60 protein-coding genes, 1 pseudogene and 1 riboswitch (1 of these 62 running past the window's edge) are annotated in these 57,671 nt (G+C 30.8%); of the genes and pseudogenes, 23 read left to right on the plus strand and 38 right to left on the minus strand.

Annotated elements, in window-relative coordinates; genetic code table 11:
- The 8 genes from CLMAG_RS12905 to CLMAG_RS32435 form a co-directional block, all read left to right on the plus strand.
- Positions 1 to 665, plus strand: the end of a protein-coding gene (locus CLMAG_RS12905; protein WP_066622670.1) for a type I restriction-modification system subunit M. Its footprint begins 1,912 nt before the window's first position; only the last 665 of its 2,577 coding nucleotides appear in the window; its start codon lies off the left edge, out of view; it ends in the stop codon at positions 663 to 665.
- The gene (locus tag CLMAG_RS12910; protein ID WP_073393294.1) at positions 665 to 1,933 is read left to right on the plus strand and encodes a restriction endonuclease subunit S; all 1,269 of its coding nucleotides are present in this window, start codon (positions 665 to 667) and stop codon (positions 1,931 to 1,933) included. The genes CLMAG_RS12905 and CLMAG_RS12910 overlap by 1 nt, the downstream gene beginning before the upstream one ends.
- Positions 1,934 to 1,948: 15 nt before the next feature.
- Positions 1,949 to 5,044 carry a type I restriction endonuclease subunit R gene (locus tag CLMAG_RS12915; RefSeq protein ID WP_066622672.1) on the plus strand — a complete coding sequence of 1,032 codons (3,096 nt, stop codon included), beginning with the start codon at positions 1,949 to 1,951 and terminating at the stop codon, positions 5,042 to 5,044.
- 214 nt (positions 5,045 to 5,258) lie between these two features.
- A complete protein-coding gene (locus tag CLMAG_RS12920; RefSeq protein WP_066622674.1) occupies positions 5,259 to 5,441 on the plus strand; it encodes a hypothetical protein in 183 nt (60 codons plus the stop codon).
- A 221-nt stretch (positions 5,442 to 5,662) separates the two neighbouring features.
- Positions 5,663 to 5,854, plus strand: a complete 192-nt coding sequence (locus tag CLMAG_RS12925; protein WP_066622675.1) for a hypothetical protein — start codon at positions 5,663 to 5,665, stop codon at positions 5,852 to 5,854.
- A gap of 161 nt (positions 5,855 to 6,015) precedes the next feature.
- Entirely contained in the window at positions 6,016 to 6,183 is a 168-nt protein-coding gene (locus CLMAG_RS32430; RefSeq protein ID WP_161486964.1) for a hypothetical protein, read from the plus strand.
- A gap of 22 nt (positions 6,184 to 6,205) precedes the next feature.
- Positions 6,206 to 6,415 carry a hypothetical protein gene (locus CLMAG_RS12930; RefSeq protein ID WP_066622677.1) on the plus strand — a complete coding sequence of 70 codons (210 nt, stop codon included), beginning with the start codon at positions 6,206 to 6,208 and terminating at the stop codon, positions 6,413 to 6,415.
- A 248-nt stretch (positions 6,416 to 6,663) separates the two neighbouring features.
- Positions 6,664 to 6,834 carry a hypothetical protein gene (locus CLMAG_RS32435; protein WP_161486965.1) on the plus strand — a complete coding sequence of 57 codons (171 nt, stop codon included), beginning with the start codon at positions 6,664 to 6,666 and terminating at the stop codon, positions 6,832 to 6,834.
- Between the two features lie 166 nt (positions 6,835 to 7,000).
- On the opposite strand, the gene CLMAG_RS31730 is transcribed toward CLMAG_RS32435, so the two are convergent.
- The 6 genes from CLMAG_RS31730 to CLMAG_RS12955 form a co-directional block, all read right to left on the minus strand.
- Positions 7,001 to 7,231 carry a hypothetical protein gene (locus tag CLMAG_RS31730; protein ID WP_139264246.1) on the minus strand — a complete coding sequence of 77 codons (231 nt, stop codon included), beginning with the start codon at positions 7,229 to 7,231 and terminating at the stop codon, positions 7,001 to 7,003.
- A 245-nt stretch (positions 7,232 to 7,476) separates the two neighbouring features.
- The gene (locus tag CLMAG_RS12935; protein ID WP_066622679.1) at positions 7,477 to 7,824 is read right to left on the minus strand and encodes a TIGR04076 family protein; all 348 of its coding nucleotides are present in this window, start codon (positions 7,822 to 7,824) and stop codon (positions 7,477 to 7,479) included.
- 319 nt (positions 7,825 to 8,143) lie between these two features.
- The gene (locus CLMAG_RS12940) at positions 8,144 to 9,169 is read right to left on the minus strand and encodes an AbiH family protein (protein WP_066622680.1); all 1,026 of its coding nucleotides are present in this window, start codon (positions 9,167 to 9,169) and stop codon (positions 8,144 to 8,146) included.
- 455 nt (positions 9,170 to 9,624) lie between these two features.
- Positions 9,625 to 9,825 carry a hypothetical protein gene (locus CLMAG_RS12945; RefSeq protein WP_066622682.1) on the minus strand — a complete coding sequence of 67 codons (201 nt, stop codon included), beginning with the start codon at positions 9,823 to 9,825 and terminating at the stop codon, positions 9,625 to 9,627.
- A gap of 47 nt (positions 9,826 to 9,872) precedes the next feature.
- Positions 9,873 to 10,982 carry a GGDEF domain-containing protein gene (locus tag CLMAG_RS12950; protein ID WP_066622684.1) on the minus strand — a complete coding sequence of 370 codons (1,110 nt, stop codon included), beginning with the start codon at positions 10,980 to 10,982 and terminating at the stop codon, positions 9,873 to 9,875.
- Between the two features lie 106 nt (positions 10,983 to 11,088).
- Entirely contained in the window at positions 11,089 to 11,379 is a 291-nt protein-coding gene (locus CLMAG_RS12955; RefSeq protein ID WP_066622685.1) for a hypothetical protein, read from the minus strand.
- Between the two features lie 732 nt (positions 11,380 to 12,111).
- On the opposite strand from CLMAG_RS12955, the gene CLMAG_RS12960 reads away from it, so the two are divergent.
- The gene (locus CLMAG_RS12960) at positions 12,112 to 12,969 is read left to right on the plus strand and encodes a tyrosine-type recombinase/integrase (protein ID WP_066622687.1); all 858 of its coding nucleotides are present in this window, start codon (positions 12,112 to 12,114) and stop codon (positions 12,967 to 12,969) included.
- A 134-nt stretch (positions 12,970 to 13,103) separates the two neighbouring features.
- Here CLMAG_RS12960 and CLMAG_RS12965 read toward each other — a convergent pair whose 3' ends face one another.
- Positions 13,104 to 13,394 carry a hypothetical protein gene (locus tag CLMAG_RS12965; RefSeq protein ID WP_066622689.1) on the minus strand — a complete coding sequence of 97 codons (291 nt, stop codon included), beginning with the start codon at positions 13,392 to 13,394 and terminating at the stop codon, positions 13,104 to 13,106.
- Positions 13,395 to 13,737: 343 nt separating this feature from the next.
- Here CLMAG_RS12965 and CLMAG_RS12970 point away from each other — a divergent pair, with 343 nt between their 5' ends.
- Complete coding sequence (locus CLMAG_RS12970) at positions 13,738 to 15,015, plus strand: RNA-guided endonuclease InsQ/TnpB family protein (RefSeq protein ID WP_341420322.1); 1,278 nt, start codon at positions 13,738 to 13,740, stop codon at positions 15,013 to 15,015.
- Between the two features lie 269 nt (positions 15,016 to 15,284).
- On the opposite strand, the gene CLMAG_RS12975 is transcribed toward CLMAG_RS12970, so the two are convergent.
- The 3 genes from CLMAG_RS12975 to CLMAG_RS12985 form a co-directional block, all read right to left on the minus strand.
- Complete coding sequence (locus CLMAG_RS12975) at positions 15,285 to 15,500, minus strand: heavy-metal-associated domain-containing protein (RefSeq protein ID WP_066622691.1); 216 nt, start codon at positions 15,498 to 15,500, stop codon at positions 15,285 to 15,287.
- Positions 15,501 to 15,574: 74 nt separating this feature from the next.
- The gene (locus CLMAG_RS12980; RefSeq protein ID WP_066622693.1) at positions 15,575 to 18,235 is read right to left on the minus strand and encodes a heavy metal translocating P-type ATPase; all 2,661 of its coding nucleotides are present in this window, start codon (positions 18,233 to 18,235) and stop codon (positions 15,575 to 15,577) included.
- A 109-nt stretch (positions 18,236 to 18,344) separates the two neighbouring features.
- Positions 18,345 to 18,611 (minus strand): metal-sensing transcriptional repressor, encoded by a 267-nt coding sequence (locus CLMAG_RS12985; RefSeq protein WP_066622695.1) that lies wholly within the window; start codon positions 18,609 to 18,611, stop codon positions 18,345 to 18,347.
- 607 nt (positions 18,612 to 19,218) lie between these two features.
- Here CLMAG_RS12985 and CLMAG_RS32440 point away from each other — a divergent pair.
- Positions 19,219 to 19,389 (plus strand): hypothetical protein, encoded by a 171-nt coding sequence (locus tag CLMAG_RS32440; RefSeq protein WP_161486967.1) that lies wholly within the window; start codon positions 19,219 to 19,221, stop codon positions 19,387 to 19,389.
- 174 nt (positions 19,390 to 19,563) lie between these two features.
- Here CLMAG_RS32440 and CLMAG_RS30770 read toward each other — a convergent pair whose 3' ends face one another.
- Complete coding sequence (locus tag CLMAG_RS30770) at positions 19,564 to 19,683, minus strand: FeoB-associated Cys-rich membrane protein (RefSeq protein WP_073393291.1); 120 nt, start codon at positions 19,681 to 19,683, stop codon at positions 19,564 to 19,566.
- A 260-nt stretch (positions 19,684 to 19,943) separates the two neighbouring features.
- Between CLMAG_RS30770 and CLMAG_RS12990 the strand changes: the two genes are divergently transcribed.
- The gene (locus tag CLMAG_RS12990; protein WP_066622696.1) at positions 19,944 to 20,648 is read left to right on the plus strand and encodes a cytochrome c biogenesis CcdA family protein; all 705 of its coding nucleotides are present in this window, start codon (positions 19,944 to 19,946) and stop codon (positions 20,646 to 20,648) included.
- Positions 20,649 to 20,665: 17 nt separating this feature from the next.
- Positions 20,666 to 21,265 (plus strand): TlpA family protein disulfide reductase, encoded by a 600-nt coding sequence (locus CLMAG_RS12995; protein WP_066622698.1) that lies wholly within the window; start codon positions 20,666 to 20,668, stop codon positions 21,263 to 21,265.
- Between the two features lie 78 nt (positions 21,266 to 21,343).
- Here the strand turns inward: CLMAG_RS12995 and CLMAG_RS32445 are convergent, their stop codons facing one another.
- Complete coding sequence (locus tag CLMAG_RS32445; RefSeq protein WP_161486968.1) at positions 21,344 to 21,517, minus strand: hypothetical protein; 174 nt, start codon at positions 21,515 to 21,517, stop codon at positions 21,344 to 21,346.
- Positions 21,518 to 21,736: 219 nt separating this feature from the next.
- On the opposite strand from CLMAG_RS32445, the gene ftsE reads away from it, so the two are divergent.
- Positions 21,737 to 22,429, plus strand: coding sequence for a cell division ATP-binding protein FtsE (ftsE, locus tag CLMAG_RS13000; protein ID WP_066622700.1), 693 nt, complete (start codon positions 21,737 to 21,739; stop codon positions 22,427 to 22,429).
- A gap of 88 nt (positions 22,430 to 22,517) precedes the next feature.
- Here the strand turns inward: ftsE and CLMAG_RS13005 are convergent, their stop codons facing one another.
- The gene (locus CLMAG_RS13005; RefSeq protein WP_066616512.1) at positions 22,518 to 23,792 is read right to left on the minus strand and encodes an IS110 family RNA-guided transposase; all 1,275 of its coding nucleotides are present in this window, start codon (positions 23,790 to 23,792) and stop codon (positions 22,518 to 22,520) included.
- 453 nt (positions 23,793 to 24,245) lie between these two features.
- On the opposite strand from CLMAG_RS13005, the gene ftsX reads away from it, so the two are divergent.
- Positions 24,246 to 25,136, plus strand: a complete 891-nt coding sequence (gene ftsX, locus CLMAG_RS13010) for a permease-like cell division protein FtsX (protein ID WP_066622703.1) — start codon at positions 24,246 to 24,248, stop codon at positions 25,134 to 25,136.
- A 113-nt stretch (positions 25,137 to 25,249) separates the two neighbouring features.
- On the opposite strand, the gene CLMAG_RS13015 is transcribed toward ftsX, so the two are convergent.
- The gene (locus CLMAG_RS13015; RefSeq protein WP_066622705.1) at positions 25,250 to 25,477 is read right to left on the minus strand and encodes a heavy-metal-associated domain-containing protein; all 228 of its coding nucleotides are present in this window, start codon (positions 25,475 to 25,477) and stop codon (positions 25,250 to 25,252) included.
- 331 nt (positions 25,478 to 25,808) lie between these two features.
- On the opposite strand from CLMAG_RS13015, the gene CLMAG_RS13020 reads away from it, so the two are divergent.
- Positions 25,809 to 26,879 (plus strand): YncE family protein, encoded by a 1,071-nt coding sequence (locus tag CLMAG_RS13020; RefSeq protein WP_066622709.1) that lies wholly within the window; start codon positions 25,809 to 25,811, stop codon positions 26,877 to 26,879.
- A 219-nt stretch (positions 26,880 to 27,098) separates the two neighbouring features.
- Positions 27,099 to 28,349: an HD-GYP domain-containing protein gene (locus tag CLMAG_RS13025; protein ID WP_066622711.1), complete on the plus strand. Its 1,251-nt coding sequence runs from the start codon at positions 27,099 to 27,101 to the stop codon at positions 28,347 to 28,349.
- A 48-nt stretch (positions 28,350 to 28,397) separates the two neighbouring features.
- On the opposite strand, the gene CLMAG_RS13030 is transcribed toward CLMAG_RS13025, so the two are convergent.
- From CLMAG_RS13030 to CLMAG_RS13085, 14 genes and pseudogenes are all read right to left on the minus strand, one after another.
- On the minus strand, positions 28,398 to 29,903 hold the full coding sequence (locus CLMAG_RS13030; RefSeq protein ID WP_242873016.1) for a YncE family protein: 1,506 nt from the start codon (positions 29,901 to 29,903) through the stop codon (positions 28,398 to 28,400).
- Between the two features lie 149 nt (positions 29,904 to 30,052).
- Complete coding sequence (locus tag CLMAG_RS13035) at positions 30,053 to 31,324, minus strand: S8 family peptidase (RefSeq protein WP_066622713.1); 1,272 nt, start codon at positions 31,322 to 31,324, stop codon at positions 30,053 to 30,055.
- Positions 31,325 to 31,738: 414 nt separating this feature from the next.
- Complete coding sequence (locus CLMAG_RS13040; RefSeq protein ID WP_066622714.1) at positions 31,739 to 31,954, minus strand: heavy-metal-associated domain-containing protein; 216 nt, start codon at positions 31,952 to 31,954, stop codon at positions 31,739 to 31,741.
- Positions 31,955 to 31,989: 35 nt separating this feature from the next.
- Positions 31,990 to 32,209, minus strand: a pseudogene (locus CLMAG_RS34725) (hypothetical protein); the annotation flags it as partial.
- A gap of 213 nt (positions 32,210 to 32,422) precedes the next feature.
- The gene (locus tag CLMAG_RS13045; protein WP_066622718.1) at positions 32,423 to 32,728 is read right to left on the minus strand and encodes a phage integrase N-terminal SAM-like domain-containing protein; all 306 of its coding nucleotides are present in this window, start codon (positions 32,726 to 32,728) and stop codon (positions 32,423 to 32,425) included.
- Between the two features lie 262 nt (positions 32,729 to 32,990).
- Complete coding sequence (locus tag CLMAG_RS13050; protein ID WP_066622720.1) at positions 32,991 to 33,458, minus strand: DUF6803 family protein; 468 nt, start codon at positions 33,456 to 33,458, stop codon at positions 32,991 to 32,993.
- 90 nt (positions 33,459 to 33,548) lie between these two features.
- Positions 33,549 to 34,112, minus strand: a complete 564-nt coding sequence (locus tag CLMAG_RS13055; protein ID WP_066622721.1) for a DUF6803 family protein — start codon at positions 34,110 to 34,112, stop codon at positions 33,549 to 33,551.
- Positions 34,113 to 34,534: 422 nt separating this feature from the next.
- Entirely contained in the window at positions 34,535 to 35,932 is a 1,398-nt protein-coding gene (locus CLMAG_RS13060; RefSeq protein ID WP_066622722.1) for a two-component system sensor histidine kinase NtrB, read from the minus strand.
- A gap of 141 nt (positions 35,933 to 36,073) precedes the next feature.
- Positions 36,074 to 37,441, minus strand: a complete 1,368-nt coding sequence (locus CLMAG_RS13065) for a sigma-54-dependent transcriptional regulator (protein ID WP_066622723.1) — start codon at positions 37,439 to 37,441, stop codon at positions 36,074 to 36,076.
- A gap of 183 nt (positions 37,442 to 37,624) precedes the next feature.
- Positions 37,625 to 37,984 carry a YHS domain-containing protein gene (locus CLMAG_RS33230; protein ID WP_066622724.1) on the minus strand — a complete coding sequence of 120 codons (360 nt, stop codon included), beginning with the start codon at positions 37,982 to 37,984 and terminating at the stop codon, positions 37,625 to 37,627.
- A 250-nt stretch (positions 37,985 to 38,234) separates the two neighbouring features.
- The gene (locus CLMAG_RS13075; protein ID WP_066622725.1) at positions 38,235 to 39,134 is read right to left on the minus strand and encodes a prenyltransferase; all 900 of its coding nucleotides are present in this window, start codon (positions 39,132 to 39,134) and stop codon (positions 38,235 to 38,237) included.
- Positions 39,135 to 39,288: 154 nt separating this feature from the next.
- Positions 39,289 to 39,510: a FeoB-associated Cys-rich membrane protein gene (locus CLMAG_RS34950; protein WP_423231070.1), complete on the minus strand. Its 222-nt coding sequence runs from the start codon at positions 39,508 to 39,510 to the stop codon at positions 39,289 to 39,291.
- The gene (locus CLMAG_RS13080; RefSeq protein WP_066622727.1) at positions 39,494 to 41,275 is read right to left on the minus strand and encodes a stage V sporulation protein D; all 1,782 of its coding nucleotides are present in this window, start codon (positions 41,273 to 41,275) and stop codon (positions 39,494 to 39,496) included. The genes CLMAG_RS34950 and CLMAG_RS13080 overlap by 17 nt, the downstream gene beginning before the upstream one ends.
- Positions 41,276 to 41,526: 251 nt before the next feature.
- Entirely contained in the window at positions 41,527 to 42,546 is a 1,020-nt protein-coding gene (locus CLMAG_RS13085) for a HoxN/HupN/NixA family nickel/cobalt transporter (RefSeq protein ID WP_066622729.1), read from the minus strand.
- A 131-nt stretch (positions 42,547 to 42,677) separates the two neighbouring features.
- Positions 42,678 to 42,861: riboswitch (cobalamin riboswitch) on the minus strand.
- A 371-nt stretch (positions 42,862 to 43,232) separates the two neighbouring features.
- Between CLMAG_RS13085 and CLMAG_RS13090 the strand changes: the two genes are divergently transcribed.
- The gene (locus CLMAG_RS13090; RefSeq protein WP_066622731.1) at positions 43,233 to 44,240 is read left to right on the plus strand and encodes a HoxN/HupN/NixA family nickel/cobalt transporter; all 1,008 of its coding nucleotides are present in this window, start codon (positions 43,233 to 43,235) and stop codon (positions 44,238 to 44,240) included.
- A 78-nt stretch (positions 44,241 to 44,318) separates the two neighbouring features.
- Here the strand turns inward: CLMAG_RS13090 and CLMAG_RS13095 are convergent, their stop codons facing one another.
- The 4 genes from CLMAG_RS13095 to CLMAG_RS34325 form a co-directional block, all read right to left on the minus strand.
- Complete coding sequence (locus tag CLMAG_RS13095) at positions 44,319 to 46,031, minus strand: methyl-accepting chemotaxis protein (RefSeq protein WP_066622734.1); 1,713 nt, start codon at positions 46,029 to 46,031, stop codon at positions 44,319 to 44,321.
- Between the two features lie 766 nt (positions 46,032 to 46,797).
- On the minus strand, positions 46,798 to 47,775 hold the full coding sequence (locus CLMAG_RS32455) for an N-acetylmuramoyl-L-alanine amidase (protein ID WP_066622736.1): 978 nt from the start codon (positions 47,773 to 47,775) through the stop codon (positions 46,798 to 46,800).
- Positions 47,776 to 48,278: 503 nt separating this feature from the next.
- Positions 48,279 to 48,344: a multicopper oxidase domain-containing protein gene (locus CLMAG_RS34955; protein WP_073393489.1), complete on the minus strand. Its 66-nt coding sequence runs from the start codon at positions 48,342 to 48,344 to the stop codon at positions 48,279 to 48,281.
- Complete coding sequence (locus CLMAG_RS34325) at positions 48,316 to 48,447, minus strand: cupredoxin domain-containing protein (protein ID WP_278330467.1); 132 nt, start codon at positions 48,445 to 48,447, stop codon at positions 48,316 to 48,318. Before CLMAG_RS34325 ends, CLMAG_RS34955 begins: the two co-directional genes overlap by 29 nt.
- Positions 48,448 to 48,722: 275 nt before the next feature.
- On the opposite strand from CLMAG_RS34325, the gene CLMAG_RS13105 reads away from it, so the two are divergent.
- Positions 48,723 to 48,968, plus strand: a complete 246-nt coding sequence (locus tag CLMAG_RS13105; RefSeq protein ID WP_066622737.1) for a DUF3243 domain-containing protein — start codon at positions 48,723 to 48,725, stop codon at positions 48,966 to 48,968.
- A gap of 197 nt (positions 48,969 to 49,165) precedes the next feature.
- Here the strand turns inward: CLMAG_RS13105 and CLMAG_RS13110 are convergent, their stop codons facing one another.
- The gene (locus CLMAG_RS13110; RefSeq protein WP_066622739.1) at positions 49,166 to 50,437 is read right to left on the minus strand and encodes a hypothetical protein; all 1,272 of its coding nucleotides are present in this window, start codon (positions 50,435 to 50,437) and stop codon (positions 49,166 to 49,168) included.
- A gap of 198 nt (positions 50,438 to 50,635) precedes the next feature.
- Here CLMAG_RS13110 and CLMAG_RS13115 point away from each other — a divergent pair, with 198 nt between their 5' ends.
- From CLMAG_RS13115 to CLMAG_RS13130, 4 genes are all read left to right on the plus strand, one after another.
- A complete protein-coding gene (locus tag CLMAG_RS13115) occupies positions 50,636 to 50,848 on the plus strand; it encodes a DUF7884 domain-containing protein (RefSeq protein ID WP_066622743.1) in 213 nt (70 codons plus the stop codon).
- Between the two features lie 134 nt (positions 50,849 to 50,982).
- Positions 50,983 to 51,408 carry a MarR family winged helix-turn-helix transcriptional regulator gene (locus CLMAG_RS13120; RefSeq protein WP_066622745.1) on the plus strand — a complete coding sequence of 142 codons (426 nt, stop codon included), beginning with the start codon at positions 50,983 to 50,985 and terminating at the stop codon, positions 51,406 to 51,408.
- A gap of 169 nt (positions 51,409 to 51,577) precedes the next feature.
- Complete coding sequence (locus CLMAG_RS13125) at positions 51,578 to 51,940, plus strand: carboxymuconolactone decarboxylase family protein (RefSeq protein WP_066622748.1); 363 nt, start codon at positions 51,578 to 51,580, stop codon at positions 51,938 to 51,940.
- Between the two features lie 290 nt (positions 51,941 to 52,230).
- Complete coding sequence (locus CLMAG_RS13130) at positions 52,231 to 53,127, plus strand: multicopper oxidase family protein (protein WP_066622751.1); 897 nt, start codon at positions 52,231 to 52,233, stop codon at positions 53,125 to 53,127.
- Between the two features lie 140 nt (positions 53,128 to 53,267).
- Here CLMAG_RS13130 and CLMAG_RS13135 read toward each other — a convergent pair whose 3' ends face one another.
- The 5 genes from CLMAG_RS13135 to CLMAG_RS13155 form a co-directional block, all read right to left on the minus strand.
- Entirely contained in the window at positions 53,268 to 53,639 is a 372-nt protein-coding gene (locus CLMAG_RS13135) for a hypothetical protein (RefSeq protein WP_066622753.1), read from the minus strand.
- A 112-nt stretch (positions 53,640 to 53,751) separates the two neighbouring features.
- Entirely contained in the window at positions 53,752 to 55,185 is a 1,434-nt protein-coding gene (locus tag CLMAG_RS13140) for a sensor histidine kinase (RefSeq protein ID WP_066622755.1), read from the minus strand.
- Between the two features lie 56 nt (positions 55,186 to 55,241).
- Complete coding sequence (locus CLMAG_RS13145) at positions 55,242 to 55,937, minus strand: response regulator transcription factor (RefSeq protein WP_066622757.1); 696 nt, start codon at positions 55,935 to 55,937, stop codon at positions 55,242 to 55,244.
- Between the two features lie 131 nt (positions 55,938 to 56,068).
- Positions 56,069 to 56,302 carry an SHOCT domain-containing protein gene (locus CLMAG_RS13150; protein WP_066622760.1) on the minus strand — a complete coding sequence of 78 codons (234 nt, stop codon included), beginning with the start codon at positions 56,300 to 56,302 and terminating at the stop codon, positions 56,069 to 56,071.
- A gap of 135 nt (positions 56,303 to 56,437) precedes the next feature.
- Positions 56,438 to 57,487: a C40 family peptidase gene (locus tag CLMAG_RS13155; protein ID WP_066622763.1), complete on the minus strand. Its 1,050-nt coding sequence runs from the start codon at positions 57,485 to 57,487 to the stop codon at positions 56,438 to 56,440.
- Positions 57,488 to 57,671 lie beyond the last annotated feature (184 nt).

Raw genomic sequence — 57,671 nt, forward strand, 5'->3', positions numbered from 1 at the left:
GTACCCGAGAACCTAATATGATAACGAAGGGGACGGGGAATAATAAACGTGAGGAACAAGATGGATGGGTTGGAAGTATTATTCCTAATGGTTTGATTGCACAAGAACTTTATCATGCAGAATTAGAAGCAATTGAAAATAAAAGAGATGCTATTCAAGAGATAGAGTCAGAATTAGATAATTTGATAGAAGCTGCAAAAGTTGAAGATAGTGAGGAAAATAATGCTTTATATGATGCTTTGAAAAAGAATGAGGACGATGAACCCGGGGATGCTTTCGACAATAAATTAGTGAAGGAAGAGTTAAAGAAAGCTGAAAAAGGTTCAGAAGAATATGAGTTGCTAAAAAAGGTTGAAACATTAATAAATAAAAAATCTTTGCTTGCTAAAGCTATCAAATCCGAAGAAAAAGAGCTAAAGGATGCTGTACAAGAACGTATTTTAGTATTAACAGATGAGGAAATAGATCATCTAATGTATAAAAAATGGTTTGGAAGTACTGTTGAAAAAATGGTCGGTTTAGTACAAATTCCATTGAAATCTGAATTAAACTCTTTACAAATGATACAGGAACGTTATGCAAATACACTGTCAGATATAGATATAGAAATAGAGAGCTTGATGAGTGAATTTGAAGCACTTAAGGACGAATTGGTGGTGAAATAATGAGCGAAAACAAGAAAAACGTACCTAAAAGACGATTTAAAGAGTTCGAAAATGCTGGTGATTGGGAACAGTGTAAGTTAAAAGATGTATCGACATACTCGAATGGTGGTAGTTTTGAAAATGATGTCCAAGAAAAAGGGCGATATGAACTTATTACACTTAAGTCAGTTGATATAGGTGGAAATCTAGTTCATTCTGGTCGATATGTTGATGTTGAAGTTCCAACATTAACTAAAGGAACACTTGTTATGATTCTTAGTGAGCAGTCACCCGGTTTACTTGGAATGACTACACAAATACCCATAGATAATACGTATATTCTTAATCAACGTGTTGCAGAAATACGACCATATCAAAGTGTTGATAGCTATTTTTTATCAAAGGCAATTAACAAAAATCAACAATACTTTAGTAGATGTGGGGCAGGTACAAAAGTACAAAATATTTCAAAGTCGAATGTTGAAAACTATGAATTTTTATTCCCACTACTCCAAGAACAACAAAAAATCGGGCAGTTTTTTACCAATATCGATAACCTTATTACCCTTCATCAGCGTAAGTTAGAAAAGATGAAAGCATTAAAAAAAGCATATTTTACAGATATGTTTCCTGCTGAAGGAGAATGCAAGCCAAAACTAAGATTTGCCGGTTTTACTGGTGATTGGGAACAGCGTAAGTTTTCAGAACTCTTTACTACACTCCAAAATAATGCATTATCTAGAGCTGAACTTAATTCTGAGAAGGGTGTAGCAATGAACGTTCATTATGGTGATGTGCTGATAAAATTCAGAGAGCGTTTGGACGTTAGTAAAGAGGAAGTTCCTTTTATTATAGATGATACTTGTGTAAGCAAGTATAAGTCCTCATTTTTGAATAATGGTGATGTGATTATTGCAGATGCTGCGGAGGATGAAACAGTTGGGAAGTGCAGTGAAATAGTAGGCTTGACTACTCAGACTGTAATTTCTGGATTGCATACAATTCCGTGTAGACCTATGCAAGTTTTTGCAAGTGGCTATCTTGGATATTATATGAATTCGAATGCTTATCATGACCAATTATTACCGTTAATTCAAGGGACAAAAGTATCCTCTATTTCGAAGTCGGCTTTAAATGATACGGTAATAATATACCCGAAATCTAAGGAGGAACAAACTTTAATTGCAAAGTATTTTATCAACCTCGACAAACTTATCACCCTTCATCATCGTAAGCTTGAAAAACTTCAAAATATAAAGAAAGCATACCTAAATGAAATGTTTATTTAGAGAGGAGTTTAAGTTATGAGTAATGCACCTAAAAATGCTTCTGAGAGAGCTTTTCAGGAGAATTTTGTGAAAGAACTAGAAAAATATAAATGGAAGGCTCCTGATTTCTTAAACGGAAATAAGAAAAAAGTAACGGTAGATGATTTGATTAATCATTGGAGAAGTGAGCTTAATCGTATAAATACGGATCAACTTGAAGGTGTTGAATTAACAGATAATGAATTTAAACAGGTAATGACTAAGGTAGGTCAAATCACCAATAGTTATGAAGCTGCTAAAATATTATCAATTGAAGAAGCAAAAGGGAAAATTGATGGGATTTACCGGGATGATAATCCTAATATAACTAGGAAACAGATTACTTTAACTATATTAAAAAAAGCTGAGGTAAGAGGCGGTGACTCAAGTTATCGTATTGCAAGGGAGGTAGTAACTGCTAATAATAATCGATTTGATATAGTTTTACTAATTAATGGATTACCATTAATAAATATAGAACAAAAACGTACTGATAAGTCATTAGATGAGGCGTATGGACAGTTTAAAAGGTATTATAATGATGGTGAATACTGTAATAACTTTATGGCATTTTCACAGATGATGGTAGTAACTACGGAGATAGAAACTCGTTATTTTGCAACACCAAAATCTATTAATGATTTCAATCCTGCATTTGTTTTTCATTGGGCGGATAAAGATAACAAAATGGTAAATAATTGGCAGAAAGTTATTGAACATTTTTTGATGATACCTATGGCGCATCAAATGGTTGGAGATTACTTAGTGATTGATGAGGCTGAAGAAGAAGAAAACAGGAAACATATGCTCATGCGTCCATATCAGGTTTATGCATTGCAAGCAGTGGAGGGTGCTGCTTTTGGATGGGATAATGATGGTATACCCCATGGAGGATTTGTTTGGCATACAACTGGTTCAGGAAAAACAATTACTAGTTTTAAGACAGCTTTATTTTTATCTACTCGTGTAGGATTTGATAAGGTAGTATTTTTAGTTGATAGACGAGAACTGGATAAGAATACCAGGGAGAAATTTAAGGCATATGCAACTTATGAGCCAGTAACGGTAGATGATACAAAATACACCTATCAATTAAAAAATAAACTTAAATCGCAGAACCAAGGTATTGTAGTTACAACCACATTTAAGCTTAATGAAGTCGTTAAGGAATTAGAAGAAGCTAAGGATACTACTTTATCACATAAAAAAATTGTATTTATTATAGATGAAGCCCATAGAACAACAATGGGACAGATGATGGGAACAATTACAAATTATTTTAGAAAAAATGGTCTTTTCTATGGATTTACTGGAACACCTTTATTTGATGAAAATAATATTAAAGGGAAAATAAATGAGAAAAGTGAAGTGATTAACACTACTAAAAAGCTATTTGGACCACCGCTTCATCAATATACCATTGACGAGGCAATATCAGATGGAAATGTTTTAGGGTTTCATGTGGATTATATAAATACTGGTGAATTTAAAAGTTATGATGATTTAAGAGAACAGTTAGTAGAAAAAATTAAAGAAGAAAACCCTGAGCTTTCTGATAGGGATATTGAACGTAAGGTACAAGAATGGTCTGAAGCAGAAGTGGAAATGGAGGCTAAAAAAAGAAATATTTTAATATATCAAGATGAAACACATATTCCAAGGGTGGTAGAGGAAATATTAAACAACTGGGAGACTCAATCTCAAGGGAGAGAATTTAATGCTATTTTAACAGTTGCATATAAAAATCGTGTGATTGCTTATTACGAAGAATTCAAAAAGCAAATGAAAGAACGTGAAGAAAAATTAAATATCGCTATGACATTTAGTTTTGGTAACGAAAATGATCCTGAAAACATTGCTCCAGCAATTATTGAAGGAATGTTTAAGGATTACTCTGAGTTTACAGGTATTGAATTTATTCCAGGTGATAAAAAACATGGAGAGGATGCATATTTTGAAGATGTAGTGGATCGTGCAACTCGTGGTGGAAGCGGACGTAATAAAAAAAGTATAGATCTTGTGATTGTGGCAAATCAATTGCTAACAGGATATGACTCTAAAAGGTTGAATACACTGTATGTTGATAGATCACTAGAACTACAGAGTTTAATTCAAGCATATTCTAGAACAAACCGTATATTTGGTAAGAATAAAGAGTTTGGAACAATTGTTAATTTTCAGTATCCAAGGCTGACAAAACAAACAGTAGAAATTGCATTAAAATTATACGGTAGTGGTGGAAGTAGTAGTAAAGCAATCGTCGATACATACATTGTAGCAGTTGAAAAATTCAGGATAAATGCATTGGAAATGGTTGAGTCACTACCAGATCCTTCCCAATGGCAAGAAATAAAAGATCACAAGGAAGAGAAAGACAAGTTTATTCTTACTTTTAAAGATGCAGCCGAACAGTTGAATTTAGTGGAGCAATATTATGAATATAAATGGGATGATAGTGCATTTGGTATTGAAGAGCATACTTGGTTAAAATATAGAGGAGCATATAAAAATTTAACAAGAAATGGTGGAACTGGTGATCCTATTCCAAGTATTGTTAAACCACTTGTTGGAAAAACAAAGTTAGCAGGAACTCAAGTAATTGATGCTGCTCATATACTTGAATTGATTGGCTCGAAGGTGAGCAATGTAGGTGGTATGCAAACAGTAGATGGGGAAACCCTCCGTATAATCTATGAGCAAATTCAAGAACTGAGTGATATGGGTGAAGATAATAAAGCACATCTGCTGAAGGAGTTTGTAGAAATTGAATTAGTACCTGGAAACTTGTCTTATAACTTAAATTTTGATGAAGCTTTTGATATTTGGAAACAGAAGAAGTTAAAATCTAACGTTAATGATTTAGCAGATGAATGGGGAATTGATAGAGAGTGGCTCTACAAATGTGTGAATGCATTTTCAGTAGGACAAGCTAAAGTGATACCTTATAGCGATGAATTAGCCCAAAATGTGGATTATGATAAGGCAACAAATAAATTAGCAGGTGGCAAGTTAAAACATATGATGAATTTAATGAAGAAATTGCCACAATTTATGACTGAAATGAAACAAAAATATGATACTATCATAATCTAAGGCTACCAGAATGCGTTAGAAGTTGCTGAAACACAATCTAAATATGGGGAGGACTAGATCAAAATGGTGGATATAAAATTTGAAATAAAAGAAACTATAGGCATTCTTTCAGAATCAGCAAAAGGGTAAGTGAGTAACTTTACCTGTAGTAGAATTAAAGAACCTAAGAGATATTCTTAACGGTATGGAATTATAAAGACAAGGGGAAATTAAGATGTTTGATAAGTATAGGCATGTATATTTAATTAATAAAGTAACAGATAGCAGTTTTTCACTCTGCAAGGTATTAAATAAATATGAATCAGATGAGGCTGCAATGGATGATTTAAAAAAACTATTAGCAAAGAAAATCACTGAAACTGATCTGTTGAAAAAATTTGATGATAAAGAAATTTAATTTTATAATGCACTGGATATTCAAGTATCTGGTGTTTTCTTTTGTCTAAAAATCGTTAAATTGATAGCTTTCAGTAGTATAATTTACTCGGTGTGTTAGCAAAAATACTGAAATATAAAAATACCTAATTAATTAAAATCTTTATTTCTAATATAATTGAATAGAAACAAGCTATAGGGCAATAATCCAGATAAAGAAATTATAATGTGGAGGAGTTACCTGTGGAATTGCAGATGGCTAAGTTATTGTTCTATGGTTTTGTTATAATTGCAGCTGCTCTATTTATATATGTAACAGCAGTAGCTATAATAATTTGCTTGAAGTGTAGAGTTTTAAGCGAAATGATAGAAGAAAAGATTAATGCGGGAGTACTGGACAATAAAAATCAATTAGAAGAGAGGTTTGGAGAGTAATTTTCTTTCCGACCTTTTTTTTATTTACCATAATATCTGATTTTGAATTCTTGTTGCAATTGTATAAAACAAATTTATTTGATATAATATATATATATAATTAGTATTAATATCATATAAATATAAATAGACACAGAATAAAGCGCAAGAAAGGCTTAGCTATGCGAAAGATTATTCAGCTTGATGAATACAGAAAAAAGAGAGAAAAGGATACTAGTAAATTTAATTTTGAAGATGCAGTAGATAATTTTGTAGGATTTGAAATTGATGATGAAGAGCTAGAAAGAATACTAAAAGAAAGTAATGATGATACACCGCTCTCATTTTAGTATTAAATCGGGAGGATGGATGATGAAAAATAGTAATGGGATTTATGTAATATTCAAATTAATGTCAGATGTTATTATTGCATGGCAGGCATATGACTTTTATAAGGCAGATAAGAGAAATCTAGCAATCCTACTTATTGCAGCATATCTAGTAATTAGAATTTGGTGGTTTCTAAGAGGTATTCGCAGAAAAAGACTTAAGAATGAATTTAATGAAATATTTCCAGAATAATTCTCTGATCTAACTTTCCATACTTCATAGTTTACATCAGGTATCACAAAACTTTGTCATAGCTGAAACCCACGTATACCAACGTTTATGAGTTTTTATTATACCACTGAGAAAACTTTATTATAGGTATGAGAAAACTTTGTTATAGTGATATTATATAAATTGCAACAAGTAAGGTATTAGATTTCTAATAGGATTATAGAGATTATTAAGAGATGTTGATTTTAAGTGAGAGGGGATTCGTATAAATGAGTAGTAGTATTAAGGAGATAGGTTTCAAATTTTTTATTCTTGTAATCTTATCTTTTATAGCAGGATATTTTCAGCTAATTACTATAAGACAGGGTGTAGGAATTGCTGCTGGAATGTCATTATTAGATATAATTTATTACTTCTATAAAAACCGCGAACAAAGGTAAATAGCCCTACCCTCTCACTTAATATACTTACAAAAGAAAATGAAAAAAATTTTATACAAAATAAAGCCTTTAAAGGTTTATTAGTTAAGTATAAAACTTAAAGAAGTATTAATTTTATATATAAGTAATGCTTCAGTATTTGGACCTATTATTTTAAATAGCAAAGTTACAACAAATAATAGTCTAAAAAAGACTTAATCAGCCATCTATCAGCTTTTATTGACCCAAAAATGAATATAAGTATGAATACCAATGTTATCTGAGATTGGCAAAAAACACTTAAATAATAGGCTATTTCCTCCAATCCACGAACAAACCACAGATGTTTTCTCACATTATAAGCTAGATCAGTTGAATAATTATTGATGCTTTGTATTATTCGATCTAATTCATTCATAGTGTTAATTCTAACCCCTTTTCTAACTATTATACAGATATTATAACATAAATTAATTTATTTAGTAAAACAGATATATACGATTAATATATAAATTGAAAAGAGGTAAAAATATTATACAATAATTAAATCGTAAAATAATAAAGATACGACTTAACTGACACTAAAGTTATGACACTTTAACTCTACAAATTGGAATTTGTACATTTCGACTTATCTTAATCTGAATGAGATAAGAATCATAACTACTCAAAAAACTTTCCCTTATAAAAATTCTCATTCCCAAGTTTTTTTGCCGTCAGCCTAAATATAACACAACCATCTGGGCATACAATATCTTTGCTATATTTACTAGTTCCACCGATGTTCTCTAAATCACCGCCACTCCTGACAGCCTCCATTATTGGAAACATAATCATCATGGCTTTGGAACAAATACCTTGTCCATCAGCATTTACAGGACAGCCATAGGTGCAGGTATACTTATCTCCAACTTCCTCTCCATTTCGGCAATATCTCTCAGTGTGGTCTCCACGAAGAAAGCCTATAACCTCGATTTCCCATTCATACTCCTCATCATACCATTTTTTCATGATAAACCTCCATATTCTAAATTTTCTGCTCTTTCTAATATCCAGACAAATTACTATTTGTCAGCCGATTATACAAATAACCTTTACTTCTCAATTTCTTTATAATTGTCACTCTATATTCTGTAATTTAAATTACAAAATGGTATGTGTAAACATGAGTTTAATTAGATTTAAAATGTCATATAACGTTTTATTATTCCCGACGTCCCTTCACTGTAACATCAGAGCCCTTCTTCACAGGCGGTGCTTGCACCCAGTGAAGGAATGTGCAATGCATACGGGAATAATTTTGTTAGGCGATGTAATTAACGGCAGCGCTCTACACACCAGGGTATTCGTCAATACCTCTTATACTAACAATTTCACTGCAAACATCTCGAGATAGCGTATGTGCAAATTTAAACATTCCATACTCACCTTCATCTAAATTCAAACTATTCTTGGCAACATCATTTATACGTTCCATACTTGAATCAGAATAATAAGAAAATGTCCATTTGGCATTCGGCCATCTATGTCTTATTTGAACCAGATATGGGATATCAACCTCACCTAATGATAGACCATAGAGATTGATATTCTCGACCTCTCCTTCAATCACATCGTAGAAATAGCTACACCCCATTTTACATCCTTCCACATCTTTTCTGAGCTTATGTATGTAGCTTAGCAGACATCTATATTCATTGATTCTATTATAACTACTCTGTGTAAAATCATATTTCTCATCCAATTTCTCAATTACTGCTTTGATTTCTTGAATTCTACTGTCATTGCCATGTCCAACTATAAGTTCACCTCCATCATCTCCAAGGCACTCGCCATGTACATAGTAAATCTTATCGTCCTCAATGCCATATAGTTTTTGCAATGAATGAGTATAATTGAATTGTAGAAAGTAATCTTCATTGCTTAAATCAAGGTCACTACTATTCAATAAACGCTCCTTAATTAAGGAGTAGTTCGACTCGAAATCAAGAGTGTCTCTTACCCACTTGGCAAACTTCTTCTTTAGTTGGTCTGCATTCTTGTCGTGCTCTAGTTCAATCTCTACTGGGTCAGGGTATTCTAAATCTAAATCATCTACTGACGTATCAACCACAAAGTACTCGTCCACCTTAGACAAATGCCTTTCAAAATCACTCCAAAAAATATTCTCAACCACGTAATCATAGTGGTGAGCTATAGATGGCCCCACCATCTTTAAATGATTAAGCTCATACATTCTTCCAATCTTTTCATAGAATTCAGGATCATTCTTAATCAAATAACAACCAAAATAGTAATAACTACTAGGCAAACCATGATACAAGTCGAATCCATTACCAATTACGTTCAAATTCATGTTCCCACCCACTCTATATAATTTTAATCATAGTCTAGTTAACTATATCGCTTAACTATCACATCACCGTAATTAATGTCATTATATTTCCCAATAGTAGAGTATTCCCAACGTTGGTGTCGGCTAATACACCTCTAACTGCAAATTACTATTTTTCTTTAGTAAATTATACCATGTTTGCATTACGTAACAACAATTCTAATATCCTCCCAGCAGCATTAACCTTTTCTCCATACTGGCAATATCTAATTCACTCTCCCCTAGCTCCTCCATAAAGTAAGTTGTAGCACTAATTATTCCTTTTAACTTAATGGGGTCCGCTTTTAAAGAAAAATATTCATTACAATTTGCAGTTACCCTTGTAGTATCTGATATGCAAGCAATGATATTTGTGTCTTGATTTTTATAGGGAGCTAAGTAGTAGAAAATGTGGGGATTATCATCTATTACCCTATTCAGAAATTCTCTAATTCCTTCAATTTCATAGGGGGGCGAGGATCTTCGGAGTATTCTGTGATATTAAGCAAAATTGCTTCCTTAAAGTTTCTAGCATTTATAAACTCCATAGCTGAAATAGCCTTATTTATCATGCGAAAATTTAAGTTTATCACATCATCCTTCGCAATAGTTAATGTTGCAATCGTTTTAGACTCCATCCACTACCCCTCCCCTCTCAACTTTTTAAGGATTGTACTACTCTAATTTAACTTATATCATTATAAATAGTTACTTGGTTCCGGCCATGCTCTTTACTATAATATAATGCTTGGTCGGCAAATTCCTTCAATATTGTAGTATCTTTAGCTTTATTCTTAGGATATTCAGCTATCCCAAAGCTTGCGGTAACGTGGCTTGATACATTATTTTCATTAGTAATGGTAAGAGCTTCTATGCCCTTTCTGATATTATCTAACTTCTCAAAGGCTTGTTCACTATTCAAGTTATTAAAGCATATCAGGAACTCTTCGCCACCATATCTAAAGACCTCCCCATAGCCTGTAACCTGTTTTTTCATAAACTTAGAAACTTCGATTAGTACGAGATCGCCAAAGGCATGACCGTAAGTATCATTGAATTTTTTAAAATGGTCTATATCCATCATAGCAACTGAAAATACCTTTTCCTCTGCCATGTATTCGGTAAGTACCTTCTCCATTTGCCTCCTATTATACATTTTAGTTAATGCATCTCTAGTAGCCATATGTACAATCTTATCATAGTAGATCAAATTTTGGAGCGTAATTGATATAGTATCAATCACTACCTTAAAAAATTCAACGCCCATATCATTGTTTCTATCATCATAATTCACATTTTCAATCAAAAGAGCACCAATCATATTGCCATTTACTTTAAGAGGAATGAAGAAAGAGAAGTTTATATCTCTATCTGCTGCAGTATTGTAAGAAAGAGTTCCACATTCCGTATAAAGTTTCTTTCCTCCTACTCCCATAACCGTTTCTGATAAGTTATTTACATAGTCTCCCAGTTCTTTCATAATATCTTTACTTCCAGCATTGGAAGCACAGGCAGTTAGTTTATTGCCAGTGTTTAGAAATACTGTACAGAAATTTATATCAAAATTATTTAGCAGTATATAAATAATTTTCTTAGAAGCTTTTCCTATGGATTCTTTCTCATAACTAATCTCTAGCAGCTCCCTTAATATGTTTGTAGATTTAACATCAGCTAACTTTGATTCTAGCCTCAGGAGTTTCAAATTGTAATCTTTTTTAAGTTTATAAATAAATAGTTGATATATTGCTACAATTATAATCACTATAAGTAATATGAACAGCATTGCATATTTCATCTAATGCAACTCCTCTTAAGTTTATAGTATTACGTACTACTAATTCCTTCTGTTTTGAAAAATTCCTCTCCTATTTTCATATGCTTCATCTCTTAACTTATATAAATCATTTAGCTTCCGCATTATCAGGAATTGGATTGATTTCAACTTCTTTTTTATCAAAATAATGTAGAACTTCATCAAAGGTCATGTTTTTATCATTGACTTTGAACTTAGCAATAGATTTAGCACTCTTATACATAAGCTCTATAAACTGATTTCTGCTTAGACTACTACCTAATATTTCATTTAAATTTTTAATTACTTTATCCATATCTTTAATTTCAGCAATTCCAAATCGAACAGTAATTCCTTTAGTGTTTTGATTTGGAATTTCAATAATATTTTCTTCAACCATAATGCTACCTCCACATTAAACAATTTTATTTAATAATTATGACAATATAATTATATCACAAATTTATAAAAAAATCATAGATAAGTCATATCAAAACTATAAAAAGATTTATATAAAAATAATGGATAAATATATTTATAAGTTACTTAAAGATTATAAAAAATTTATTAGAGAGTTATTTTACAAATTATTTTATAGCTAAATATAAATTATGAGAAGATTGTAGAAAACTTAAATAAAGGTTATTAAAAAATATTATTAAGATTAAAATTAATTTGCTAAAAAGTATAATTAAAGTTATTCAAGAATTACTAAAGAATCAAAATAAGTTCATAAAAAACTCAGGCAATATAATTTATAATATATTGCCTGACTTTTTTATGTCTTCTTTACTTATCTTTAAATAGTAAACAATATTCAATAAGAGATTATTTATATTAACATTAGATAAAAGTAGGTAAAATTACAAATCAATTCTGTTATATTTTTAGAAAAAAGTTTTCGTTAAATCATATAAATTGCAGGTTAAGCTAAGTTTTAAAATTTATTTTTTAAAATAAATTCATTTTCGCTTTTTAAGAGGTTTTTAAAGTTATTTCTTACTAAAACTCAATACATAAGGTAAATTATGTATCGAGTTTTTTTATGCTATATGATATAATAAAATCAACGCTTTCAACTACATTTATAATACATAATACTTTTCAACATTTTTAATGAAGGAGGAATGACATGAATATTTTAGATGAATTTGCAGATTATTTATTAGAAAATGAAAAGAGTAAAAATACAATAAGTAGTTATAAAAAAGATATAGATCAGTTTTTGAAATGGTACGGTGGTGATTTGAACTCTTTTAGTGAAGTAAATAAAAATGCTTTGAAAGATTTCACAATGTATCTTCAAAATGAAAATTTATCTATTAAAACCATAAATAGAAGAATTGTATCATTAAATCAATTTATAAAATTTCTTAATGATATATTTGATAAAGGTATTGCAGTAAGGGGAAAACCGCTAAAAATAGAGAATCAAAATTTTATTGATGATATGTTAGAAAATAGTGATGTTATAAGAATTGTAAATGCTGCGGAAAGAGAGAGGGATATAAGAGCTGTTACTATATTCTATACATTATACTATACCGGTGCAAGGGTAAGTGAAATGCTTCAGATAAAGGTAAAGGATATTAGCAAAGATTCTATAAATATCAAAGGGAAGGGTAGTAAGTATAGAGAGATTCTGATACCTAAAAAACTAAAGGATCAGTTTAAGAGATACTTAGAAGTAAGATATGATACATCCGAGTATCTTTTTAGTGGGCAAAGAGGTCCTATTAATAGACAAACAGTTCATAATGAAATAAAATACTATACTGGCAAAGCTAGAGGTATAGATAAAGAAATAGCCCATGCCCATGCTTTTAGGCATCTTTATGCACAAAACCTAGCGGGACTTGGGGTAAATCCCGTTGTTATAAGTCAGCTACTAGGTCATAGTTTAAATGTTACTGGACTATATATTCAGAGTAGTAAAAGGGAATTGCTTAAAATAATAAATAATTTAGAGTTGAGAAAAACAAATAGTTAGCAATGAGAGAGACTGTAAAACTATCTAATCACTTCATTTGAGTACATATTTTTATTATGCTTCAGGAAGTGATTAGAAAAATTTTTAGGTATTTATATGTAGTTATCCATTAGAAGTCACGTTCTCACCTTGATCTACTTAAATATTTCTACAGGTAATCCATCTTTTTTGCCTACTCTATACCACTTACAAGTATCATCATTGACTAATGAAATACCCTGTCCTACATGGATATGAAGCATTTCACTTTTCTCAATGTTTCCGCTTGAATCTAGCAGGAACAAATATGTAGTATTATTATCAGATAGTCCATATAAATAGAATTTTACTATAGGATCTTTATCCGTTTGAATTACTGATTTAACGACATCACCTATGTAGATTTCTTTTCCATTACAATCCAATATAGAATTAATAGTACTCATAAGCCCCCCCTTAAAATTAATACTAGGTTTATAAGAATGTTATAAATTCTGTTTTTTTAAAGGTTTATCATAAGACGATTTTTACAGACTAATCACCCTTAGTAGCTCCTAATCAAATGTTTTTTGTAGCAATATATCTATATCCAAGAACTATGATGATAGTAATAATATTATATCATACAACAAGCGATTTATTATGCTTGTATTAAATACTCAAAATTTTATCTTTTGTAGCGAAATACCCCATCTTCTTTAAGGTGGGGATGTAAGCTACTCTTTTACTAAAATTATGTCGAATATAGTAAAAATATGATATAATTATATTTAGAAAGGCGGTGAAACTATGGGAAAAGGCAAAACTAAAGATAAGATATACTTGTGTCAATCGCAACAATTAAAGCACTTATCTAAAAATGAATATATTGCTTTAAGAGAGCTTTGTCATCTTGCTAAAAACTTATATAATGTTGGTCTTTACAATGTAAGACAATATTACTTTCAAGAAGAACAGTATCTTAAATATGAAGGTAACTATCACCTTTGTAAAGATAATGAAAACTATTCAATGTTAAATAGCAATATGGCTCAACAAATACTTAAAGAGGTTGATGGAGCTTTCAAATCATTCTTTGGGCTTATTAATCTTGCTAAAAAAGGTAAGTATGATTTTAGGTCAATTTCTTTACCTAAATATCTTAAAAAAGATGGCTTTTTCTCATTAGTTATAGGACAAATTAGAATTAAGGATAATGGAATACTTGATATTCCTATGTCACCTGCTTTCAAAAGATTATATGGTAAAGTCACTGTTAAAGTACCTTCTAATCTTAAAGATAAGAAGATTAAAGAAATTAGAATACTACCTAAACACTCTGGAAGGTTTTTTGAGATTCAATACACTTATGAATGTGTAGAAGCTCAAAGGAATTTAGATAAAACTCATGTACTTTCAATTGATTTAGGTGTTAATAATCTAGCTTCTTGTGTTACCAATAAGGGTAAGTCTTTCATCATTGATGGTAAAAGACTTAAATCAATCAACCAGTGGTACAATAAAGAAAATTCCAGACTTCAAGCTATAAAAGATAAGCAAAAGATTAAAGGAACTACTAATAAGCAAGCTAAACTTGCTGCTAAAAGAAATAGACAAGTTAAAGATTATCTCAATAAAACAGCAAGGTATATTATTAACTACTGCCTAAATAATAATATTGGAACTCTAATAGTTGGCTATAATCCAACTTTACAAAAGGATAGTAATTTAGGTAAAACAAATAATCAAAACTTTGTTAGTATACCAGTAGGGCAATTACGTTCAAAACTAGAATACTTATGTAAAATATATGGTATTACACTCAAATTGCAAGAGGAGAGCTACACTTCAAAAGCTGATTTTTTTGCTAATGATGTACTGCCTAATTATAACGCGGATAATCCACAAACCTATAAATTTAGTGGCAAAAGAATAACTAGAGGACAGTTCCAATCAGCTAATGGTAAAACCTATAATGCTGACTTAATTGGTGCTTTAAACATAATGAGAAAAAGTAACTTGGTGGATGTAACAATCCTACAAGCTAGTGGCGTTTTGGACATGCCTTTAAGAATAAGGGTTGCCTAATTAATCAGGTGCTAAACTTAAATACCAAACTTCTTATAAAAAAAGAATCCCCCACCTCTATTTAAGGTAGAGGGAGAGTTCAATATAAGCTATCATATATTTAAACTATTGGATAATTTCTGAAACTATCATATAAATATGTTTTTTATAATTAATATATATTAATGGATGATGTCATTTCTTATAAAATATACTGCTTCCCAAAAGGTGATATGTCTTACGCTAGCACATATCACCTTTCTCACTTTTATAATTATTTTTAAGTTCAATTAAACTGTCTTAATATCTACTACTTCATAACCAGCATCTTCAATAGCAGCTTTTATATCAGCATCATCAACTTCATTACTAGCTTCAACTACTGCAGTTTTTGAAGCTAAATCAACACTCACACTATTTACTCCATTAAGCTCTTCTAAAGCAGTCTTTACATGGTTAACACAATGTCCACAACTCATACCTTCAACTATTAACTTCTTTTTCATTTTTATTTCCCCTTTCGTTTGTAAAACTTATATAGATAAACAAGGTTCTAAAATTTACTTTTGAGCCTGCTACCTTACACTGTTGGCCTAAAACCCTTTAATCTTAATGCATTTGTAAGCACTGATACTGAACTTAAACTCATAGCAAGAGCTGCTATCATTGGATTTAACAATGGTCCCCCAAAGATATACAAAGCGCCCATAGCTACAGGTATACCCAAGGTATTATACCCAAATGCCCAGAATAAATTTTGTTTAATATTTGTTATAGTTTTCTTACTTAAATCTATTGCTGTTACAACATCCTTTAAATCACTTCTCATAAGAACTATATCAGCAGATTCCATTGCAACATCTGTACCTGAACCTATTGCTATACCAACATCTGCCTGTGCTAGAGCTGGTGCATCATTTATGCCATCTCCAACCATAGCCACTTTCTTATTTTCAGCTTGAAGCTTTTTAACTTCATTAGCTTTATCCTGTGGTAAAACTTCTGCAAGTATTCTATCTATGCCTACTTGTTTTGCTATAGCCTCGGCAGTTTTCTTATTGTCTCCTGTTATCATAGCTACTTCTATTCCCATAGAATGAAGTTTTTCTATAGCTTTCTTACTGTTTTCTTTTACAGTATCAGCTACTGCAACTATACCAATTAGTTTATTTTCAATAGCTACATACATTGGTGTCTTACCTTCAGCTGCGAGTCTATTTGATGTCTCTTCCAAGTTTTCTAGGGAAATATTATTTTCTATTATAAGTTTTCTATTTCCTAAAAGCACTTTTTTGTTGTCTATAGTAACTTCTATTCCATGACCTGGAATTGCTTTAAATAAATCTAATTTTTTAAACTCTAAGCCTTTTTCTTCTGCACCCTTAACTATAGCTTCCCCAAGTGGATGTTCCGATCCTTTTTCTGCAGAAGCTGCTAATTGAAGTAAGTAATCTTCAGTTACATCTCCTGAGGTTACAATATCTGTAACCTTTGGTTTACCTTCAGTTATTGTTCCCGTCTTATCAAATACTATAGTTTGTATTCTATGAGCTGTTTCTAATGCTGTACCACTTTTTATAAGAACACCATATTCAGCACCTTTTCCTGTACCAACCATTATAGCTGTTGGTGTAGCAAGTCCCAAAGAACACGGACAAGCTATAACAAGTACTGATATAAATATAGTAAGAGCAAATACTGCTGACTCACCATAGAGCAACCACCCTATAGATCCAATTAACGCTAATACAATTACTACTGGAACAAAATAACCGGATATTACATCTGCAAGTTTTGCTATTGGCGCTTTAGAGCCTTGAGCTTCTTCAACTAATTTAACAATCTGTGCTAGTGCTGTATCTTTACCAACTCTAGTAGCCTTATACTTTATGGAACCATTTTTATTTATACTAGCTCCTATAACCTTATCTCCAATAGTCTTCTCTACAGGTATACTTTCACCAGTTAGCATAGATTCATCTATAGAAGTAACCCCTTCTACAACTTCTCCATCTACAGGAACTTTTTCACCTGGTTTTACTAAGACTATGTCGCCAACCTCTACTTCATCAATAGGAATCTCTTCTTCTTTACCATCTCTAATTATAGTAGCTGTTTTTGGAGCTAGTCCCATAAGTTTCTTTATGGCCTCAGAGGTTTTTCCTTTTGCTACTGACTCTAAATATTTACCTAAAGTTATTAATGTAAGTATTACTCCTGCAGATTCAAAGTATAAGTGGTACTCATAGTTACCTAAAAGTATCTGTACTACTGAAAAAATACTATATAAAACTGCTGCAGAGGAACCTATGGCTATAAGTGAATCCATGTTAGGACTTCCTTTAAACAAGGTCTTAAAGCCCACAGTAAAATATTTTTTTCCGGCAACTACAATAGGTATTGATAACATAAGCTGTATAATTGCATATACTTCTCTGTGCATCATTGGATCAATAGCTGCTGGAAGCATATAATTAAACTGCTCTAAAATCATTGGCACCATAGCAATTATGAGAAGTGGAAGTCCAAATACCAGTGATACTATAAACCTATTCCATAAACTTTTGATTTCTTTTTCTTTTTTATTCTTGCCCTCATCTACATTAGTTTCTTCTTCTAGGGCTTTATACCCTGCTTTTTCTATTGCTTTTTTAATATCTGCTATTTTAACTTTTGAAGCTTCAAAGCTCACAGTTAATTTCTCAGTTGCAAAGTTTACATTAGCTTCATTAACTCCATCTATTTTCTTAGATGCTCTTTCTACTGCTTTGGCACAGGATGCACAGGTCATTCCTTCTATCTTTAAGGTTCTAGTTGCAGCTTCTGAAGCAGCTTTATACCCTGCCTTTTCTACTGCTTTTTTAATATCCTGAATTCCAATCTTTGAAGAATCAAAGCTTACGGTTAACTTTTCTGTAGCGAAATTTACATTTGCCTCATATACCCCGTCTAACTTCTTAGATGCTCTTTCCACAGCTTTAGCACAAGCTGCGCAAGTCATCCCTTCTATTTTTAAGGTTTTAGTCGTAGCTTCAATTAAAGCTTTGTATCCAGCCTTTTCTACTGCTGCTTGTATATCTGTAAGTGCTAACTTTGAATCATCAAAGTTTACAGTTAGCTTTTCTGTAGCAAAATTTACATTGGCTTCGTTCACACCATCCAGCTTTTTTGAAGCTCTTTCTACTGCCTTCGCACAGGCTGCACAGGTCATTCCTTCTATTTTTAGAGTTCTGCTTGACATTTTCCTTTCCTCCATTCCTAATATCTACTTAGTTTATATTAAACTTTTTATAACTAAGACTTCCCTTAGGCTTTTATGTTAAAATATTATTTTCTTGTATAATCCCTTATCAATCCTTCATAAGCTTAGAAAGTAAATCGATTATTTCATCAACCTTTTCCTCACCAGTATTATTGATAAAAGCATCCTTTACGCAGTGATTAAGATGCTGTTTTAAAATTAGTATATTTGCCTTTTTTAAGAGAGATTGAGCAGCAATTATTTGGTTGGATATATCCATGCAATATCGCCCATCTTCTATCATCTTTATAATTCCTTCAATTTGACCTTTTGATGTTTTTAGTGATTGAAGCGCTTTTTTTCTTTCATCATTCATATTATACCTCCTCCCCCCTGGGGGGTGATTTATTTTTATATTACTACTCTTTATAAAATAATGCAAGTATATTTTAAATTTTATTTTTTCATAAGTTTCTACTTATTATACAACTTTGTTATTATAATACCTAATACTTGTGAAGAAATTATAAAGAAAACATTATAATTTTTAATTTCAAATAAAATGTTGAACTATTGATGAAACAATCTTGGAAATTATGGGTTGGTGATAGTTGCATAAAATTCGGTATTGCAGATGTATGACATCAAGTAATAAATATAGAAAAATCTAATATATAAAATCAATAAATAGATAATCTTCATATTTTCTACATAAGAGTATTGTAAGATAAAAATACAGATGTAGTTATAAAATATCAGAGGAGGAAATAAAATGAATAAAAAAGTATTAGGAATTGTAGCCGGTGTAGCTATACTGGCAATAGCTGCATATGCCTGTTATATGTACGTACTAATGCCAGCATCAATGATGAAATAAAAGTAGAAAAATGAATAACTAACGGGTTTAATAAAATTCATAAAAACTCTAAAGCTGTCTTACATGCTTTTACATAAGTATTTTAATTTAAAGGAGGAAACTTTATATGCAGGGAATTAATAGAATTTCAGGAATGGGTAGTATGCCAGTAAACTGTGGCATGAAGGGCATGCACGAAAATCAAATAAAAACTCAACAGGACAATAACATATCAAAATCAATTCAGGTATCAAGTGTACCGAATACGGTAGGTAGTAAAATTGACGTAAGTGCATAACAATAAAATTATGATATTGTAATATTTGACCTCTAAATAAAAAAAACAATAGTGTTTATTCTGTTGTTTTTTTTATTTAGGGGTCAGATATAATAATCGAGAACAAAAGTAAAGTTTTCTAATTCACTTCTTTCTCTAATGTTCCCGATTTAATCAATTATTTATTTCAATACATTATTTTCTTTTTGGGGAACACTTTCCACAACCGCAACCACCTGATGATTTTTGTTTTATGTTTTTATAAATTATAAAAACTGCAGCAAATAGAATAATTAATGTAATAGCTATCTCCATAAAATTCACCTTCCTCCATTCCAATAAACTTGAATTATCTTTTCTACTACATTATACAAAATTAATATGAAGATATTATGTGCATTGAAATTTTTATAATATCCGCTTACCTTACATTTTCTAGAATAAGTATTTTTAATTTGTGTATTTATTCTTCATAATATCTTCATACCAACTCAATATAATATATATATTATCCTAAATTCTTATAAAAGAAGATATTAACTAACTAAATTAAAACTGGAGGCGAAAGATATAAATTGAATAACGTTTCATTAATATTAGCCTTTTCCGCAGGCTTGTTGTCATTTTTATCCCCCTGTGTTTTACCCCTAGTTCCAGCATACATAAGTTATTTGACAGAGAATACAATAACAAGCCTTGATAGCAAACAATCAAAAATTAATACTCTATATAAATCCGTAGGTTTTGTTATTGGTTTCTCTATTATTTTTGTTGCTATGGGTGCATCAGTAACTTCTTTAGGAAAATTATTAATAAAACATCAAGACATTTTTAGAAAAGTTGGTGGAGCTTTAATTGCTATTTTTGGAATACACACAACGGGTATATTTAAAATAAAAATACTATTTTACGAGAAAAGATTTTTATCCTTTAATAAAGCTAAAGGCAATTTTGCTTCAATATTGATGGGAATGGCTTTTGCCTCTGGTTGGACTCCATGTGTAGGTCCTATATTATCAACAATACTTATTTATGCAGCAAATATGAATACCATTGGTAAAGGCATTCTATTACTCATATTTTATTCTTTAGGTCTTGCTGTTCCATTTATTTTAACTGCTTTAACTATAGGTAGTTTTTCAAAGCATATGCGTAAAATATCAAAATATTTACCTCTTATTTCAATTATAAGTGGTATTGTTATGATAATAATGGGTATTATGATTTTCACAAATAAATTAAATATTTTAAGTGGATATGTAAACTTTACAAACTTTTAGAAATGGAGATGTCCGTTATGAAAAAAGTTATTTTAGCTTTAGTACTGATAGTTGTATTAGCTGGAGCTTTTTATGAAGTAAAACATTTTAATACTTCTACTTCAAATAACCAAAATGTTTCCCAGCAGAGAACTTCAACATCAAACTCCAGTATTTCTTCTACTAATTCTAATACTTCTTCACCACAAATTAATTCCAATGCTTTTAACTCAAAAGCAATTGACTTTAAATTAAAGGACTTAAATGGTAAAGATGTATCTTTAAGCGACTTAAAAGGTAAAAGAGTATTTTTAAATTTCTGGGCTAGCTGGTGTCCTCCATGTAAGGCTGAAATGCCTGATATTGAGAGGTTATATGAAGAAACGAAGGACAGTGATTTAGTTATACTTGCCGTGAACCTTGGTGAGGATAAAGATACTGTTAAATCCTTTATAGATAAAAACAATTATAAATTCAGAATTTTATTAGATTCAGATCAAACTGTAGCAGAGCAGTATAGTATAACTTCAATACCTACTTCTTTCTTTATAGATAAAAACGGTACAATTGTTGCAAAGAAAATTGGAGCTATGACATATGAAGAAATGAAGAACTATGTTAACACGATAAATAAATAATTCAATATTGTAGTTTCACTTCACCTAATAAAAACAAGGTATTCGTTAAGTTTAGAAATAACAAGTGCCTTGTTTTCTTTATGAAAACTTAATTTGAATATTATATAATTGCGTCATTGACATTCCACCACCGCCAGACATACTTCCGCCACTGCTGTTCATTATTTGTTGTCTTAATTGATTAACTTGCATTTCTAACATAATTAATCTTTGCATTACTGACATTGGTATGCTAATATTTGCTGCAGGCATATTACTACAGTTTATATATTGTATTTAACTTCTTGCATTAACCACTAAATTTATTTAATATATACTGATTCCTTATCAGCACATATTATTTTTGGTAATTTGTGTAATACAGCCATTTCTTCATAATATCTTCACATTAATTTATTATATTATTACTCAGTTGTTTTATATAAATTTCATAATTAAAACAAAGTGAAAAATTTATAAAGGAGATATTATATGATTGAATTTAAAAATGTCAGCAAAGCTTACGGAAATAGCATCACTGCACTTTCAAATATTAATTTAACCGTAAACCAAGGGGATTTTGTATTTTTAGTTGGTTCAAGTGGATCAGGAAAGTCTACTTTTATTAAAACTTTATTAAAAGAAGTTGACCCAACAACGGGTAGCATAATAGTTAACAGTACTGATATAACAAAATTGAAAAGAAAAGATATTCCTCTCTATAGAAGAAAACTTGGAGTAGTTTTTCAAGATTTTAGACTTATTCCAACTTTAAATGTTTATGAAAATGTTGCTTTTGCTATGAGAGTTATAGAAGCACCCTTTAGACAAATATCCAAGAAAGTTCCAACTGTACTTTCTCTAGTAGGCTTAGTCAATAAGCTTAAGGCATTTCCTCATCAGTTATCTGGAGGAGAGCAACAGAGAGTATCCCTAGCTAGAGCTATTGTTAACAACCCTTCGATCTTAATAGCAGATGAACCTACTGGGAACTTAGATCCAGAAACAGCGATCGATATCATGAACATATTAAATGATATTAATCATGCAGGAACCACTGTACTTATGGCTACTCATGCAAAAGATATAGTTGATAATATGAAAAAAAGAGTTATAGCTATTGAAAAAGGTATTATAATAAGAGATGAGCTAAAGCAATTTGGTAATATGTCAAGAACAAAATGAAAAGAAAATCAAATGATTTCTTTAAAAATGGGTAACCTTAATAAACATACAGTCCAATGAGAAAGTATGTTCGTATAATTTATATAGATTAATCTACTCTATTTGAAGAGTAGAGCTGATTTTTAGCCAGCAATCCAAAAATCATACGAATAAGTTTACGAGATGTTAGCGCGAGTGCTCGTTTGTGCTGATGTGTAGTTACTTCAGCAAATTTCTTCTGATAGAACTCTTGATATTCAGGAATATGGCAAACAACACTTCCTGCAGCTTCTATGAGATAATAGCGTAAATAACGGTTACCAGCTTTGTTCATAGGTGTATTTTCAGCTTTAAAACCTCCAGATTGATTTTCTTTCCACACGATGCCAGCGTATTTAGCAATAGCATCATTACTAGGAAATGCATGCACACTTCCTAATTCAGCAAGAATGCCACTGGAGTAAACAGGGCCAAAACCAGGAATAGACATTAATATTTTGTATTCCACAGGATTCATTCCCATAACAGCTTTTTCAATGGCTTTGTTAATACCTTTAAGTTCTTTATCAAAAGCCTGAATACAGTTGAAAGAACAAGCAATAGAGGTTGTTAATGGCTCATACAAACATTTATCAAGACGGTATGAATTACGTGCAGCTTGCTGCAAAATTTCAGCAGTCATCTGAGGATTAGAAATCCTTTTCCGACTTTTTCTATTGACGAAGTCAACAAGTTCTTCAATTGATGTATTTGCAATATCTTCGGAAGATAGAAATTCAGTAAGTATTGAAGATGCGGTAGCACCGTATTTATTAGAAAAAGGATGATCTTCTCCCTGTAATAATGCAAATTCGCTGAACTTAAGAAATACATTGGATAACATGTAAGTTTTTTCTCTAGTTAAGCATTCAACAATATGAAGTCTGTGCCTTGTAAGTCTTTGCAGAGCAAGATATTGAGAACCACGCCAAGGTTCAATATGAATTCTGCCAACTCTTGCAAAGTCAGCAATAACAAAAGAGTCAATGCCATCATTTTTATCAAGAGAATTAAAGGATTCTTTGTAGTTAGCAACTTCCTTAGGATTCAAGCAGTAAACATAAGGTTTGTAAGTCATAAGTTTTTCACTAGCAGATAAAAAATTGGCTATATGTACTCCATAAAAGGAAGTAGATTCTAAGCCGATTATAACAGCTTTAAAAGTATTGTTTTCTAAAACCTTAACAAGCATGGATTCAAGTTGCTCTGCACCAAATTGCGTATTAGGAACAGGTTTCATCTTAATCAAGAATTCCTGTTCAAAATTAATAGCAGAGACAACATTTTGTCTCGCACCAATATCGATACCAACAAATAGAGTTGATAAGTAATCTAATTTCTTCATGAAATCACCACCTTTCAAAAATAATGAGGAAATTAGAAAGGATTATCCTAATCCAAAGTACTAACTGCAACCTCGCGTAATTAGCATTCATCCAGACGCAAAACCTTGCTGGTGGCTGCGAAAGGAGATGCAACATTTGTGTAAGCAGAATATGATACTTTGGTCAGGCTGCAAGCTTTACAGGCAATAACACAATGTGTTTTGCAGGAGGAATACAGCAGTAACCTTCGCTAAAGTTCCGTTATGACTATTTTAGCATTAGAAAATCCTTTAATAAATAGTAGGTTAAAACAGTATAGATCGGAAAGTATAAGAATCAGCAATACTGAATTGGGAGAATCCCCACTAGAAAAATTGAGATGCTTTCTTAATCTATACAAAATATAAAAAATAAATAAGTTTATAGGCAGTAAATAACTGCTATAAACTTATTATACGAGGGAGGATATGGATATGAGGATTAGTGCCATTAAATATTCTATTATTGATTCTCTTAAAAGTTTAAAAAGAAATTCAGGGATAAGTACAGCCTCCGCGGCTACAGTGGCAGCTACTCTCTTCATATTAGGAATATTCTTCCTGACAATATTGAATGTGAATCGAGGAATTTTATCTGTTGAATCAAAAGTAGAAGTAAAAATATTCCTAAAAAACAATATTACATCTGAACAACAGAAAAATTTAGAAAATAAAATTAAAAGTATAAATGGTGTACTTGATGTATCCTATGAAACTAAAACTGAGGCTATTAACAAATTTAAGGAACAACTTGGATCGGAAAATAAATCTCTAACTGATGGACTTGAAAAAGATAACCCTATGCCTAACTCATACGTTATAAAGGTAGAAAAGCCAGAAGTAATTTCTGATGTTGTTAATAATATTAAAGGTTTCGAGGGTATTGAAAGTATTAAGGATGCAAGAGAGGTTATAGAAAAACTTATGTCTATAACAAGAACTCTAAAATGGATAGGAAGTGTCATGTTTGTTATATTAATAGGAATTTCATTGTTTTTGATAGGAAATACTATTAAAATTACTGTTTATTCAAGAAGAAGAGAAATAGGAATAATGAAATATATAGGTGCTACAGATTGGTTTATAAGATGGCCTTTTATAATTGAGGGTATAATTATAGGAATTATAGGGGCTATTGTTTCTGATTTAGTTCTATATTATGCATATAAACTTGCATATATAAAAGTATCTTCTAGTTTGATGATAATGCAGCCTATCGATCCTCAATATGTTGTAACCAATATTTTAGGACTGTTCTTAATAAGTGGAATAGCTATAGGTTCACTTGGAAGTATAATATCCATAAGAAAGTTCCTGCACGTATAATAATATTATATTAAAATAAAAAAGTAATGGTGAAGATTAACTATATTTTAGTCTTCACCATTTTTACTATAAAACGAAAGATACAGTAAAAAAGTAGTAAAAATCATTTTATACTATTCCAATTTTTTTATTTTTCCTCTAACTATGGACTCGTTAACAGCTTCTTTTATCATCTCTTTTGATATGCCATCATCTCTATATACAACCTTAACCATTTTAGAGCTAAAATCCACATTCAGCTCTTCTATTTCTCTTAGTTGACTTAATGTTTTTACAGTGTTCATAACACATCTGTGACATAACATATTATTTTGTTTAAATTTAACCTTATGATTCTTCATATAAATCTCTCCTTTAATTAAATTATGATTCTAGCCTTAAACTTTATTTTATAGCTATATCATATTCTAAAGTTATGAAGTAATTATGAAAATTTACTAAAAACAATTAAAATATATCCCAATAAAAAGCATAAAGTATCTTGATACCTTTTAGGTTACTATGCATTATAGAATAAAAATAATTAAACTAATCTATACTAACTACTGAATTATAAATATTACCTTAATACATTTGCTAATAAATCATATAAATTCTTCATAATTCCTTCATATGAATTAGTTACAATAAATTCATATACATAACCACTAACTTAAGGAAAGGATGATTCTGATGTTTAAATCTAAATATCTAAAAGCTATAGGTGCTCTAACAGCTTTAACTTTAGTTTTAGCTGGTTGTGGTAATACAGCTAAAAATGAGACTACTAAACAAAGTCAACAATCTCCAAGTCAAACTAAAGTAGAACAAAAAACTTCCTATTACTATACTGCAAATGAAGGTGGCAGCATTTCTAAAATAGATGCAACTACAAACAAAGTGTTAGAAACTATTAAAGTAGATGGTTCTCCTCATAATGTTCAGATTTCACCGGATGGTAAAATAGTAGCCTCAACCTCAGCTGCAATGATGGAAAAAGGTAAAACTGAACATGGTTCTATGAGTATGAATGGATCTGCACTATTTTATGATGTTGAATCAAATAAACTTATTAAAAGCGTAGCTGTAGGCAATCACCCTGCTCATATAGTGTTTACACCCGATAGTAAATATGCTTTAGTAACAAATAACGAAGATAACAATGTATCAGTAATTGATGCGAAAGGCTATGCTGTAGTTGGTAAAGTTTCTACTGGTAATGGCCCTCACGGCTTCCGTATCTCCAAAGATAGTAAGAATGCTTATGTTGCTAATATGGGTGAAGATACAGTAAGTGTTTTAGATATTGCAAGCTTTAAAGAAGTGAGAAAAATTAAAGTTGGCAAAACTCCTGTAACTACAGGTGTAACAAGTGATGGCAAAACTCTTGCAGTAACTGTAAACAGTGAGAATGCTCTAGCTATAATAGATCTTTCTACAGATAAGATTGAAAAAATACCTGTAGGTGTGGGACCAGCACAAGTGTACATTCAATCTGACGATAAGTTTGCTTTTGTGGCAAACCAAGGTACTGAAGATAAACCATCAAATACTGTGAGCAAGATTGATTTAACTACAAGGAAAGTTATAGCAACAATAGAAACTGGTAAAGGTGCACACGGAATAGTAACAAGTGCTGATAATAAGTTTGTTTATGTAACTAATATGTATGATAATACGGTTAGTGTAATTGATAGTACAAGTAATAAAGTAGTCACAACAGTTTCTGTAGATAAAACACCTAATGGCATAAGCTATAGGTAATACAAAATAGTAAACTTTTTATTTTATATCTATACTTGGAGACAGTTAACTCAGCATCCTTAAAGTGCTGAGTTTTCATTTTGATTTTTGTATTTTAAATTACGTTATCTTGAATATAATTTAAATTTTCTTTATTAGGTATAATCCAGTAAAAATTTTTAGCGGTATTAATCTATTCTGTTATAGAAATACAAATAAAATTAAAGTTGAGGTGAAGATATGAGAAGTCTAAAACTTTTAAGATATTTTACTATCTATAGTCTTATTGCGTTTATATTTACAGGCGTAGCTATAGTTCTACTCATAACTACTCATATCAAAAATGATAAGATAAATTCAATAGAGCAGGTAACTCATTTAGCTATCCACTACATAATCGAGCCAGAGCTATCCTCAAGTGATTATTCACAAGCATTATCTAAAGAAAAATCTGAAATCTTAGATAACAAGTTCAAACACACTCTGGAAGAAAACAATATATTGGAGGCAGTGATTTGGAATAATAGTAAAACAATCATTTATTCAAGCAATAAGAATATTACCGAAATACAACCTACTAATCAGAAAATTTTTAATCAGGTGTTAGGCGGCAAATACAGTTACTTTATTACAGATCTACAACATGAAAATAGAGTGATAAAGATAATCAAAATATATATACCAATCACAGTTAATAATTCCATAGTAGGAATTTATGAGATTCTTAAACCTTATGATGAAATACAGATGCATATGAATCAAGTTACAAAAATATCGATTATAGTTGTATCCTCTGGTTTTGTAATCTTATATCTACTATTACTAAAAATTATATATAATTCATCAATAATGCTGCTAAAACAAAATAAAGAGTTAACAAAAAACGCAGATGATATTAAACTTGCCTACTCAAAACTAAATATGACATACAAAAGTACAATACTTGTTATATCAAAGGCAATTGATGCACGAGATCAATACACAGCTGGTCATTCAGAGCGTGTAGCTAAAATTTCTTTAGCAATTGTTCAATCACTTAATTTACCCAAGGAACAGTTGGAAACTCTTGAACTGGCAGCTTTATTTCACGATGTTGGGAAAATAGGTATTCCAGATTATATACTAAATAAGCCTGGTAGGCTCACTGATGAAGAATTTAATAAAATAAAAGAACATCCTTCAATAGGCGTGGATATTCTAAAGACAATTGATTTTTTAAGCCAAGTCTTACCAATAATACTTCATCATCACGAAAGATTTGATGGTGGAGGTTACCCTAATGGTGTTAAAGGAGAGAACATTCCCTTTGAATCTAGAATTATTTGTGTTGCAGATTCTTATGATGCAATGACATCAAATAGGCCTTATAGGAATGGCCTCCCTCATGAAGTAGCTGTAAGTGAACTCATAAAATATAAGAATATTCAATTTGATAGTAATATAGTTGATGCCTTTCTACAGGTTGATATTAAAACATTATTTAAATCCTAATTGAATAAAGAGACTCATAGTTTTCAATCTACCATGAGTCTCTTTAATTTAGTTTTTGTAAGTTATACCATTTGGATTCTTTCCTACTGGTATTATTGCTATTACCTTGTTTTTCGAATTATCTATAACACTAACGGTATTATCGTACATATTCGTTACATAAACAAATTTGTTATCATCGCTGACTACGATACCGTGAGCGCCTTTCCCTACCTCTATTGTTTCAATTACTTTCTTTGTAGATAAATCAATTTTTGTAATACTGTTAGATGGCTTATTCTCTGTTCCTTGATTTGCTACAAAAGCATATTTGTTATCTTTTTGTATATACACTTGAGCAGGGACTTCACCCACCTTAACTTTTTCAACATTATTAGTCGCAAGATCTACTACTGCTACTACGTTCTCTGAACTTACTGTAGCTAACAGAGTTTTGTTATCGTCAGTTATTGCTGTAGTTACTGGATTTTTACCAACCTTTATTGTTTTTGTTACTTTAGCTTCATTGATATCTATAATACTTATGCTGTCTGAATCATAGTTAGCAACATATGCATACTTACTGTCTTTTGATATTCTAAAGCCATGAGGTCCTTTTTCTGTTTGAACTGTCTTTACTACTTGATAAGATTTTGCATCTATTATTATTACATTATCTTTATCAGAGTTTGTAGCCAAAACATACTTTCCGTCATTAGTAAAAACCACGTGTGCAGGATGGTTTCCTGCAGAAACCTTTGCTATTAATCCATTAGTTTCAGCATTATAGAATAAAACTACCCCATGCCCGTGAGCAGAACCATGATCATCGTGTTCTACATTTTTAGGCATCAATGTTGCTGCTAAAATCTTGTTATCTGGTGACATTTGAACGTTGTGAATACTACCTTCTACTTTTATTGTAGCTAAAATTCTATTAGTTAGCGTATCTATTTTAGATATACTTCCTTCTTCATTGGCAGTAAAATAATAAGATGTATTACTTGAAACTGAACTACTTGGTGCATTTTCTAGGTTTACTGAGCTTTTTAACTCTTCTTCCTCTCCATGGCTATGACTATGCCCCTCTCCCTTAGGCATATTTGCCGCAACGTTCTTCAACGCAAAACTTAGAAATAACGCTATTGTCAAGACTACTGCAAACAATGGTAATCCTTTCTTAATGCCTAACTTTATATTATTTTTAAGCAAGAAGCTAGTAAATGAAAGAATTATTCCACCAGGAATTAAATAAGCTGCGTATTCAGCTACATCATCAAAATGTTGAATACCACCACTTATCATACCTATTCCCACAGATAGACAAAGTGAAAATATAACAAGTCTAATTGTGCTACCTATAGATAAATTTTTCTTGTCTATAACTATTTCGTTTAACAATGATGCTACAACAAATACACCCATGCCTACAAATAGCACTATAGTATACTTATGTGGATCTAAAGGCATATGAACTATAGATCCAGAGGTTAATCCCATTCCTAAAAAAAACATTACATAAACTATGTACGGAAAAACCGCACCTTTCCACGAACTTTTCATAGTATTTTCCACAAATAAATCCTCCTTGTATTATGCATTAAGAACATTATACTGATTTGTTATGAAGATGATTATTAATTTCAAATGATAATAATTTTTAAATGAATATAATAATAAAAACAAAAAACTCTTTATAGGTACAAAGAGTTTTTTGTTTTTAATTATTTATTATTCTTTTCTAATTCTTTTACCTTTTTAATAGCACTATACGCATCTATAAGTCCATATCCGGATTGTTGATCTTTACCCTTATACATAATATCCTTAGCTGTGCTATCTAGAATATCTTCTATTTGACTTGAGGATAACAGAGGATTTTCTGACTTGACCATAGCGGCAATTCCTGATACTACTGGTGCTGCCATACTTGTCCCATCCCATGCTTCATAGCCGCCTGGAACCGTACTTAATATCTTTACACCCGGAGCAGCAACTTTTATAGAATTTCCATAATCAGAGAAATATGCCTTTTTATAATTATAATTCATTGCAGCTACTGCGAATGCACCATCGCCAGCTGGACTATAATTATCGCTGTTTTCATTATCATTACCAGAAGCAGCTACTACAAATACTCCCTTGCTCTTAGCATAATTTATTGCATCTGCAATTAACCTACTTTTAGATTTAATGCCGAAACTTAGATTTACTATGTCAGCACCCTTATCTACTGCATATACTATACCTCTAGCTACATTATTCTCTTCTCCCTCTCCGTTTTCATCAAGTACCTTTACCGGAATAATTTTTACATCTAAATTTCCAACTATACCTGATATACCTATCTTATTATTTGCTTCAGCAGCAATAATTCCTGATACATGGGTTCCATGACCGTTATCATCCATTGCATCATAACTATTGTCTATAAAGTTATAGCCTTTATCTAGTAATACTCTATTTTTTAAATCAGGATGCGTGTAATCTATTCCTGTATCTAAAACTGCTACTTTTACTTCTCTTTTCTGATTTATTAAAGGCCATGCTTTGTCAGCTTGTGTATAGGAAATATCCCATTCATATTTATAACCGGGGTCATTTACAGCAGTACTATTATTTTGATTTATCTCTCCTAATTTAAAATCTTTTTTTACAGGTGTTCTTTCTATTGGTTTAATAATCTCTATATTTTTAGGTGTTTCAACGATTTGAGTTCCTCTTGTTCTGTCAGTCCTGTCAAGAATATCTTGTCCCTGCATATTATGTGATATTAAAATATATCCCCCATTAGGCAATCTTACAATTTGAAGATGTTTTAATCTAATTAGAAAGTTGCTCGAATCTGAGTTTATTGATACTTTTTCTAAATCATTAATACTATTTGAGCTGCTATCATATCCTATATTATTTTTTATATGCGAATAGGGCGATAAGGAACTTACTGCAAATAATATTGATGCTGCTGTTATTCCAGCAATAATTTTTCTCACCATGAAAACCTCCTTTGAGCTTATATTACCAATGGATTAGTACATATTGATATTAGGCAATTATATCATTGGTACACTCTGTCAAACTTATTATTATGTACCTATAATACATAATACTTGTGTAGATATTATGTAGATTATTTTAGTTAACAATTATTTAATAATTAAATTCTTTAGTTGGGAATATAGATAATAAAGCTAAAGCCACAATCTGATTTTTATGCTGTAAATCAGATTGTGGTTTTTAACTTTATAGATATGAATTTGGATTAACGCATACTAAGTAAGGTCTACGGAGCTTAGTAATAGGGTATTAATTTTAATTTGGCTAACAATTGTCTAATTGTTAGTCATCCCTATGAATTTTCTTCTGGCTATCAGCTACTACAACAAACTTCATATTTCCTTGTATAAATTTTAAACTTCTTCTATGCTAACAACTTGATAACGTGTATCTATAATAGCACGCTTTATGTCATTGTCTTGAATATCCCTAACAGCTTCAATTATTGCAGTTTTGGAATCTAAATCAACAGTTACACTAGTTACCCCTTTAAGTTCCTCTAAATCTGCTTTCACGTGTTTAACACAATTACAACACTTCATTCCTTCTACTAGTATTCTTTTTTTCATGATTATTCCACCTTTCATTTTGTAAATTTATATTTCTATATTGAGGGCTTAAAGCCGTTCAATCTTAGTGCATTAGTTAAAATTGATACAGAACTTAAAATTATAGCAATTGCTGCTATTATCCGATTCGAAAGTGTTCCCTCGAATATATGTAATATCCCCATAGCCACTGGAATCTCTAATGTATTTATCCAAAGATCGAGAATAAGTTTTGGTTTATATTTCTTATGGTTTCTTACTTAAATCTGTAGCCGTAACTAAATGCAATTTATTCTTTTAAGGTTTATATGGGTATCCTTTCTCTATCACCCCCACCCCCTGTGGGTGTTACCTTAATTATAAATTATACCTTAATTTATTTCAATAGTATTTATAAAAATTATTTAGGAATTAAAAGGGGATGTCTCAAAATGATTGAAAAATCATTTGAAAGACATTCCTTTTTCTTTCAATAAATCATAAATACAATCAATTGACATTTTTATACTTTTTTCTTACAATGTAATTTTTAGGTGGATTTTTATAATAGAAAAACTTACTAAGCATAACCAGAGCACAGAGCCTAACATTTATAGTCTGCGCTTTTTTCTTCTCTACGACTATTAAATACTCCTTGTACCCATTAATCGTTTTCCTATCCAACCTTGAGATATCTTTACTTTTTGTGTTATAGTACCAGTTTATAAACTGTCGAATACATCTTGAATATGTCTTAATTGTACTAAAACTTTTATGTTCCTTGTATAACAAATACTTTTCAAATTCCTCTATCATATACATATCTCCTTTGCTATCGCTTAGGTTTATTACCTTGTATGAAAAATTATTTTACATATCAAAACGTTAAATATTTACGGAAAGTTTTACTCTATGGTCATAGGAGCTTGCAGAGCGAGTATGACCATTTTTATTTAACAAAGTAAAAAGCCTATTTGCAACTCGTTTTTTTGTTTCAAATAGGAATAAGCTGTCCCTTATTATTCTGAGACAGCCGCTTTTAAAGGCTTATTGCATTACTATATTTTTAATTAAGCATTTATATAAACAAAGTTGGATTTAACATACCGAAAACCATCGCAACATGTGCAACTACTAAAAAACCAGATATAAGCTTATAGTGAAGTTTCAATTTCTCCTCTTCTGATTTATTTTTGAAGAGAATTCCTAATTCCATAAGAGAAATAGGTAATAAAACTAATACTCCACTTAAATATGAACCTACTGCCGTAACATCTATCCAAGTATTCCATTTATTATTTATCGTTAATGGAATAACTGCTGTATTTAGCAAATAAATAAATATTCCTGTAAAGTAAAAGCCAAATACTATTCCTGCAAATTTATTTATTTGCTTAGCAATACCATCTGTTTGCCTGCTATAGATTATAAATAACTCTGATATAGTTAATGTTTCAGCCAAAATAACTGGTATAGCCATAAAAATTATTAAATGCCAAGGTTGGGCACTAGCTAATAAAGCCATATAATGTGTCATGTTATTCATATTGTTCTATACTTACGTAACGGTGAACGTAAGCTCCTCCTTTTTTTTACTTAATTTTCTTTAGCACTCCGTTATTTACTTAAAGATATTCTACATTTTCATATTTCCCATTGGCGGTGCCATTCTAACTACATCTGGACTAAGCATACCAAATATCATATTAATGTGGGCTACAATTAAGAATCCAACAATTAGCTTAAAATGAATCTGTGATCTCTCCTCTTCCGACTTATTTTTAAAAATTAGTCCTAAATCCATAAGTGCTATTGGCAATAAAAAGAGTACTCTGCTAAGATAAAAACCTAATGCTACAACATCTACCCATGTGTCCCATTGACCATTTATTGTTAATGGAACAGCTGCTGTTATAAATAAGTAAGCAAATATACCAGTAAAGTAAAGTCCACCTACTATCCCTACGAATTTATTTATTTTTCTTGCAATGCTATTATCTTGTTTGTTAGAAGGTTGGTTACCTTCTAGTGCTATTGCTATTTCACCTAAGGCTGCACCTCTCTTCTTTCTATTGAAAAGAACAATAAACTCTGTTATTGTCAATGTCTCAGCTAGGATAACCGGTATTGCCATGAAGGTAAATAGATTCCAGGGTTGATTCCCCATTATCAAAGCCATATAATGTGTCATACTATTCATAATTATTTACGCCTACGAAACGGTAAAACGTAAGCTGCCTCCTTCTCACTGCTATTTTTATTATCATATACCGCTAATTATAATTAGTTAGTTTCATCAAATACTGAATTTCACCTTGAATTTTTCACAGCTCCCCTCATAAAGGGGGTGTACAAGTTATATGTTTGATACTTTTGCACTAACTACAATAAATGATTTGTTCCGATTGTTGTGTCATATGCTACACCTATTGCATTATTTAATACAAATTTTGAATAAGGTTTAACATGTCCACACATTCCTCCTTTCCACACCTCTAAACAATAGATGAACTGTTAAATCCATACCAGTACTTGTCTTTAAGTCTCGATAAAATCGATCCTTTTAACTAATTGTTACATAATATAAATAAGCAATTTTGGTGCCAATAATCCTAAACAGTATTATTCCAATTTTATAAATGGCAAATAAATATCCACCTGAGTTCCTTTTCCCTCTTTACTCTCAATTTGCATATATCCTTTATGTTCTTCTATAATACTATGAGTTATAGATAATCCAAGTCCTGTTCCCTTTTCTTTTGTGGAGTAAAAGGGCTCAAATACTTTTTCTAATTTACTCTTATTTATACCAACCCCTTCATCCTTAAATGAAATAATATTCCATTGTTGTTTCCTGTATAGATTTATATAAATATTCCCACCTCTCGGCATAGCTTGGACTGAATTAAAAATGATATTTATGAATGCCTGCTTTAGTTTATCTTCATCGATACTTGAGGTAACATCATTTTCACAATTAAAGCTTATATTAACCTTATGTTGCTGTGCATACTTATTTACTATCATTATTACAGTATCTATAGTTATATTTAAATATTTAACTGTATTTTTGAAAATACTAGGTCTTGCAAAATCTAATAGTCCCTGTATTACTTTGTTAGCTCTATCTATCTCATGTTCTATAATCTCAAGCCCCTCCTTTGTTTCTTCATCTTCTACGTCCTTACTAATAGTCTGTGCAATTGTTTTAATAATTCCCAAAGGATTTCTAATTTCATGTGCAATTCCTGATGCTAGCTCACCTATTGCTGAAAGCTTCTCTGTTCTTCTTATATGTTCCTCCAACTTTCTAACTTGAGAAACATCTTCGATTATCAGCACCACTCCTTGTGATACATCAAGTAGATTTTTAAGAACGTAAGAATGTATTCTAACAGGAACTTTAGCTCCATTCTTACCAATGCTATATGTTTCATAACCTATAATATTTTTATTAAAATCTAAAGCATCTTTTAAGAGAATCTTAACTACCTCTTTATCTTCAAAAAATTCGTATATATGTTTATCATAGCTATCCTGATAGTCTAATATGTCTTTGCCTTCTTTATTAATTGAAGTAATTTTTAGATTTTTATCAACGGCAATAACACCATTTAAAATGCTGTCTAAAATATTTTTTGTATAATTTTCTAGGGTTGTAATCTTTGCAACTTGATCTTCTAAAAGCTTTTTCACTTTAAATTCTTTTTCTACAAGAGTTCCTGTTATACATGCAACAACCATAAACATAATTATTTCAAGTACCTGATTCACAATATTTGTATCTGTCACTCTAAAATACAGAAAAAGATGTGGAACATAAAGCAATATAATAATACTAAATGATATTATTGCACCCTTTAATCTAAACCTAAACGCTGATAATATTATAGGTATATAATATAACCTTCTGTAAAAATCATGGAGCTCTCCCTTAGAGTACATTGTTAAATAAAGCATTAAAGTAATCACAATAATACTACATCCTATAAATATTTTTGTTTTAATAGTTGATTTCATTTTCACACCTACCTTTTATTTATCTTGACTGTGTTATTTGATACACCTCTCTGTGTTATTTGCTCATTTAATTAATTGGTTCATATATTTCACAGCAAATTTAACACCAAGCATTTTTATTAAAAAATTAAAACAACCAGCTTATACAACCAGTTGCTTTGATTCCTTAATATTGTATTTCTCCATCCTATATAGCAAAGTATGTCTTGTGATTCCCAAAAGCTTCGCTGCTTTAGTTCGATTATTATTAGCTTTTTTAAGTGCTTGTACTATAAGGCTTTTTTCAACTTCATCCAGATTAATTCCTTCATCTGGGATTGCAAATTCTGTGGATTCACTACTGTTATTTAAAATTTCTTTTGGTAGATCCGCAATTTTAATAGTTTTTCCATCATTTAAAATTACAAGTCTTTCAATGAAATTCTCTAGTTCTCTTATATTACCTATCCATTTATAATTTACAAGTGCTTCTAATGCCTCAGCCGAAAACTTTATCTCGCCTTTTTTTATATTGATGGAATAACGGTTTATAAAAAATTTTATAAGGGATGGTATTTCTTCCTTTCTTTCTCTTAGTGGAGGAATTTCTATAGGTATCACGTTTAGTCTATAGAATAGATCTTCTCTAAATTCTCCTTTTTTCACCATATCCAAAAGATTTCTATTAGTTGCTGCCAGTATTCTTACATCCACTTTAATGGTGTCATTTCCTCCAACTCTTTCAAATTCTTTCTCTTGAAGAACTCTAAGAAGTTTAACTTGAATTGAAGGTGGCAGCTCTCCAACCTCATCTAAAAATAGGGTTCCTTCATCTGCAAGTTGAAATCTTCCAATTTTTTTTGAAACTGCACCTGTAAAAGCGCCTCTTTCGTGCCCGAAAAGCTCACTTTCAAGAAGATTTTCGGGCAGGGCTCCACAATTTATCTTAACATATGGTTTGTTATTTCTATTACTGCCAAAATGAAGAGCATTAGCGATTAGCTCCTTTCCAGTACCACTTTCTCCAGTTATTAGCACAGTTGCATTACTATCTGCAACCTTATTTACTATATCTAATATGCCTTTCATTTTTTCACTTTTATAGATTATAGTTTTTCCTGATTTACTATTAAGCTCTTCTGTAAGCAATTCTATTTTCTCCTGCATATTACCTATGTTAAGTGCGTTTTTTATTATTATTTTTAACTCATCAATGTTAAAGGGCTTTGATATGTAATCTATGGCTCCGAGCTTCATTGCTTCAACAGCACTTTCCATTGTTCCATGTGCTGTAATCATTACAATGGGAATATTAAGATTTTTGTCTTTAACTTTTCTTAGTACTTCCATACCATCTGCTTTTGGCATCTTAAGGTCAAGTAATATTAAATCTATATCATTATTTAGAACTATATCAATAGCTTCTAACCCATCAGATGCTGTAGTTATTTTATACTCCTCATTCTTAAGTGCTTTTTTTAAGGCCCAAAGCATATTTTTTTCATCGTCAGCTATTAATATCTTTTTAATCTGAATCTCCTCCTAATTTAAACAGATAATATAATAGTTTCTCTATTCGTCAAAAAACTTTTGCCGCCTCCCTCTGCAGGGGCGGTAAAAGCTTTTTTTAATTACTATTGAATTTTTAGTCCAATAGAGATTTTAATATAATTTAAATTTTCAATTATCTTTTTTATAGCCATTTTTATCGTACTACGTGTTTCTTTCAAATTCATTGGCACAGTTTTGACTACAAAAATAATATGTCCTGCCATTTATCTCCCTGGATATAGAATCTGCCTTTGATACAAACATGCCACATACAGGGTCTTGATCAGTATCTATACTCATACTTGTTGTTTTTCCAGTATATGCTACATTGTCTTCTTCGTGCTTTTTGTGATTTGAATAATCTTTATGACCGTTTCCGCAGCAACCGCCTCCATGTGAATCATGTTGTCCGCTATGACTTGAATGTCCCCCTCCACAGCAGCCTCCCCCTCTGAACATCATGTATACCATCAATCCGAAAAATAAAATATACCACCAGTTATCTGCTAAGAATCTCAACATAAACACCTCTCTTTAATATATAATCATATTCTAATTGATCGAATTTTTATTGTTTACACATAGTATAGAACAAAGTTATGTAGATAAAATGAAGAAATTTAAATTGTTGATTTTATAAAAAGCAGTACAAAACCCCTTTGTATTATGGTTTCTCGTGAAATCCATTAAATCACAAAGAGGTTTCTTATTTTATTATTAAATTATAATCCTACCCATCTCTTAGAGTAGTCTTTTTTAGAAGACGATATTATTAAATACCTATTTTGAACATAATCGATATTAATAATCCAATAATCACAGCTAAGTGATATTTTAATCCGACTTGACCTATAAGCCCCATTGTTTTGCCTTTTGTAGAGATACTCTTATCATAGGATAAAAAATTAGAAATTGACCTATAAGGAAATAATAAAACAACGGCTACTAATACAATAATAGGATAAATGCCTATTATCATTAAAATAAATGTTAGTACAAGTAACATTATTACATTAAAAATCCACAGCTTCTCAGAATTTTTAATTCCTATCAGTATGGGCAATGTCTTTCTACCAACTTTTCTATCTTCTTCTATATCACTTAAATTATTAGACAGTAATATGGTACCAATAAATACTGCAGTAGGAATTGCTATCAGTACTGTATTTAAATTAAATGTGCCAGAATGAATATAAATAACCGTTGTTGTTATACCTATCCCCATGGTTACTCCAGATACAATTTCACCTATTGGAGTATATGAAATAGGTAAAGGCCCACAAGCATATAAAATTGAAATAATTTCACCAATAGCTGCAACTATCAAAATATAATAACTTGTTTGGCTAGCTATAAAAATACCAATTAGAAAAGCAATGAATTGATATACCCATATAATACCTAAAACTTGTTTTGGGGTAACCTCACCATTTACTAGAGCTTTTTCATTTCCTTTTTCTTTGCTATCTGCTCCACTTTTAAAATCAAAATAATCATTAATCATATTAGTAGCACTCTGAATCAATATCATGGAAATTGATAACAATATAAGATAAATAATATTAAACTTTCCAAAAGCATACCTTGAATAAACCGTACCTAGCACTACAGGGACAATTCCTGCAACAAGAGTTTTTATATCCATAAGCTTTATTATTGTAGGAAAGCTCATTTTCTCACCTCTATTTCCTTAAGGACACCTTTAAACTATGGTAACTAGTCTTTATCTAACTTAACAATAGCATTTGTAACTGTTAAATGTAAGATTAGTATATTATTTTTATCTTCCTTTTTCTTCATCACCTATATGTGGCTCAAGGGATGATTTACTTTCTACTTTTACATTTTAAATTACATTTACTACAGTTACAACTATCTGACGATTTCTTCCTAATTAATGGTTTCTTTTTAATATGCCTATAGAAAATATACACTGAATAAACAATAATAGCTAAAATGATAATTGTTTTAATATCCATTTTACTGTTCCCCCTCTTTGCAATAAACTTAAAATTATAGGATAGTTTTATCCTATTTACCCAACACATTTACTTCGCCTTTAATTGCAGTATAATTAAATATTTGTTTAAATAATTCTCTTGCTACAGGAGCTGAAACTTCTCCAGCATAATAGTTTGAACCCTCTGGTTCATTTATACTTACTAAAAGGGTTATTTTAGGATCCCCTGCTGGGGCCATGCCTGCAAAGGAAGACATGTATTTTCCTGGAGCATACTTGCCGGTTGCAGGATCCGCCACTTGAGCAGTACCTGTTTTTCCAGCAATATCAAGTCCCTGCACAAATGCGTTTTGACCTACACCTTCTGTAACAACCTTTATTAAATCCTGTCTTAAGGTTGATGCTAGATTTGCATCAAAAACATTCTTTTTACCATAGTCACTATAGATTTTGTCTGTAACCATTTTATTCTTATCATCAAAATGGACAATATCTTTCATAACGTGAGGTCTTATCCATGTGCCACCATTAGCTATAGCATTAAAAGCTGCCATATATTGAACCTGTGTAACTCCAACCCCTTGTCCAAAAGCCAGTGTAGCTAAATCTACATCATTTGTTTTACCTGGATTTCTTAAAATACCAGAAGATTCTCCAGGTAAGTCTATACCGGTTTTTTCACCAAAGCCCATCTTTTGGGCAAAGGCTATAAGTTTGTCCTTACCTAAATTAAGTCCTAATTCCACAAATCCTACATTACAAGAGTTCTTTATTATATCAACAAAGTTTTGTTTACCATGACCATCTAAGTTCCAACAGTGAATCACTGTATTACCAATCTTTATACTTCCATTATCTATATATGTATCATTTAGCCCAATATTATTTTCTAGTGCTGAAGCTGAAGTTATAACTTTAAAAATAGATCCTGGTTCAAAGTTGTCTTGAACAGAAGCATTTTTCCAAAGTTTTTGAACATCTTTAGAATTGCTTGAAATATTCAATTGATTATTGAGATCCAGACTTGGCTTACTTGCCATTGCTAATATTTCACCACTTTTAGGATTCATAACTATAATATTAACTGCTTTAGCTTTATTATCCTCTAAAGCTTTTTGTGCAGCTTTTTCAACATAATCCTGAATTGTTTCATCTATTGTTAGAACAACATCTTTCCCATCTACAGGCTGTACATATTCTGGATTATTATAAGGCAACGGGTTATTATATACATCTTTTTCATAAGTCATATTACCTGAGGTTCCTGAGAGCTCTTTATTATAGCTTAATTCAACTCCAGAAACACCAATATCATCAGAATTTACATACCCTAATACACTTGATAGAAAATTGCCGTTTGTATAATATCTTTTAGGATCTGAAGACACAATTATACCTCTAATATTTAAAGCTTTGATTTTATCAATTTGAGCTTTTTCTACTTGTCTCTTTAATACGGCAGAACTAGCTGGCAGACCATTAGGTAAAATTGTATTTAATATTTTATTTACACCATCTGGTTTCATGTTAAGTATTGATGCTAGCTTATTAGCCAATTCATCAGAAGTCATAGTATTATCGTTCAAAGTTTGTCTTAAAGTTTTCAAATCTAAATCTATCCTATATACATCCATGCTTACAGCTAATTCATTTGCGTTTCTATCAAGTATTCTTCCTCGTTTCGCATTAATCTGCAGTTCACTTTTTTGTTGTTCCTCAGCAATAGCTTTATATTTTGGGGATATTACTGCCATTACATAAAATAGTCGTCCCGCAAGTGCTAAGAACAATGTGCATATAAATATCAAAATGCCAATAATCCTACGTTTATTAATAAAAATTTTTTTCTTCATTTTAGTGCCTCTTTAATGACTCCAATATAATCTTTATAAACTTTTTAGCTGTTTATTAGTCCTCTATATACTATAGACGATTAATGTGTAGATTTTATGAAGATACTACCTAAAATGTATTCATTCTACATAATTAAAGACGTTAACATATCTCTACATACATTGCCAGATAAGCTAACGTCTTTATCTCAGTCTATAATTTTTATTATTGAACTAAATTGCTTATATCTTTACTATAAAATTAATTTGGACTAATTACTGCCTATATCAAAGATCTTCCAACCAGCATAAGAAATACCCCATACTATCACAAATAGTCCTACTAATATATATCCGGCAGTATTAAAATTTAGATTTTGTATTAAAGTAGCAAAACCATTATTTAATCGAAATATAGGTATTAATAGCTGCGCCATCTCAATAAATCCAATGAACAGAGCAGCAATTACTGAGAGCCCAGTTATAGTGAGATTATAATAAACTTTACGTAATGGAGTTGCAAAAACCCATTCATATGCTGTACACATAAAGAAGCCATCTGCAGTATCCATTAGACTCATTCCAGCAGTAAATAATATAGGAAAGGCCAGTGTTGCTAAAATAGGTATAGCATGACTTGCCGCAGTAGCTGACGTTGCCAAAAGAGATACTTGAGTTGCAGTATCAAAGCCCAATCCAAACATAAACCCTAATATATAAACATGCCACCCTTTGCTAATCGAACTATAAACTATTGCAGTTAAACGATTTATAATCCCCTTAGAATTTTCATAATTTATTGTCTCTTCATCATAGGTACCACGTCTTAGCTTTAAAAAAGTTTTAAAAATATCTTTCCACATAAAAAGGTTGACTAATCCGATAACTATAAGGAATCCTCCAGAAACCGCTAGAGATATAGTGCTCCCGTATTTTTGAAACTGTGGTAGACTATTTTGTGTCCACTTTACTGCACAAACAGTGACAACTGCCATAATTATTACTACTGTGGAATGTCCAAAAGAGAAAAGAAATCCTACTCCTTTGGGGTTTTCTCGCTGTTGTACCAATTTACGAACAGTGTTATCGATTGCAGCAATATGGTCAGCATCAAAAGCATGCCGTAAACCTAGTGTATATGATAGTATTGCCATACCTAATATTTGGGGATAACGATGAATACCAGTCATTAGTAATGCTATACCTGTGATATGTAATGCAGCTACAGCTAATACATATCTGATAAAACCAGAATAATTTTTATTCACGACATTAGATTTTATAATTTCCATAAAATTTACCATCCTTTGCATAAAAATTTCTATATAAAGAGCCTCTTAACATTAATAATGCTAAGAGGCTTGATGGCAACAATAACTATAAATAGTTAACATTGAAAATACCCCCTATCATCCGTAGAGTTTATATTATAAAAATATAGGCAGGTCTCCTGACTTAAGTATCATAATTCTTATAAGCCTTCCCAAACTACTCCAGTGGCATCATTTATAAGAACTCCTCTTTTACAGTGGCGGGACCGTGAGGGACTTTCACCCAACTTCCCTTTTAAGCAGTTTCCAAACTGCACCTATATCTAAAATATTAAATTTTAATGTTTCTAAAATTCATGACATTTTTTATATTATATACTTTTGATGTGAAGATTTTATGAAGATGATATGTAATTTAGTATAAAATTTACTTTACTAAACTATTTTAGTTATTTAATAAAATAAAAGATAACAATGATTATACCAGCGTTAAGAATTATTCATAACATACAATAGTATTTTCGCAAATATCATTTTGAGACTTTTTAATATTTTTTCTCAAAACGAAACCAAAACAGTATCATTTTGAAACTTTTTCACTATTTTAGTCCTTATTAGCTCATTTTGGAATGGAATAAATCTTGCTTATATATTTATTAATTAAAATATACTAAATGTTTTTACATGATTCAAAGGAGGATTTCAATATGAAGTTTCAGTTTAAAGAACAACCAGCATGGCTTTCTTATGGGATCGTAGTAATCGCACTACATATCATAGGAATAGCACTCCTACTAATTAACGCTCACAGGTATCCTCAGATAATTGGATTTGGTTTCTTAGCATATACTCTTGGATTGAGGCATGCTTTTGATGTAGACCATATAGCTGCAATTGATAATACAGTTCGTAAATTAGTACAAGACAAGGAAGATCCTGCAGGGGTTGGATTTTTCTTTTCAATAGGTCATTCTACTGTCGTGTTTGTGATGGCTGTTATAACTGCTTTTTCAATTAAATGGGCTCAAAATAATATTCCTCAGATAAAAGAAATTGGTAGCCTAATTGGCACTACAGTTTCTGGTATTTTTCTTGTACTCATTGGTGTTCTAAATCTTTATATATGGTTTGACATTTATAAAATATTTATTGGCACACGTAGAGGAGAATATAACGAAGAAAATCTAGACAAACTTCTACTAAATCGTGGTTTTATATCACGTCTTTTAGGATCATTTTATAGATTTATTAATAAAAGCTGGCACGTATATCCATTGGGTTTTCTATTCGGTCTTGGATTTGACACAGCTTCTGAAGTAGCACTATTTGCCGTATCTGCAAATGCTGCAACTCAATATGTACCAATTACATTTATAATATCTTTACCTATCATTTTTGCTGCTGGAATGAGCTTAATGGATACAGCAGATGGAATATTTATGACTACTGCATATAATTGGGCATTTTCAACACCTATACGTAAAATATATTATAACTTGTCTGTTACTGGAATATCTGTGGTAGCTGCATTATTTATAGGCTTTATTGAGCTAGCTCAAATATTAACACCTAAGCTTGGTTTAAATAGCGGCTTTTGGAGATGGATACAAAATCTTAATTTTGGTAGTATGGGTTACTTATTAGTTGGATTGTTTATTATTTCATGGGGTATATCTTATCTAGCTTGGAAAATGCTACGCCTAGAAACTGTATAATAAAAAAACAAGCATACTTCTATAGCTGAACAGAGCTAGAAGTATGCTAAACTTAATTTTAAAAGTATTAGTTAAAATTTATATCTTAAACTTCTGTACCAAACTATTCAACTCCTCTGCTAATTCTGCTTGTCTTTGGGCTGATTTAGCCACTTCTTCAATTGCATAACTTGTTTCATCAACACTGTTTAGTATTCCTTCAGAACTTGATGCAGATTGTTGTGCTGTGGTTGAAACATTTTCAATAGCTGAACTAGTTTGTTCTATGGAGTTTAATATATGTGCGGTACCACTTGCTATTTCTTCTGACATGGCCTTTATGAAAGCAGCATCTTTCTCATATTTTTCTGCAGTTTCTAAAAACAGTTCATAATCTGGATTTACATTATTATCAATAAAAGCTAGTATATCTTGTGTATTATTAGATAAATTATTAAACGCTTCATTTACCTGTGTTATAACATTCTGAATGCTTGAAACATTACTTGCCGACTGCTCTGCAAGCTGGCGTATTTCATCCGCAACTACTGCAAATCCTCTCCCCATTTCTCCTGCTCTTGCTGACTCAATGGCAGCATTAAGTGCTAAAAGATTAGTTTGAGAAGCTATATTTGCTATAGAATCTGCCATAACCTTGATTTCCTCAACAACTTTTCCATCTTCTATAGCCTTAACTATATTAATTTGCTTTTCTTTATATATTTTTTGAGAGATATCAATGGCCTTTAGTCCTTTATTCTTTATTTCAGTTGCACGAGATTGTACTTCATTTGACGCTCTATCACCATCTTTAGCCTTGTCTGAAAGCTCCGTCGTATTTGAAGTTATCTCTTGAATTGAGGCATTGACTTCCTCTGAAGTTGCACTTAAATCTTCTGTTCCAGATGATATTTCCTTAGTTGCATCATCAATATTAGTCATTTTTGTAGCGATTTCTTCTATAGTTGCAGATATTTCTTCACTGGAGCTACTTATGTTAGTAGAACTTGAAATTATTGTAGATATTAAATTACGAGTATTTTCAACAGCTTTATTTAAAGCTTCAGAAAGCTTACCAATTTCATCCTGTGCATAAACATCAATTCTCTTAGTTAAATCGCCATTTCCTAAAGCATTCGCAAATATAAGAACCTTATTTATTGCTTTTGACAAAGATGTTGATATTAATATTCCTAGCAGTATAGCAATGATAAAACCGAATATTACGATAGAAACCATAGTATTAAATGCTGTCTTATATATTGTTTTATTAGTTTCGTTAGCTTCTTGAGCTTCTTTTAAATTTAAGTTTATAAGCTCATTAATGCTGTCAAAAGTCTTTTGTCTTGCATCTAGCACCATATTGAAAGCCATCTGAGCTTCATCATATTTGTTTGAGTCTATTAATTCCATAAAATTTTTACGTGCCATCATGTAATCATCATGATTTTTATTAAATTTGGTTAATAGTTCCTTCTCCTCACCAGTTGCATTAGTATCCGTTATCCCTTCTGATATGGACATATCCTCTTCTGTTAATTTATTTATTTCATCTACTATTTGCTGCTTTTTTGACGAGTCTTTTATAGTTAGAAGATATACTAAATCGGAGTGTATCTGTAGAAAATTTTCTTTTAAAGCCCCTACTTTTCTAATATGTAATAGATTATCCTCATACATTGAAGTTGAATTTATATTTACCTTTTTTAATTTCATTATTCCTATAGTTCCTACCACTGCCATAAGAATTGATATCAATAAAAAGCAGCTTATAAGTTTTGGTGCAATTTTTAAGTTTTTAAATGTTTTCATTTGTATTCCCCCATAGAATTTATATATTCACAATAAATTCTCCCATATTTTTATTTTTCCAAAGAGACAAGTTTCGATATATGACACTATTTCCATCCGTGTACTTATTGGACTTTGCAGTAATCATACATCAAAAAAATCAATAATGTTATAAAGTAAAATACTCTACTTTTATATCTCGTATGTAGTAAGATATTCCTTTAGATGTAATAATTACAATCACCATTATATAAGAGTATTCCTTATTCCATAAGTAAGTTTGTTTCAAAAACCAATATATTTTTCTACTTATGAATAATTATATATTTATGTTGTGAAAATATTATGTAGATTTTTAACGTAAATAAACAAATTGGAATTAGTTTTATAATAGACTTTAAATTAAAGAACCTAGATAGAGTCGTGACAAATTCCAGTCCATATCAAAGGGCAATGCTCTATTGACTAATTTAATATATCACTGTTGAAAATTACAAATGCTACTGTAGAAAAATGAACCATAAAGAGAATCCCCAATATTATATGTGTCTAGTATTTGGGATCTTCTTCAAATAAGGGTGTTCCCCTTATCATATCTAATGCGTTATTAAAAATCATATTATATTTCTCCTCACCCTAAATGTGTTTTATCAGATTATAATCCTGATTTATGAAGGAAATATGAAGATGAAAAAAATAACAGGTATTAGCTACCTGTCATATTACAAATTTATCTACTTTTATTTTTGTATCTTAATTTATAATGCTTAATTTTTTCATGGTCATTTTAACTTTTCATTCCTAAATACTTGAGAATACCTGTAGCAATTGCCTCAGCATATTTATTTTGGTATTCCGGTGTATTTAAAACCTTTTCCTGATCAGGATTACTTATAAATCCAATCTCTGTCAATATAGCTACAGCATTTGTATTCTTTAATACATAGAATCCGTCAGTCTTTACACCTCTGTCCGCTACTCCTGTTGCCTGTACTAACTGCTGTTCCACTGATTTTGCTAATTTTTCCCCTTTTAAACTACCTTCAAAATAATAGGTTTCTAATCCGTTAACACTTGGCACATCTGCACTATTAACATGTATGGCTACAAAATAATCTGCATTAGCCTTATCCGATATATCACATCTTTTTTGAAGATCAGCTCTTTCTTCGGATGGCCAAACCACATCATCAGACGTTCTTGTATAGATAACATTTATCCCATTTTTAGATAGTATTTCCCCTACCTTTAACGCTATAGGCAATGTAATGTTTTTTTCTAAAACTCCTGTAGGACCAACTGCTCCAGAATCATATCCTCCATGTCCAGCATCAATAGTTACAGTTATTGGAGCTTGTCTTTTAATTTGACTTACTGTTGTAAATTTCATCCTTACTGGTTTTGATAAGTTTTTTCCTGTAGAAGATTGCACCCCTTTTGTTACAATTAATGTATAATTTTTTCCATATTCATAATTGTCTGTTGGGGAAACTATTATAGATTTATTATCATCTCCTATACTAACATTTATGTTAATAGCATTATTATTTTCATCCTGCACCAAAACATTATTATTATTTATTGTATTGCTATTTAAACTATTATTAAACTTTACAGTTAATATCTTATTTATTGCAACAGGACTAATTTTAGAGTTAGTATTCACATAATCTGTATCACTTGCTGCCAAACATTTACTAGAAACAGAAAGTATTAAAAATAATATTGAGAAAGCGAATAATGCAATCCCTTTTATAGACTTCAAGTTCATTCCTCCTAGTATTTTTATTTAAAAGTAGTTTTTAAATTATTATTTTAGTATCCTAGCTGTTTGATAATTACCGAGCGAAAAATTTACCCCATCCATAGTATAAAATTCACGAATATGCCCTGTTATTAATAAATATGTATATATGGTGGTTTGTTCATTAAATAAAAAAATTAAATTATTTAGTTGAAACTGGTATCTTGCTTAATACCTCTACGCCATCACTCCTTCCTCTATATTTTTTAACTTGATTAAATATCTTGTATAGTATATCTGTATACCACTCTACAAGTTCATATTTTTACAACTTTAAATTTATTTATAAATAATCTATAATTTATCAAATTCTGTTATATTATATATAACTAATATGTAGATTTTATGAAGATAATGTACAAATTAGTACAAAAGACCTTAATTGGTTGGGTGTAAACTTGAAATAGTGTAAATAAAATTGTGATTTTAGAGTTCTGCAGCGTTCCTAAAATCACAACTTAATTTTAGTCTACTTCAAATTCTCCTATCATCCCTGCATCCTCATGTTCTAGGATGTGACAATGGTACATAAACAATCCTCAAAGTTCCATCCATCATTTGTCTACCACTATAGGAAATGTTACCGTTGCTATCAAATAACCTACCTTGAACAATTAATGGAATATTATTCACAACATAATCTTTAGGAATACTTAAACTTTTGGAAATCTCATCCTTACATACAATAATCCAGCAAGAACTTTATTTGCTGATCCTTCAGTTTTACCGTCTAAGTGCGGTATCAAGAAAATTAAAATTGATATAACCTGAAAAGTGGATGCGCAAAATAAAATATATCTCTTTTTTCCACGCTTAAAAACATATATATTTTATTTACATACTTCTTTAAAAAAATATAAATAATAATATAAATAATAATGTTAATATATTAGTGGAGGTGTTCTCTAATGGCAACTTTAGAAAATTGGGATAAGTGGAAAGAAACCTTAGGAAAAGCAGTTAACATGGGAGAAACTATAGGTATGTCTGATAAAACTATAAATAATATAGCTGAAAAAGTAGGTACATTTCTATCAAATCATGTAGATCCACAAAATGATGAGGAAAGACTACTAAAAGAATTGTGGGATGTAGCAGCAGAAGATGATAGAAAAGTTTTAGCCAAATTGATAGTAAAAATCACGGATAAATAACATGAACTTACTCTAGCATTTAAAAAGTATCATATTATAAACAGTCTTGAAATTGTTGCCTATACATTAAAATATAATAGACAGGTAAGCATTTGTTTATGTACCTTACCTGTCTTTAACACTTTTTAAAACGCTATGAACATTACAGTAGAAAAATTATAATATTAGGTCATAAAGTATACAAATGAGAATAAAACTTAGTAAATACATGTATTTACTAAGTTTGCAATCTTGAATAATATCTTATAATCATCTCCAAATCTTCCTAGGGCACTATAATTTTCATATAAACTTGAAAATAGTATATATCTTAGAGATACACAATCTATATTAGAAAAGGAAGGTCTTTTAAGCTGAGCGATAATTTCCTTTTCACGCAGATTTGGGGCAACTAGGAAAAAATTATATTGTTTATCACCAAGTGAAGATGCCAAATCAACTAAACGTAAAATACCAGAATAAATAGAAGTACTCTTCTCTATTTCGAAAGCACATTCAATTTGTTCTATATCTTTATTTATCCAAATAACATCAATTAAAGATACTGTTTTAGTTACATCCTTAGGAAGGTTTAGAGATGGTAGTGCTGGTAATGTCATGAATTCAAGACTTTTACCATCTAGTGATTTTGTACGGTCATTTGTAGCAACAAAAACGTTGTATCCAAGACTTCTCCCCAGCTCTGTTAAAATTAATTGAATTCTAAGATGTTCAGATTCTTCTTTAACTTCATTTAACACTTCTATATGTCTTTTTTTTAATGCCTTCTCCAATTTATCTTTTTCAAATTTTAATGCATTTTCCCAATTTTCATTAAGTGCAATTTTCCCAATTCCCACATCAAATAATAAACCTGAAATGGCTCCTAGATCCTTTGATAATTCAGGATTCAACTCTCCATTAGCCTTTATAATAATTTCCCTCATTTCTAAATAATGTTGCCAAGACCCTAATTTCTTCTTATCTGAAAATATAGCATTGAACCCTTTTACCATCGCTGTATTAAATGGTGGCATTAATGTCGGATGTAGGAAATAAAGAATATTTGCAACAGCTGGCCCTAACCCTTTAATTTTATATTCATCTAATTTTATAATCTCCTTTATTATTTTATCTGCGTTGTTTGCAGATAAACAATTTTCAAGAAATTGACCAAATATCCTCTTATTTTCTTCATTCTCATAAATATCAGGTATTCTAAGTTTAGGTTTCCAATAAAAAGGATGAGCAGCTCCTTCAAAGACTTGCTTTTGTTCAGTAATGCAATTTAGAACAACCTCTAAAGGTGATCCTTTAAAATCATTTCCAAAGGTACCGCTTTTTATGGAAGCTATTATATCTCTAACCCCTCTCCTAATAGAGCGAAAAGCTTTCATTCTAATATCATTGTAAATAAACCAAGTATTATACACAGACTCTTGATCTTGTTTATATTGTCTTGTTAGTTCAATTAGATCCTTTATATTCATGTTTTCCTCCAAAATTTGTTGAAATACAACAGATTTATTCTTTTCATTTTTACCCCATCTCTATGTTAGGTATATTATACAAAACTCTTATGTAGATTTTATAAAGATAACGTAATTATTATGTATGATAAGTTTATTTATAACGCTTCTAAATATTAATCCATATAATATTAGTCTTTAATATATTTAGGAGAGATATTGAAATGGTTATTACTCCAGAATTATGTTGAAAATGATCATGCCTTCAAACTTGTATTTAAATATGAAATTTCTAGTATAAAGATATTAAAAGATCCTTCACTAGCTTTCGGAGAAGCTTATATTAATGTAACCATTGATTTTAAAGGCAATCTTGAACAAATTGTTGAAACAGTCTACGAAATTAAGACTCCTTTGAAATATATAGAATAGTGTATCGCATACAATATTAAAATTTTTTCAGTGTTATGCTAAACGTTAATTTAACAAAGTAAAATTCTATTTAATTATATAAAAATTTTATAGTATAATAATTAATGTTAACTTTTATACGAGGAGAGGTTTAAATGTTCGATGTTGATACATGTGTGTGTTTTATTACGAATAAAGTTGCTAAAAAAATGGCAGATAAGATGAATGAAAGATTAGTTTTAGTTGGTTCAACCAGAGTTCAATGGCTTGTTATGTATTACTTGTTAAGAGATGGTAGAATGAGTCAAAGTGACCTAGGTGAAAAAATGGATATAAAAGATTCAACTGTTGTTAGACTAATAGATAGAATGGAAAAGGAACAATTTGTAGAAAGAGTTAAAGATAAGAAAGATAGAAGAGTTACTTATGTGTTGCTAACTGAAAAAGGCAAAAAAAGAATTGAGGAATTACTCCCAATTGGAGAGGAAATGAGCAAAGTTTTTTCTAAAAGTATAAGTAATGAAGAATTTGAAATTTTTAATAAAGTTTTAAATAAGATGGCTGAAAATGCAGATGATTAAGAAAATATACATATTGCAAATCCTAATTGGGGCTACTGTACTGATGTTTTTTATTACAGTAGCCTTAATTAGTTATAAATAATATTTTTATAAAGTATTGCAATGCGTTAAAATACTTGCTATACTAACGGTAAGTATTGCAAGTATTTTAGTATAGGGGGAATTTATTATGGCAAAGAAGCCAAGGGAAATTTTAAATGAATTCATGGGCGGCTTACAAGAGGTAGGACAAACTAACGGTAAACAAGTAAATGCTTTCATGCACCTTTTACAAACTAATTACAAACCAGGAGCTATAGATACAAAAACAAAAGAATTAATCAGTGTAGCTATTGGGGCATACAATAGATGCGAATATTGTATAGTTTTTCACGTTTTCAAGGCTTTAGAAGCAGGTGCAAATAGAGAAGAAATAATGGATGCGGCTATGATTGCAGTAGCGTTTGGCGGGGGGCCTTCTATGGCATATACTGTAACTTTATTAAAAGATTCAATTGATGAATTTGAAAATGATTTCAAAAAAGATGCTTAAAAAAATATCCGTAGGTAGAGGAATTCTATCTACAGATTGTTACCTATATTTTAAAACGTTAAAGGAAGGTAAAATACCTGTTTATGTATTTTACCTTCCTTTAACGTTTTTATAAGACACTGTGAACATTATAGTAAATAAATAATCTAACAGCACCTATATGTAGATTTTATAAAGATAACATAATTATTATGTATGATAGATTTATTTATAATTTGAAATTTATAACGTTTCTAAATATTAATCCATATAATATTAGTGTTATTAATATATTTAGGAGAGATATTGAAATGGTTATTACTCCAGATGTCCCTACTCTCCCTTTTACCATGAAGAAAGGAGCAAAATATTTTGAATTAGTTGTTGAACCTGTTGAAAGAGAATTACTTCCGGGATTATTTATAAAAGGATGGGGGTATAATGGCAGCATACCAGGTCCCACTATTCAAGTATATCCTGGTGATTATGTGAATATTAGAGTTTACAATAAACTTCCTGAGGCCACTAGTGTACATTGGCATGGTTTAGATATTCCCGTTACTATGGATGGTGTTCCAGATGTTCAACCTACACCTAAAATTGAATCCGGTTCTTATTTCGATTACAGATTCAGAATAGTTAACCCTCCAGGGACCCATATTTATCATACTCATCATAATTCTGCTAAACAACAAATGATGGGCCTTACAGGTGGATTTATTATTTTAGATCCAAAGGAAGAATACAATAAAAAAATTAGCAGAGATTATTTTATACTTTTACAAGAATTCAAAATCCCTGATTTGCCTATGAAAGTAGTAAAACAAGGTGTCTATGATATTGATCCTCATAGTCATGAGTTCAACTTTTCTACAATGAATGGAAGGTGTTTTCCATTTGTTACACCACTGAATGTAAGATGTGGAGAACGAATAAGAATCAGATTGGCCAACTCCATGGAAAAATCCCATCCTATTCATATCCATGGGCATCAATTTTCTGTAACTGCTTCTGACGGTAATAGTATAGATCCTCAAAACAGAATGATAAAAAATACCATCCATGTATCCTCCGGTGAAACTTGGGATATTGAATTTATAGCTAATAATCCCGGTATTTGGCCTTTTCACTGTCATATACCTCATCACATGTCTAATAACGGAACCGAACCTTCTGGTGGTATGTTTACAACAATCGTTTATTGTTAACTTAAAATCTAAATAAAATCATATTATCTCTAACGATATTTTGTACTAGTAGTAGATAATAATTAATAAAGCTTACTTATAAATATAATAAAAGATGAAACTTAGTATCTATCACTAAATTTCATCTTTTATTACATTTGCTATCTTCCCATCATAGATTTATGCATATTTACCATGTCTTGTCTGCTAACAGATTCCATCATCTTTGCCATTGGAGCATATCCATTGTTTTTCATTATATCAACCATTTTCTTATAGTCTTCATCTGTTAAGTTGCTCATAAATTTATTCATAGAATTAAAATCGTTATTTTCCATGGCTCTTGCTGCATCACTAAAGCCATTTTCTCTCATAACCTTTGTCATATTATTAAAACTACTTGTATTTTGATAACCCACATTCTCATTTACTTTATTAGAATTTATATAGTCTTTTCCTTCCGCATAAGCTACTGAAATTCCTCCTATAGCTAATATTGCTGTTGTCATCAAAATAATTAATTTCTTTTTCATAAGAATCTCTCCTCGTCTTTTATTTTCTCTTCTCTATGTTTTTATTATAAGTTTTAATTGTGTAGAAAATATGGAGAAGAAACCTTCGAGAAAAAAATATAAGGAGAAGTAGTTACTCCCCCTTCTCACCAATTTCACAAATTGTTCGTTTAGGAAATTGTACTATGAATGTACTTCCCTCTTCTTCTTTACTTTCCACACTTATTTTTCCACCGTGAGACTCTACTAAACTTTTAGTAATAGTCAGCCCTATTCCTGAGCCACCTGTATTTTTGTTTCGGGATAAATCAGTTCTATAAAACCTCTCAAAAATATAAGGTATATCTTTTTCTGGAATACCTATCCCACTATCTTCAACTTTAATGCAAATGCCTTCCTTTTCTTTCTTAAGCTCTACTAATACTTTCCCCTGGGATTTTAAATATTTATAGCCATTTGATAATAAGTTATGCATTATCTGCTTCAACTTATCCTTATCCATATACACCCATATATTTTTATCAATATTAGACATAATAGTATGATTGTTTTTTAAATATAAAGGCTCAAAGCTTAATATGATTTTTTCCAATTCACTTGATAAGTTGAATTTTGTCTTATTTAGTTTTGAATCTGCTTGCTCCAATTTTGCTAAATTACGCAGATTGTCTACTAAGCTTGTTAATCTTTCTATTTCATCATAAAAACTCTGAAGTCTCTCTTCTGTTGGTTCCCATATACCATCTATCAATGCTTCTACATGAGTTTTAAGCGTAGTAAGAGGTGTTCTAATTTCATGTGCCATATCAGAAGTCAATCTTTTCCTAAGCATTTCTTGGTTTTGTAAGGTTTCTGCTAAGTAATTTATTGAAGCTGAAAGTTCTTCTATTTCTTTAGTTTTACTTTTAACTTCTGAGCGAACAGCTAAATTTCCTTTTCTCATTTCATTAGCAGTTTTAGTTATTTTAACTAATGGTTTCGTAAGCTGTTTAGCTAAAATAAAGCTTACTCCTAATCCAAATATTAATGCTATGAAACCTGAAAGTATAAAGGAATGGTTTAATGTCATTTTGAAAGTCAGTGCCCCTTGACTTAGATATGAGGTTCCAAAATATCCAACAACTATTGTTCCAATATTTTTTTTATCTTTTACTAAAGGATGGGTCTCTTCCTTATATTCTCCTATATTCATATTAGAATAGTGCCCCATACCATTTTTCATCATGTTTCCCATCATTGATTCCATCATGTTTTTGTGCTGAAGATGAGAATTACCTGAATCAAATATTATATTCCCACTTGTATCTTTCACTTGGATATAAAGCTCTTCTAATACTGCATATCGTAATAGTTCGTCTTTATTAGAATTCGTAAATCCAGTTTTATCATTATATAAATCCTGAGCAGTAACTACGATTTTATTTACTTTATCTTTGTGCTCATCTACTAAATAATTATTGAACTTTTTTCCCACCATATAATTTGAAACAAAGCCTGCTATTAATATGGCACCTAATACAGCGAGAAGAAAGCCTACAGATAACTTTTTCATCAATGACATTTTCAATTTAGTCCACCCCACTCATTATAAACCTACAATATTTTAAATTATTATGTCTCTTGTTAATCTACAAATTTATACCCCATGCCGTATACAGTAATAATATATTTAGGTTCTTTATGATTATCCTCTATTTTTTGTCTTATATTTTTTATATGACTATCAATAGTTCTGTCAAAACCTTCATAGTCTACTCCAAAAGCCTTCTGCACTAATTGTTCTCTTGAAAACACCTGACCCGGATTCGTTAACAATGCTAACAATATCTTAAATTCATTAGTAGTTAAGTTTATATTCAGACCAGCTTTTTTTACTTTCATTTTATTTATGTCTACCTCTAAATCACCATTATTAAAGATCAGATAATCAGCGAGGGGACTTGACTCCCTGTATGACCTTCTAATTAGAGCCTTTACTCTTCCAACTAATTCACGAGCGCTAAAAGGCTTTGTTAAGTAATCATCTGCTCCAATAGCTAACCCTTCAATTTTATCATCTTCTTCTGATTTGGCTGTTAACATAATTATAGGCACATCAGATGTCGCTCTTATTCTATTACAAACCTCTTCTCCTGATACCTTAGGAAGCATTAAATCTAAAACTACTAAATGTATTACTTCCTCCTTAAATAATTTTAATGCTTTCTCACCATCCCCAGCAGTTAATACATTAAAACCTTCTTTCCTTAAATAGGCCTCCACCACTTCAACAATCTTGGGCTCATCATCAACTACTAATATTTTCTTTATATCACTCATGAATCAACACCTCTTTATCATAAAAATTCATTTTAACTTATTTATATTTTATCCTATTATCAATTGTAATTAGTCATAAATATAAATCAAACCCCCTAGCTCATAAAAACTAGAGGGTATATATTAGCTTTTTATTTCTTTTGTATTATAACAGTTCTTCTTTTTATATATTCTTCCTCACTAATTTCTCCCTTAGCAAATTTTTCATCAAGAATTTTTATCGCGCTGCTAGAGTTAACTGTATAATTTCTTACAAGTTTAATTCCAAGTACTATTAAACCTATAAATACCAATATTCTAATTCCCATCATTATAGGCATCCACGGGCTAAATCCAAAACCTGAGCCCCAAAATCCACAAAGCATATTAATTTCCTCCTAAAATATTAATTTTTTACTGTTCTTAATTTATTATTTGAGTTAATTATAGCTAGTAAATGTGGAGGAAATATGGAGATTTTGATTTTTGAAAATTCGTCCATACGCTCATAAATTTTCACATTATTTAACTCTACGAGCCGTTATATAGTCACTTCTGCTAATTGGTGAAATCTTAACTACATCTCCAGTACGAGGCGCATGTATCATTGCACCGTTACCCACGTACATACCCATATGAGTAGGGTTACCACCTTTACCAAAGAAAACTAAATCTCCTGGTTGCAATTGATCTTTTGATACACCTACTCCATCAGTTATTTGATCATATGTGGTTCTTCCTACAGAAATTCCAAAGTGTCTATATACATACTGAGTAAAACCGGAACAGTCAAACCCACTAGGTGTAGTTCCACCCCATAAATACGGTGTTCCTAGAAAATTTGAGGCGTATGCTACAACATTGTTATCACTTATAGGCGAACTACCTCTAGATAGAGTTACCTTAGGTGCTTCATTTCTTATACTAGCAACCTGGTTTACAGCTGCACTCACAGCATTTTGTTCAGCCAAAGCATATTGTCTCTGCTGCTGTTTAGCTTGGTCTATTAGCTTTGTTTGATCACTTTTATTTTTATTAAGTTCATTTAACTTATTCTCATTTTCAGATTTTAACGCTAATAGTTTTTCATTTTCTGTCTTTAGCTTGTCTACTTTATCAGCGATATCCTTTTGTTTTGCCTTATAATCAGAAATAATCTTAGTATCAAAGCTTATAATTCTATTAATCATATCCACTCTTGAAATAAAATCATCCAGTCCGCTAGAACCTAAAAGCATATCCAAATATCCAGTAGAACCATTTATGTAAAGTGCTCTCATTCTACTGTTAAATACATTCTTTTGCTTTTTGGTATCAGTTTCAGCTGTCTTTAATTCATTCTCTGAATTCTTAATATCTTGTTCTTTTATTGACATTTGCTTTTTATTGTCGGCAATCTTATCCATTACCCCTTCTATTTGGTTGTCCAAGTTTTCGATGCTTGATTCAAGCTCTTGAACCTTTGAATATGAATTATTACTATTTGATGCAGGTTGTGCAAAGACTACACTATTATTAACTGTTGCTGTAACTGCTAATATCATTAAAAGCTGCTTTAATCTTCTATTCAATGCTACCTCTCCTTACTTTAATATTTATTTAGTATGAATAAAGTAATAAATTCATACTAAAATTTTTTAAGATATAGAACATCACAATTTATTCCAATTTGTCAGATTATATATCCCCCTGTATTATACAAGATTTTTATGTAGATTTTATGAAGATTTCATTATTGATAGGTGATTTTTTATA

The sequence above is a fragment of the Clostridium magnum DSM 2767 genome, from assembly GCF_001623875.1.
Lineage (GTDB): Bacteria > Bacillota > Clostridia > Clostridiales > Clostridiaceae > Clostridium_AM > Clostridium_AM magnum.

Bases quoted from the DNA above. Each gene is read 5' to 3' on its own strand.
- CLMAG_RS12910 (WP_073393294.1), top strand. From the start codon at position 665: ATGAGCGAAAACAAGAAAAACGTACCTAAAAGACGATTTAAAGAGTTC.
- CLMAG_RS12915 (WP_066622672.1), top strand. From the start codon at position 1,949: ATGAGTAATGCACCTAAAAATGCTTCTGAGAGAGCTTTTCAGGAGAAT.
- CLMAG_RS12920 (WP_066622674.1), top strand. From the start codon at position 5,259: ATGTTTGATAAGTATAGGCATGTATATTTAATTAATAAAGTAACAGAT.
- CLMAG_RS32430 (WP_161486964.1), top strand. From the start codon at position 6,016: ATGCGAAAGATTATTCAGCTTGATGAATACAGAAAAAAGAGAGAAAAG.
- CLMAG_RS12930 (WP_066622677.1), top strand. From the start codon at position 6,206: ATGAAAAATAGTAATGGGATTTATGTAATATTCAAATTAATGTCAGAT.
- CLMAG_RS32435 (WP_161486965.1), top strand. From the start codon at position 6,664: ATGAGTAGTAGTATTAAGGAGATAGGTTTCAAATTTTTTATTCTTGTA.
- CLMAG_RS31730 (WP_139264246.1), bottom strand. From the start codon at position 7,231: ATGAATGAATTAGATCGAATAATACAAAGCATCAATAATTATTCAACT.
- CLMAG_RS12935 (WP_066622679.1), bottom strand. From the start codon at position 7,824: ATGAAAAAATGGTATGATGAGGAGTATGAATGGGAAATCGAGGTTATA.
- CLMAG_RS12940 (WP_066622680.1), bottom strand. From the start codon at position 9,169: ATGAATTTGAACGTAATTGGTAATGGATTCGACTTGTATCATGGTTTG.
- CLMAG_RS12945 (WP_066622682.1), bottom strand. From the start codon at position 9,825: ATGGAGTCTAAAACGATTGCAACATTAACTATTGCGAAGGATGATGTG.
- CLMAG_RS12950 (WP_066622684.1), bottom strand. From the start codon at position 10,982: ATGAAATATGCAATGCTGTTCATATTACTTATAGTGATTATAATTGTA.
- CLMAG_RS12955 (WP_066622685.1), bottom strand. From the start codon at position 11,379: ATGGTTGAAGAAAATATTATTGAAATTCCAAATCAAAACACTAAAGGA.
- CLMAG_RS12960 (WP_066622687.1), top strand. From the start codon at position 12,112: ATGAATATTTTAGATGAATTTGCAGATTATTTATTAGAAAATGAAAAG.
- CLMAG_RS12965 (WP_066622689.1), bottom strand. From the start codon at position 13,394: ATGAGTACTATTAATTCTATATTGGATTGTAATGGAAAAGAAATCTAC.
- CLMAG_RS12970 (WP_341420322.1), top strand. From the start codon at position 13,738: ATGGGAAAAGGCAAAACTAAAGATAAGATATACTTGTGTCAATCGCAA.
- CLMAG_RS12975 (WP_066622691.1), bottom strand. From the start codon at position 15,500: ATGAAAAAGAAGTTAATAGTTGAAGGTATGAGTTGTGGACATTGTGTT.
- CLMAG_RS12980 (WP_066622693.1), bottom strand. From the start codon at position 18,235: ATGTCAAGCAGAACTCTAAAAATAGAAGGAATGACCTGTGCAGCCTGT.
- CLMAG_RS12985 (WP_066622695.1), bottom strand. From the start codon at position 18,611: ATGAATGATGAAAGAAAAAAAGCGCTTCAATCACTAAAAACATCAAAA.
- CLMAG_RS32440 (WP_161486967.1), top strand. From the start codon at position 19,219: ATGCAGGGAATTAATAGAATTTCAGGAATGGGTAGTATGCCAGTAAAC.
- CLMAG_RS30770 (WP_073393291.1), bottom strand. From the start codon at position 19,683: ATGGAGATAGCTATTACATTAATTATTCTATTTGCTGCAGTTTTTATA.
- CLMAG_RS12995 (WP_066622698.1), top strand. From the start codon at position 20,666: ATGAAAAAAGTTATTTTAGCTTTAGTACTGATAGTTGTATTAGCTGGA.
- CLMAG_RS32445 (WP_161486968.1), bottom strand. From the start codon at position 21,517: ATGCCTGCAGCAAATATTAGCATACCAATGTCAGTAATGCAAAGATTA.
- ftsE (WP_066622700.1), top strand. From the start codon at position 21,737: ATGATTGAATTTAAAAATGTCAGCAAAGCTTACGGAAATAGCATCACT.
- CLMAG_RS13005 (WP_066616512.1), bottom strand. From the start codon at position 23,792: ATGAAGAAATTAGATTACTTATCAACTCTATTTGTTGGTATCGATATT.
- ftsX (WP_066622703.1), top strand. From the start codon at position 24,246: ATGAGGATTAGTGCCATTAAATATTCTATTATTGATTCTCTTAAAAGT.
- CLMAG_RS13015 (WP_066622705.1), bottom strand. From the start codon at position 25,477: ATGAAGAATCATAAGGTTAAATTTAAACAAAATAATATGTTATGTCAC.
- CLMAG_RS13020 (WP_066622709.1), top strand. From the start codon at position 25,809: ATGTTTAAATCTAAATATCTAAAAGCTATAGGTGCTCTAACAGCTTTA.
- CLMAG_RS13025 (WP_066622711.1), top strand. From the start codon at position 27,099: ATGAGAAGTCTAAAACTTTTAAGATATTTTACTATCTATAGTCTTATT.
- CLMAG_RS13035 (WP_066622713.1), bottom strand. From the start codon at position 31,324: ATGGTGAGAAAAATTATTGCTGGAATAACAGCAGCATCAATATTATTT.
- CLMAG_RS13040 (WP_066622714.1), bottom strand. From the start codon at position 31,954: ATGAAAAAAAGAATACTAGTAGAAGGAATGAAGTGTTGTAATTGTGTT.
- CLMAG_RS13045 (WP_066622718.1), bottom strand. From the start codon at position 32,728: ATGATAGAGGAATTTGAAAAGTATTTGTTATACAAGGAACATAAAAGT.
- CLMAG_RS13050 (WP_066622720.1), bottom strand. From the start codon at position 33,458: ATGAATAACATGACACATTATATGGCTTTATTAGCTAGTGCCCAACCT.
- CLMAG_RS13055 (WP_066622721.1), bottom strand. From the start codon at position 34,112: ATGAATAGTATGACACATTATATGGCTTTGATAATGGGGAATCAACCC.
- CLMAG_RS13060 (WP_066622722.1), bottom strand. From the start codon at position 35,932: ATGAAATCAACTATTAAAACAAAAATATTTATAGGATGTAGTATTATT.
- CLMAG_RS33230 (WP_066622724.1), bottom strand. From the start codon at position 37,984: ATGTTGAGATTCTTAGCAGATAACTGGTGGTATATTTTATTTTTCGGA.
- CLMAG_RS13075 (WP_066622725.1), bottom strand. From the start codon at position 39,134: ATGAGCTTTCCTACAATAATAAAGCTTATGGATATAAAAACTCTTGTT.
- CLMAG_RS34950 (WP_423231070.1), bottom strand. From the start codon at position 39,510: ATGTGTTGGGTAAATAGGATAAAACTATCCTATAATTTTAAGTTTATT.
- CLMAG_RS13080 (WP_066622727.1), bottom strand. From the start codon at position 41,275: ATGAAGAAAAAAATTTTTATTAATAAACGTAGGATTATTGGCATTTTG.
- CLMAG_RS13085 (WP_066622729.1), bottom strand. From the start codon at position 42,546: ATGGAAATTATAAAATCTAATGTCGTGAATAAAAATTATTCTGGTTTT.
- CLMAG_RS13090 (WP_066622731.1), top strand. From the start codon at position 43,233: ATGAAGTTTCAGTTTAAAGAACAACCAGCATGGCTTTCTTATGGGATC.
- CLMAG_RS13095 (WP_066622734.1), bottom strand. From the start codon at position 46,031: ATGAAAACATTTAAAAACTTAAAAATTGCACCAAAACTTATAAGCTGC.
- CLMAG_RS13105 (WP_066622737.1), top strand. From the start codon at position 48,723: ATGGCAACTTTAGAAAATTGGGATAAGTGGAAAGAAACCTTAGGAAAA.
- CLMAG_RS13110 (WP_066622739.1), bottom strand. From the start codon at position 50,437: ATGAATATAAAGGATCTAATTGAACTAACAAGACAATATAAACAAGAT.
- CLMAG_RS13120 (WP_066622745.1), top strand. From the start codon at position 50,983: ATGTTCGATGTTGATACATGTGTGTGTTTTATTACGAATAAAGTTGCT.
- CLMAG_RS13125 (WP_066622748.1), top strand. From the start codon at position 51,578: ATGGCAAAGAAGCCAAGGGAAATTTTAAATGAATTCATGGGCGGCTTA.
- CLMAG_RS13130 (WP_066622751.1), top strand. From the start codon at position 52,231: ATGGTTATTACTCCAGATGTCCCTACTCTCCCTTTTACCATGAAGAAA.
- CLMAG_RS13135 (WP_066622753.1), bottom strand. From the start codon at position 53,639: ATGAAAAAGAAATTAATTATTTTGATGACAACAGCAATATTAGCTATA.
- CLMAG_RS13145 (WP_066622757.1), bottom strand. From the start codon at position 55,937: ATGAGTGATATAAAGAAAATATTAGTAGTTGATGATGAGCCCAAGATT.
- CLMAG_RS13150 (WP_066622760.1), bottom strand. From the start codon at position 56,302: ATGCTTTGTGGATTTTGGGGCTCAGGTTTTGGATTTAGCCCGTGGATG.